General features: G+C 53.2%; 55 protein-coding genes and 1 pseudogene (1 of these 56 only partly in view). 20 read left to right on the forward strand and 36 right to left on the reverse strand.

The genetic code is table 11. From position 1 onward, the window contains the following. Together Q371_RS05270 and Q371_RS05275 are read left to right on the forward strand one after the other, a co-directional pair. Positions 1–342 (forward strand): annotated as a pseudogene (locus Q371_RS05270) (IS4 family transposase); the annotation flags it as partial. Between the two features lie 162 nt (positions 343–504). Beyond that, a complete protein-coding gene (locus tag Q371_RS05275) occupies positions 505–885 on the forward strand; it encodes a response regulator (protein ID WP_034337193.1) in 381 nt (126 codons plus the stop codon). 77 nt (positions 886–962) lie between these two features. On the opposite strand, the gene Q371_RS05280 is transcribed toward Q371_RS05275, so the two are convergent. Then, positions 963–2,033: a type IV pilus twitching motility protein PilT gene (locus tag Q371_RS05280; RefSeq protein WP_034337519.1), complete on the reverse strand. Its 1,071-nt coding sequence runs from the start codon at positions 2,031–2,033 to the stop codon at positions 963–965. A gap of 496 nt (positions 2,034–2,529) precedes the next feature. Here Q371_RS05280 and Q371_RS25385 point away from each other — a divergent pair, with 496 nt between their 5' ends. After that, the gene (locus Q371_RS25385) at positions 2,530–2,907 is read left to right on the forward strand and encodes a hypothetical protein (RefSeq protein WP_051963326.1); all 378 of its coding nucleotides are present in this window, start codon (positions 2,530–2,532) and stop codon (positions 2,905–2,907) included. 73 nt (positions 2,908–2,980) lie between these two features. Here the strand turns inward: Q371_RS25385 and Q371_RS05290 are convergent, their stop codons facing one another. Further along, positions 2,981–3,322 carry a hypothetical protein gene (locus Q371_RS05290; protein WP_034337196.1) on the reverse strand — a complete coding sequence of 114 codons (342 nt, stop codon included), beginning with the start codon at positions 3,320–3,322 and terminating at the stop codon, positions 2,981–2,983. Positions 3,323–3,422: 100 nt separating this feature from the next. Between Q371_RS05290 and Q371_RS05295 the strand changes: the two genes are divergently transcribed. Together Q371_RS05295 and Q371_RS05300 are read left to right on the forward strand one after the other, a co-directional pair. Further along, on the forward strand, positions 3,423–4,313 hold the full coding sequence (locus Q371_RS05295) for an EamA family transporter (RefSeq protein WP_034337200.1): 891 nt from the start codon (positions 3,423–3,425) through the stop codon (positions 4,311–4,313). 4 nt (positions 4,314–4,317) lie between these two features. Then, positions 4,318–4,860 carry an MOSC domain-containing protein gene (locus tag Q371_RS05300; RefSeq protein ID WP_034337203.1) on the forward strand — a complete coding sequence of 181 codons (543 nt, stop codon included), beginning with the start codon at positions 4,318–4,320 and terminating at the stop codon, positions 4,858–4,860. Positions 4,861–4,868: 8 nt separating this feature from the next. Here the strand turns inward: Q371_RS05300 and Q371_RS05305 are convergent, their stop codons facing one another. The 9 genes from Q371_RS05305 to Q371_RS05345 all read right to left on the reverse strand — a co-directional run bounded on the left by Q371_RS05305 (position 4,869) and on the right by Q371_RS05345 (position 17,317). Then, positions 4,869–6,656, reverse strand: coding sequence for an ABC transporter ATP-binding protein (locus tag Q371_RS05305; protein WP_051963434.1), 1,788 nt, complete (start codon positions 6,654–6,656; stop codon positions 4,869–4,871). Positions 6,657–6,840: 184 nt separating this feature from the next. Next, positions 6,841–7,848: a cellulase family glycosylhydrolase gene (locus Q371_RS05310; RefSeq protein WP_034337205.1), complete on the reverse strand. Its 1,008-nt coding sequence runs from the start codon at positions 7,846–7,848 to the stop codon at positions 6,841–6,843. A gap of 63 nt (positions 7,849–7,911) precedes the next feature. Then, the gene (locus Q371_RS05315) at positions 7,912–8,973 is read right to left on the reverse strand and encodes an Ig-like domain-containing protein (RefSeq protein WP_034337208.1); all 1,062 of its coding nucleotides are present in this window, start codon (positions 8,971–8,973) and stop codon (positions 7,912–7,914) included. 96 nt (positions 8,974–9,069) lie between these two features. Further along, positions 9,070–11,439: a DUF5060 domain-containing protein gene (locus Q371_RS05320; RefSeq protein WP_034337211.1), complete on the reverse strand. Its 2,370-nt coding sequence runs from the start codon at positions 11,437–11,439 to the stop codon at positions 9,070–9,072. A 3-nt stretch (positions 11,440–11,442) separates the two neighbouring features. Continuing rightward, positions 11,443–12,348: a carbohydrate ABC transporter permease gene (locus Q371_RS05325; protein WP_051963332.1), complete on the reverse strand. Its 906-nt coding sequence runs from the start codon at positions 12,346–12,348 to the stop codon at positions 11,443–11,445. 10 nt (positions 12,349–12,358) lie between these two features. Beyond that, positions 12,359–13,309, reverse strand: coding sequence for a carbohydrate ABC transporter permease (locus Q371_RS05330; RefSeq protein ID WP_157442537.1), 951 nt, complete (start codon positions 13,307–13,309; stop codon positions 12,359–12,361). 63 nt (positions 13,310–13,372) lie between these two features. Beyond that, the gene (locus Q371_RS05335) at positions 13,373–14,602 is read right to left on the reverse strand and encodes an extracellular solute-binding protein (protein WP_034337214.1); all 1,230 of its coding nucleotides are present in this window, start codon (positions 14,600–14,602) and stop codon (positions 13,373–13,375) included. A 504-nt stretch (positions 14,603–15,106) separates the two neighbouring features. Beyond that, entirely contained in the window at positions 15,107–16,126 is a 1,020-nt protein-coding gene (locus Q371_RS05340; RefSeq protein ID WP_051963336.1) for a LacI family DNA-binding transcriptional regulator, read from the reverse strand. 177 nt (positions 16,127–16,303) lie between these two features. Then, positions 16,304–17,317: a LacI family DNA-binding transcriptional regulator gene (locus Q371_RS05345; RefSeq protein ID WP_034337216.1), complete on the reverse strand. Its 1,014-nt coding sequence runs from the start codon at positions 17,315–17,317 to the stop codon at positions 16,304–16,306. 184 nt (positions 17,318–17,501) lie between these two features. Here Q371_RS05345 and Q371_RS05350 point away from each other — a divergent pair, with 184 nt between their 5' ends. The 5 genes from Q371_RS05350 to Q371_RS05370 all read left to right on the forward strand — a co-directional run bounded on the left by Q371_RS05350 (position 17,502) and on the right by Q371_RS05370 (position 22,995). After that, positions 17,502–19,997: a beta-mannosidase gene (locus tag Q371_RS05350; RefSeq protein ID WP_034337218.1), complete on the forward strand. Its 2,496-nt coding sequence runs from the start codon at positions 17,502–17,504 to the stop codon at positions 19,995–19,997. Beyond that, on the forward strand, positions 19,994–20,887 hold the full coding sequence (locus tag Q371_RS05355; RefSeq protein ID WP_034337220.1) for an ROK family protein: 894 nt from the start codon (positions 19,994–19,996) through the stop codon (positions 20,885–20,887). The genes Q371_RS05350 and Q371_RS05355 overlap by 4 nt, the downstream gene beginning before the upstream one ends. A gap of 45 nt (positions 20,888–20,932) precedes the next feature. Further along, positions 20,933–21,877, forward strand: a complete 945-nt coding sequence (locus Q371_RS05360; RefSeq protein WP_034337222.1) for a type I phosphomannose isomerase catalytic subunit — start codon at positions 20,933–20,935, stop codon at positions 21,875–21,877. A 95-nt stretch (positions 21,878–21,972) separates the two neighbouring features. Next, positions 21,973–22,323 carry a DUF423 domain-containing protein gene (locus Q371_RS05365; protein ID WP_034337224.1) on the forward strand — a complete coding sequence of 117 codons (351 nt, stop codon included), beginning with the start codon at positions 21,973–21,975 and terminating at the stop codon, positions 22,321–22,323. 3 nt (positions 22,324–22,326) lie between these two features. After that, positions 22,327–22,995: a DNA alkylation repair protein gene (locus tag Q371_RS05370; protein WP_051963338.1), complete on the forward strand. Its 669-nt coding sequence runs from the start codon at positions 22,327–22,329 to the stop codon at positions 22,993–22,995. Positions 22,996–23,015: 20 nt separating this feature from the next. Here the strand turns inward: Q371_RS05370 and Q371_RS05375 are convergent, their stop codons facing one another. The 4 genes from Q371_RS05375 to Q371_RS05390 form a co-directional block, all read right to left on the reverse strand. Continuing rightward, positions 23,016–25,115, reverse strand: coding sequence for a tetratricopeptide repeat protein (locus tag Q371_RS05375; protein ID WP_034337229.1), 2,100 nt, complete (start codon positions 25,113–25,115; stop codon positions 23,016–23,018). A 372-nt stretch (positions 25,116–25,487) separates the two neighbouring features. Further along, positions 25,488–26,279, reverse strand: coding sequence for a bifunctional DNA-formamidopyrimidine glycosylase/DNA-(apurinic or apyrimidinic site) lyase (mutM, locus tag Q371_RS05380; RefSeq protein WP_034337232.1), 792 nt, complete (start codon positions 26,277–26,279; stop codon positions 25,488–25,490). Between the two features lie 57 nt (positions 26,280–26,336). Beyond that, positions 26,337–26,576 (reverse strand): hypothetical protein, encoded by a 240-nt coding sequence (locus Q371_RS05385; protein ID WP_034337235.1) that lies wholly within the window; start codon positions 26,574–26,576, stop codon positions 26,337–26,339. Continuing rightward, positions 26,573–26,971: a hypothetical protein gene (locus tag Q371_RS05390; protein WP_157442538.1), complete on the reverse strand. Its 399-nt coding sequence runs from the start codon at positions 26,969–26,971 to the stop codon at positions 26,573–26,575. Before Q371_RS05390 ends, Q371_RS05385 begins: the two co-directional genes overlap by 4 nt. 64 nt (positions 26,972–27,035) lie before the next feature. Here Q371_RS05390 and Q371_RS05395 point away from each other — a divergent pair, with 64 nt between their 5' ends. Continuing rightward, a complete protein-coding gene (locus Q371_RS05395) occupies positions 27,036–27,440 on the forward strand; it encodes an OsmC family protein (protein ID WP_034337237.1) in 405 nt (134 codons plus the stop codon). 121 nt (positions 27,441–27,561) lie between these two features. On the opposite strand, the gene Q371_RS05400 is transcribed toward Q371_RS05395, so the two are convergent. Further along, entirely contained in the window at positions 27,562–28,227 is a 666-nt protein-coding gene (locus tag Q371_RS05400; RefSeq protein WP_034337239.1) for a hypothetical protein, read from the reverse strand. A gap of 151 nt (positions 28,228–28,378) precedes the next feature. Further along, positions 28,379–29,050, reverse strand: a complete 672-nt coding sequence (locus Q371_RS05405) for an HAD family hydrolase (RefSeq protein ID WP_051963343.1) — start codon at positions 29,048–29,050, stop codon at positions 28,379–28,381. 201 nt (positions 29,051–29,251) lie between these two features. On the opposite strand from Q371_RS05405, the gene Q371_RS05410 reads away from it, so the two are divergent. Together Q371_RS05410 and Q371_RS05415 are read left to right on the forward strand one after the other, a co-directional pair. Next, positions 29,252–31,189, forward strand: coding sequence for a VWD domain-containing protein (locus Q371_RS05410; protein ID WP_034337241.1), 1,938 nt, complete (start codon positions 29,252–29,254; stop codon positions 31,187–31,189). 227 nt (positions 31,190–31,416) lie between these two features. Continuing rightward, positions 31,417–32,517 (forward strand): prephenate dehydrogenase, encoded by a 1,101-nt coding sequence (locus tag Q371_RS05415; RefSeq protein WP_034337244.1) that lies wholly within the window; start codon positions 31,417–31,419, stop codon positions 32,515–32,517. Positions 32,518–32,571: 54 nt separating this feature from the next. On the opposite strand, the gene Q371_RS26850 is transcribed toward Q371_RS05415, so the two are convergent. From Q371_RS26850 to Q371_RS05440, 6 genes are all read right to left on the reverse strand, one after another. Beyond that, positions 32,572–32,748, reverse strand: a complete 177-nt coding sequence (locus tag Q371_RS26850; protein ID WP_157442539.1) for a hypothetical protein — start codon at positions 32,746–32,748, stop codon at positions 32,572–32,574. Between the two features lie 9 nt (positions 32,749–32,757). Then, positions 32,758–33,099 (reverse strand): RNHCP domain-containing protein, encoded by a 342-nt coding sequence (locus Q371_RS05420; RefSeq protein ID WP_034337247.1) that lies wholly within the window; start codon positions 33,097–33,099, stop codon positions 32,758–32,760. Between the two features lies 1 nt (position 33,100). Next, positions 33,101–33,634: a GyrI-like domain-containing protein gene (locus Q371_RS05425; RefSeq protein WP_034337249.1), complete on the reverse strand. Its 534-nt coding sequence runs from the start codon at positions 33,632–33,634 to the stop codon at positions 33,101–33,103. A 126-nt stretch (positions 33,635–33,760) separates the two neighbouring features. Continuing rightward, entirely contained in the window at positions 33,761–34,003 is a 243-nt protein-coding gene (locus tag Q371_RS05430) for a hypothetical protein (protein WP_157442540.1), read from the reverse strand. Between the two features lie 224 nt (positions 34,004–34,227). Next, entirely contained in the window at positions 34,228–34,506 is a 279-nt protein-coding gene (locus Q371_RS05435; protein ID WP_034337256.1) for a hypothetical protein, read from the reverse strand. 16 nt (positions 34,507–34,522) lie between these two features. Further along, positions 34,523–36,121 (reverse strand): aspartate:alanine exchanger family transporter, encoded by a 1,599-nt coding sequence (locus Q371_RS05440; protein ID WP_034337261.1) that lies wholly within the window; start codon positions 36,119–36,121, stop codon positions 34,523–34,525. A 169-nt stretch (positions 36,122–36,290) separates the two neighbouring features. Between Q371_RS05440 and apaG the strand changes: the two genes are divergently transcribed. Both apaG and Q371_RS05450 read left to right on the forward strand, forming a co-directional pair. After that, positions 36,291–36,653, forward strand: a complete 363-nt coding sequence (gene apaG, locus Q371_RS05445) for a Co2+/Mg2+ efflux protein ApaG (RefSeq protein ID WP_051963346.1) — start codon at positions 36,291–36,293, stop codon at positions 36,651–36,653. Positions 36,654–36,738: 85 nt separating this feature from the next. Then, on the forward strand, positions 36,739–37,299 hold the full coding sequence (locus Q371_RS05450; protein ID WP_157442541.1) for a hypothetical protein: 561 nt from the start codon (positions 36,739–36,741) through the stop codon (positions 37,297–37,299). 55 nt (positions 37,300–37,354) lie between these two features. Here Q371_RS05450 and Q371_RS05455 read toward each other — a convergent pair whose 3' ends face one another. The 5 genes from Q371_RS05455 to Q371_RS05475 form a co-directional block, all read right to left on the reverse strand. Further along, positions 37,355–38,746, reverse strand: coding sequence for a peptidoglycan D,D-transpeptidase FtsI family protein (locus Q371_RS05455; RefSeq protein WP_034337267.1), 1,392 nt, complete (start codon positions 38,744–38,746; stop codon positions 37,355–37,357). After that, on the reverse strand, positions 38,737–39,069 hold the full coding sequence (locus Q371_RS05460) for a hypothetical protein (RefSeq protein ID WP_051963348.1): 333 nt from the start codon (positions 39,067–39,069) through the stop codon (positions 38,737–38,739). Before Q371_RS05460 ends, Q371_RS05455 begins: the two co-directional genes overlap by 10 nt. Then, the gene (gene rsmH, locus Q371_RS05465; RefSeq protein WP_034337268.1) at positions 39,066–39,932 is read right to left on the reverse strand and encodes a 16S rRNA (cytosine(1402)-N(4))-methyltransferase RsmH; all 867 of its coding nucleotides are present in this window, start codon (positions 39,930–39,932) and stop codon (positions 39,066–39,068) included. The genes Q371_RS05460 and rsmH overlap by 4 nt, the downstream gene beginning before the upstream one ends. 8 nt (positions 39,933–39,940) lie before the next feature. Beyond that, positions 39,941–40,369 (reverse strand): division/cell wall cluster transcriptional repressor MraZ, encoded by a 429-nt coding sequence (gene mraZ, locus Q371_RS05470; protein WP_034337272.1) that lies wholly within the window; start codon positions 40,367–40,369, stop codon positions 39,941–39,943. Between the two features lie 304 nt (positions 40,370–40,673). Then, positions 40,674–42,107, reverse strand: coding sequence for a glycoside hydrolase family 64 protein (locus tag Q371_RS05475; protein ID WP_211253806.1), 1,434 nt, complete (start codon positions 42,105–42,107; stop codon positions 40,674–40,676). A gap of 533 nt (positions 42,108–42,640) precedes the next feature. Between Q371_RS05475 and Q371_RS05480 the strand changes: the two genes are divergently transcribed. The 4 genes from Q371_RS05480 (at position 42,641) to Q371_RS05495 (ending at position 45,580) form a co-directional block, all read left to right on the forward strand. Continuing rightward, positions 42,641–43,036 (forward strand): hypothetical protein, encoded by a 396-nt coding sequence (locus tag Q371_RS05480; protein ID WP_034337274.1) that lies wholly within the window; start codon positions 42,641–42,643, stop codon positions 43,034–43,036. A gap of 66 nt (positions 43,037–43,102) precedes the next feature. Next, a complete protein-coding gene (locus Q371_RS05485; protein WP_034337277.1) occupies positions 43,103–44,557 on the forward strand; it encodes a potassium/proton antiporter in 1,455 nt (484 codons plus the stop codon). Between the two features lie 12 nt (positions 44,558–44,569). Continuing rightward, entirely contained in the window at positions 44,570–45,091 is a 522-nt protein-coding gene (locus tag Q371_RS05490) for a hypothetical protein (protein WP_034337279.1), read from the forward strand. Positions 45,092–45,199: 108 nt separating this feature from the next. Beyond that, complete coding sequence (locus Q371_RS05495) at positions 45,200–45,580, forward strand: DUF1622 domain-containing protein (RefSeq protein ID WP_034337281.1); 381 nt, start codon at positions 45,200–45,202, stop codon at positions 45,578–45,580. 36 nt (positions 45,581–45,616) lie between these two features. On the opposite strand, the gene Q371_RS05500 is transcribed toward Q371_RS05495, so the two are convergent. The 4 genes from Q371_RS05500 to Q371_RS05515 all read right to left on the reverse strand — a co-directional run bounded on the left by Q371_RS05500 (position 45,617) and on the right by Q371_RS05515 (position 50,295). Beyond that, positions 45,617–46,849: a zinc-dependent alcohol dehydrogenase gene (locus tag Q371_RS05500; RefSeq protein ID WP_034337284.1), complete on the reverse strand. Its 1,233-nt coding sequence runs from the start codon at positions 46,847–46,849 to the stop codon at positions 45,617–45,619. After that, positions 46,846–47,598: an SRPBCC family protein gene (locus tag Q371_RS05505; protein ID WP_051963350.1), complete on the reverse strand. Its 753-nt coding sequence runs from the start codon at positions 47,596–47,598 to the stop codon at positions 46,846–46,848. Before Q371_RS05505 ends, Q371_RS05500 begins: the two co-directional genes overlap by 4 nt. A gap of 147 nt (positions 47,599–47,745) precedes the next feature. Then, the gene (locus tag Q371_RS05510; RefSeq protein WP_034337554.1) at positions 47,746–48,099 is read right to left on the reverse strand and encodes a hypothetical protein; all 354 of its coding nucleotides are present in this window, start codon (positions 48,097–48,099) and stop codon (positions 47,746–47,748) included. A 282-nt stretch (positions 48,100–48,381) separates the two neighbouring features. Next, positions 48,382–50,295 carry a heavy metal translocating P-type ATPase gene (locus Q371_RS05515; protein ID WP_084571260.1) on the reverse strand — a complete coding sequence of 638 codons (1,914 nt, stop codon included), beginning with the start codon at positions 50,293–50,295 and terminating at the stop codon, positions 48,382–48,384. Positions 50,296–50,991: 696 nt separating this feature from the next. Here Q371_RS05515 and acnA point away from each other — a divergent pair. Further along, positions 50,992–53,697, forward strand: a complete 2,706-nt coding sequence (acnA, locus tag Q371_RS05520; protein WP_034337287.1) for an aconitate hydratase AcnA — start codon at positions 50,992–50,994, stop codon at positions 53,695–53,697. Positions 53,698–53,742: 45 nt separating this feature from the next. Here the strand turns inward: acnA and Q371_RS05525 are convergent, their stop codons facing one another. From Q371_RS05525 to Q371_RS25390, 4 genes are all read right to left on the reverse strand, one after another. Continuing rightward, on the reverse strand, positions 53,743–54,555 hold the full coding sequence (locus tag Q371_RS05525) for a glycoside hydrolase family 16 protein (protein ID WP_051963352.1): 813 nt from the start codon (positions 54,553–54,555) through the stop codon (positions 53,743–53,745). A 108-nt stretch (positions 54,556–54,663) separates the two neighbouring features. Next, the gene (locus Q371_RS05530) at positions 54,664–54,918 is read right to left on the reverse strand and encodes a hypothetical protein (RefSeq protein WP_034337289.1); all 255 of its coding nucleotides are present in this window, start codon (positions 54,916–54,918) and stop codon (positions 54,664–54,666) included. Positions 54,919–55,183: 265 nt separating this feature from the next. Further along, positions 55,184–55,624 (reverse strand): response regulator, encoded by a 441-nt coding sequence (locus Q371_RS05535; protein ID WP_245618240.1) that lies wholly within the window; start codon positions 55,622–55,624, stop codon positions 55,184–55,186. Further along, positions 55,621–56,433, reverse strand: the 3' end of a protein-coding gene (locus Q371_RS25390; RefSeq protein WP_051963354.1) for a sensor histidine kinase. The gene runs 1,224 nt beyond the window's last position; only the last 813 of its 2,037 coding nucleotides appear in the window; its start codon lies beyond the right edge, outside the window — the gene reads right to left on this strand; it ends in the stop codon at positions 55,621–55,623. Before Q371_RS25390 ends, Q371_RS05535 begins: the two co-directional genes overlap by 4 nt.

Here is a 56,433-nt window from a genome sequence, read left to right on the forward strand (position 1 = left end):
GTGATTTCCAACGTTCCAGATGGCCTTTTGCTTGAACGTTATTTGAAAAGGTTCCGGATTGAATGTCTTTTCAAGAACCTCAAGTCTCTGGGTTTTCGGCTGGAGAACACCCACATGACGGATGCTCGGCACCTGGAACGTTTGGTGTGCCTACTGGCAGTGGTGTTCGTGTGGGCGGTGAAACTGGGCGAAAGGGTTCAGATTCCAAAAAAGAAACATGGTCGTTTGGCCCGGAGTGTCTTTCGGGTGGGGATTTCTCTGCTGCTGGAGTTATTCAGGAAGCCATTGTGGGCTTTACTGGAAGGCCTTCAGCTTTTGTTCCCCAAACTTGTCGGGTACTGAGGACAAAAACATCGACAAAGACAAGGTTTTTGAAATTGTGATTTTGCCCCATGTCCTCTGCTTCATTTCAGAATGTCTCAGTACACTGCTTTTAAGTTGCCAGTGTTTGCTGGCATGACCCAAGCCCCCACTCAGAACAGGAGACGTAGAACGGTGAATCTGATGCCCCATCCCAACCCACACGTTCTGATCGTTGAAGATGAACAAACCGTCAGAAACATGCTGCGTCGTTTTCTGACCCTCAATCACTTTGAAGTGTGCTCTGCTGCAGACTTCACCGAAGCACTCAGCACCTTGCTGGACCACAGCCACTTTGATGTGATTTTGCTGGATGTGAATTTTCCCGGTGGCACTGGACTGGACCTCCTCCCCTTCATTCAGAAACAGTTTCCCCACACCCCCGTGATCATGGTCTCAGCAGAGCAGGATGCGGATTTGATTCGCAGCACTCTGGAACAGGGGGCCAGAGAATTCATCCAGAAACCGTTCAATCTGGAGGTTCTCTTGAATCGCATGGAACACCACATGCATCAGGCTTCCTGAAGGGCGCCCAGCCAAAACCGGATGCAAATGCATCCGGTTTTTCGCATTGTCATCCACTGGGTTTCAGAGGGTGCAGATCAGAAGAAGTCAACCATCATTTTCAATTCGTGTGGACTGGTGGCCGCGTCAATGGCAGCTTCTCTGGTCAACAGGTCTTCCTGCACCAGTTTGGCGAGGTGCTGGTCAAAGGTGTGCATGCCAATCTGACTGCCTTCCATCAGGGCATCTTTGATTTGCTCCAATTTGTCTTCGTCCTTGACGCACTCACGGATGGTTGGGGTCCCCACCATCACTTCCAGACCCAGCACACGACCCCCATTTTTGCGAGGCAACAACCTCTGGCTGACAATGCCCACCAGAGATTCAGAAAGGCCCATGCGGATCTGACCCCGTTCATGGGGGGCAAAGAAGTCAATGATGCGGTTGACCGTTCGCATGGCATCCAGGGTGTGCAATGTGCTGAACACGAGGTGTCCGGTCTGGGCAGCAGAAAGTGCAGCTTCCACGGTTTCCTTGTCGCGCATCTCACCAATCAGAATCACATCGGGATCCTGACGCATGGCGGCCCGAAGACCCGCAGCAAAACTCAGGGTGTCAAGGCCAAGTTCTCTCTGGTTGAACGAGGCCATTTTGTCTTTGTGCAGCACTTCGATGGGATCTTCAAGCGTCACCACATTGACAGGTGCAGTGGAATTGATGTAATCCAGCATGCTGGCCAGAGTGGTGGTTTTCCCTGACCCAGTGGGACCGGTCACCAGAATCAAACCACGCTCTTTGCTGCACAATTCAGCAAAAGTGGTCGGATTGAGTCCGAGGTCTTCAAAACTCGGGATGTCTTTGTTCTGCACCACACGCATGATCAGACCCACCGTTCCGCGCTGCCAGAATGCATTGACACGAAATCGGGCCACTCCGGGGATGCCATAAGCAAAATCAGCGTCCCGTTTGGTGTAAAACTCATCCCACATGCCTGGTCGGATCATCATGGCTTTGCAGTAGGACTCCACAACATCGGGTTGCAGTTCTTCTTCTCCGATGCGTTGCATGTCTCCATCAATTCGGACCATCGGACGGGCTTTGGCTCTGAGGTGGATGTCGCTTGCCCCCATGTGGACACACTGGGTCAGGAGTTCGTCAATGGTTTGCATCTCCTTCAGCATAATCCACAATTCTGACTTTTCTCTGACAGCAGCAAATCCCACAGATGCTAAAAAACATAAAGAATCTTTTACAATCTCAAATGGACCAAACGTGATTTCAGTGGTCGTTCAGTTTAAAATCAGAACAACTTCAATTAAATAAATGAGCATAAAAACAACAGGATGTCTTTAATTTTATCATTTTTACATCATCATTCAGAGCTAGGATGTTCTTGTCGATCAAACCAATTGGTCGTCACTGAAAATACGCCTTGCGATGGTTCTTTGATGGTTTTCACATTTTATCTTTCAAGAGCACTCTATTGAATAACCATTGAAATCAAATTGAAACAAATTGAAATCAAAAAGCCAGAGCAAGATTCTCAGATGTTCAGCTCTTCATTCTTGATGGTGTCCTTCAAACTTTCCAGAAGTTTGTCTGGACGCCAGCAACAGATTCTGTGTGGATTTCAAATCCATACGTTTCATCCCCAGGAGGATTCTCATGGCACAAAATGACAACAACCAGGGCCGCGGCAGCAACCTTTCTCAAGAAGACCGCAAACGTGGTGGAGAAAACTCCCACAAAAATGACAACCAGCAAAGCACCCAAGGTGGCAATCAGGGTGGTGGCCAAGGTCGAGGCGGAAATCAAGGTGACAACAATGAAGGCCGTCACCAACTGACCCACGAAGAGCGCGTGCGGGGTGGGGAAAACTCCCACAAAAACGATGACCAACAAAGCACCCAGAGCGGCAATCAGGGTGGTGGCCAAGGTCGAGGCGGAAATCAAGGTGACAACAACGAAGGTCGCCACGAATTGACCGATGAGGAACGCGCCCGTGGAGGACGCAACTCCCACGGTGGTGGCAACAACAGTTGATCTTCAGCCCTTGAAAACTTGAAAACCAGAGCAAGACCACGGTTACGGTACCGTGGTCTTGCTTTTTGTTGCCTCAAAGCAATTCATACGACTCTTTGATCAAAGCCAGAACTTCCAGGACGGTCTCTGGTGCAGATGGATTCATGTGACCTTCAAAGAGCAAAAGTGCCCTCTGGATGGCTGACCTTGCATGGTATGCATGGTATGTCGGCTGGGTCAGACTGACGCTTTTCTCTGGCAGTTCAGGGACTTCAAAACCTTGAGACAGCACCTCATAGGCTTTTTTCAGGGCTTGCAAGGCTTCAGCATTGAGATGTGCGCTGATGCTGCCCTTCAACAACACAAAGGCCCGCAACATCTCCTGCAGGGCCAGATGGGAATCGCTCACAGCAAAAAGCTTAGGTTGTTCTGCCATGAACAGAATGAAAGTTTGCTGATGGACATGAAGGCAGGCTGATTTTGCGCCTCTTCATACAAGTGCTTTCTGTATACAATATATCACTTACACTGAAAACATGACCCCACATCTGAAAGGCATCCTGATGGTGTCTGTTTCTGCTTTCGGATTTGCCACCCTTGGCATTTTTGCCAAGTTTTCCTACCAGATGCAGTTCAGCTTCCAGAGCACCCTGGCCTGGCGTTTCGGCCTGTCTGCCCTGATCCTTTTTCTGTTGATGTCCCTCAAAAAAGAATGGAGGCTTTCCGCCAAGCAATGGCCACCTGCTTTGCTGCTGGGACTGGTGGGATATGCCACACAGGCCACCATTTATTTCCTGGCTTTGCAGCACCTCAGCGCAGGACTGACCGCTTTGATTTTGTATGCTTACCCTGCTTTTGTGACTTTGCTGGAGTGGGCCATTGAAAGGAAAGTCCCCACCAAAACCACCCTTTTTGCTTTGTTGATGGCCTTTGTTGGCATTGTGCTCACCACACAGGTGGAAGGCAAAGTCAGTTTGCTGGGCATCGGTCTGGCACTGTTGTCAGGCATCTGGTACGCCGTCTACCTGATGGTCAGTTCCAGAGTGATTCACAACACCCATCCTGTTCCGACCACAGCTTTCTTGAGTCTGGGTGCTGCTCTGGCATTCGTCACATGGGCCATTTTGGGCTCTGGTTTCGATGTTCCAGATGCCATGGGTGAAGGCCTCCTGTTGCTGGGCATCGCCACAGTGGCCACCGTGATTCCTGTGATCGGGATTTTTTATGGCATTCAATTGCTGGGCACTTCCCAGACCGCCATCCTGTCCACATTGGAACCCGTATTCACTTTGCTGCTCGGGTTTGTACTGCTGAAAGAAACCCTGGAACCTGTGCAGCTTCTGGGCGGAGCACTGGTCTTGATTTCGGTGATCACTTTGCAACTCAGACAGGCCTACCTGAGGTCCAGAGCTGTCAAAGTATCCTGAGAACATGCATCCACAAGTCATTGCGGTTCACCAGAGCTCAACCCACACTTTTTCCAAATTTTTGCGGCCCCACATCATGTTGCTGGAAGGCCTCGGGATCGATGGAGATGCCCATCAGGGCACCACTGTCAAGCACAGGTCCAGAGTGGCCAGAGACCCTTCTCAACCCAACCTGAGGCAAGTGCACCTGATGCACGCAGAGTTGCACGATGAATTGCTTGCTCGGGGCTTTGATGTCAAGCCCGGCGACTTGGGTGAAAACATCACCACAAGGGGTGTAGATTTGCTGGGGTTGCCCACAGGAACCCAGCTCAAAATCGGAGATTCAGCCCTGGTGGAAATCACAGGGCTCAGGAATCCATGCCTGCAAATTGATGCTTTTCAGAAAGGTTTGATGCAAGCCGTACTGGACCATGACGGTCAGGGCAACCTGATTCGCAAAGCAGGGGTGATGGGGATTGTCTTGCAAAGTGGCCTTGTGAAATCTGGAGATTCCATCACGGTCTTTTTTCCTGAACTGCCCCACCATCCGCTGCAACCTGTTTGACCCTCTGGTCAGTGGACTTGCGACAGACCAGCCTGTCTCTGGTACAGCTGGGCATAAAGGCCTTGCTGTTCCAGCAATTGCTCGTGAGGACCAATCTCTTCAATTTTGCCCTGAGCCAGCACCACAATGCGGTCTGCATTACGAACGGTGGACAGGCGGTGGGCCACCACAAAAGTGGTGCGTCCCTTCATCAAGCGTTCCAGAGCCTCCTGAATCAGGGCTTCACTTTCGGTGTCCAGTGCAGAAGTGGCCTCATCGAGGATCAGCACTCTGGGATTGCGGATGAGTGCACGTGCAATCGCCAGACGTTGTTTCTGACCTCCTGAAAGTCTGGCTCCCTTTTCACCCACCCGGGTGTCCAGACCATAAGGCAGTCGCTCGATGAACTCCCAGGCATTGGCATCTTTCAGCGCTTGCATCAGGCGGTCTTCTTCCACACGGCCCAAACCATAAGTCACATTGTCCCGGATGGAGCCTTCAAACAACAGGGATTCTTGAGGCACCACCGAAAGAAACTGACGATAGGTGCGCAAATCCAGACCTTCCATGTTTTTGCCGTCCAGCAGAATCTGTCCACTGGTGGCCCGGTTGAAGCCGATCACCAGACTCAGAATGGTGGATTTCCCTGAACCGCTGGGACCCACCAGAGCCACCGTCTCCCCTGCTTTGACCGTCAAATTGAAGTGGCGGATGGCATGCTGATCTTCCTCTGGATACTGAAATCCAACGTCCTGAAAAGCAAACTCCCCTTTGACAGCCTTCACCACAGATTTGCCTGCATTGTGTTCCAGATCGGGGCTCTCCAGCACTTCACCAATGGAGCGGATGGCCTCCAGACCTTTGGACATCTGGGGAACCAGATTGATCAGGCCAATCACCGAGTTGGTCAAACTGGCGAAAAACCCCGACAGCATCACCACATCGCCCACTGTGATGGGAAGAAGCTGAACATAATACACGTAAGCTGCCACAATCAAACAGCCCATGTTGAACACGTTGAAAGTCACCCAAGCCACCGCATTGAACATGGCATTGATGGAATCGAGGCCCACACCTGCTGTACGGACCCTGTCCAGCGTGTGAGAAACCTTTTCCAGTTCCTGATCTTCCAATCCGTGGGCTCGGGTGATGGGAATCAGACTGGTCATTTCCATGATCCGGGCACTCATGGCTTCAAGTTCTTTTCGGAAAGCGCTGTTGTGGTCGCTCAAGGCACCTCGCATGGACCGCACCAGCAAAGCAGCAGCGGGCACCGTCACCACATAAAACAAAATGAACTCGGGAGCGCGGATCGCTGTGGTCACCAGAGCCACCACAATGAACACCAATGCCCCGAGTCCACTGTCAAACAGAATGCGGGTCAGTTGCTCGATGGCTTCCACATCCCTGAGCACCTTGTTCTGCAATGAGCCCGCACTGGTCCGGTTGTAAAAACCAATCGACAGGTGCTGCAGGTGCCTGCAAATCGCTGACCGCAACCGGGTTTCCATGGTGCGCGTGGCCATGCTGAGGTAACGGACGTGCAGGTAATGGTTGGGTATGTTTTGAAGCAGCAAAACAAAAATCACCAGAGCCCACATCCACAACTGCTCCAATGGCCCTCTGGTGGTGATCAGGTCGATCACTCTGGCAGTGATGATCGGCAAAAGCACCGCTGGGCTGACCTTGATGACGTACAGCACAAAAGACCAGAAGAGTCTTGTGCCCTGTCCCTCGTACAGAAAGAAAAAAGTCTGCAGGGGCTTCGACCCCTGATAGCGTTCCAGAAAATAGTGTTGCTGGTGGACATCTCGCATGTTGACCTCTTGGGTGGATTTCACAAAGAAGCCCTGTCAGGGCCACTCTGGCACAAATGAAAAATGAAAAGGGCTGTTACGTGCCCCAGAGGTCTAAACGTCTGGCTGAATTCACACTGGAATCCTTCATTTGAACAGGCCAAAAAAAGAGGACACCCATGTGCCCTCCTGCTCAAATGGCGTTTTAGAGCTCAACAGGTTGAACGCGGCTTTCCAGCATCAAGTCCAGCAATTCACGATCAATCTTGTAGCCATGGAAGTCTTCGTAAACCACTCCCGGACGGTTGTGTTCTGCAATGCCGAAATTGCCTTTGAATTCCCAGAGGGCAAAACCCCAGCCCAACTCGCGGTAAACCTGAAACAAATCCCTGAACCACCTGAGGGCCACATCATTGGGTGTGTACCGGTAGCAACCGAACTCTCCGATGTGCACCTGAACACCTTTTTCCCGAATCTCTTGCCAGGGGCGGTAGTATTCACGCAAAGTGTCAATGTTCCACACTTTTCCATCCCACTCACACTCGGGGTAGGTGGGCATGGGCATGCCTTTTGAGCCATCCCACCACTCGGCACGGTAGTGAGAAACCGTCATGGGTTGATAACCACGCCCAGAATGGATCACTCCAAGGTCTGCCAACTCTGGCATGGCGATGTTGCCCCCACCCAATCCATCCACCACAATTTCACGCTGTGGATCAATGGCCCGAATGGCGGCCACGGTCCGACGCATCAGGTTTTCGTGGATCTCGCGGGTCATGCCATATTGTCCGATCTCTGGTGGTTCATTGAGCAAATCAAAGCTGAGCTGACTGCTGGGTACACCTTTGTACCGACGTGCGAACCCTTCCCACAGAAACACAAAAGCATCCTGTGCAATCTGGTCCTGCCAGAGGTTGTGTTTTTCCAGATGGTTGTAGTTGATGCAGTAACCGGGAGCACGGTGCAGGTTGAGGCTCATGTGAATGTCGCGCTGCTGACAGGCTGCCAAATAGCGGTCCAGATAGGCCAACACTTCTTCATCTGGATTGAAGTAGTCAAAATCCTTGGTGAAGAAAAAGTAGTTCACTGGTATTCGGGCAAAATCAAACCCGAATTGCTGCATGAAATCGAGGGCTCGGGTGTCGGGTTCTAAAGGCTGCTGGCTGTACTCTCCGGAATACATCCACTGGAAGTTGAAACCATAACGGGGCATGTTGAATCCTTTCGAGTCGGGGAAAGAAACAAGGAAGGGACTTCCCTTCCTTGTTGGCGAAGGTCACTCGAATCTGACGTTGTCGATGTAGAAGGTTCCTGCTTTCATGTACAGATAGAACCCTTTGACTTGAGCCAAATTGACTTTGCGGGTTTCGGGTGGATCATAGCACTGGAAATTGACTGTTACATCCAGAGTCACTGTTTGGGTTTCACCTGCATTCAACCAAGAGTCTGGTTTTGTTTCACACCAACGACCTTGATCGCCTTCCTTCAACACAAAAGTCATGGTGTTGGTGGCAGCATCTGTGGTTTTGATGTCATAAACAATTTTGGTTTTTCCAGTGAAATCTTTAAGCTCTGCAAAATCTGCACCCATCCAGCCTTCAGCAGAAATGGTCAATTTGAGGCTTTTGGTTCCAGAAGTGGCATACTCTGCAGAAGACACCGCTGTTGCAGTACCAGCAGTGACAGGTCCCCAACCCTGAGCATCAGATTCGAAATCAAACACCGTATTCGTGGGTTTCGGAGTCACTGTGACAGCCACAGTGTTGCTGGTGACGTCGCCCAATTTGGCACTGATGTTGGCAGTTCCAGCCTTCACTGCGGTCAGCAGACCATTGGCATCCACAGTGGCCACAGCAGCATTGTCTGAGATCCATTGCACATTGGCATCTGCAACCACTTGACCGTCTTTGTCTTTGGAGACAGCAGTGAAAGCAATGGTTTTGCCTTCTTCAACAGTGGCAACAGGGGCGGATACCTGAATGCTGGTCACAGGAGATGCTTCAACAGTCAGGGTCACTTCGTTGCTGGTTTTGCTTCCCGCTTTGGCAGTGATCTTGCTCGTTCCAACCCCTACCCCGGTGGCCACACCTGAACCATTGATGGTGGCTTTGCTGGTGTCTGAAGAGGTGTATGCAAAAGACACCCCAGAGATGGTTTTCCCATCCTTGTCTTTAGCCACGGCAGTGAAGGGTTGTGTGCCTCCAACAGTGATTTTTGGAGCATCCGGGGTCAGCACAATGCTGGCCACTTCAGGTTTGGGTGCTGCTGGAGTGCAAGCGGCCAGAATGAGGGCACCAGTCAGGACAAGCGAAGACATGCGGGCAACGTTCTTGATCATACGGTCCTCCGGGGAAAAGGGGGCCCAGGGCGTGCAATGCACGCCAAGGCAGGGATGGAAAGAAACGGATTGTGGGGGTTGAAGCAGGTCAGAAGATCACTGCACAGCAACGATTTTGAAGGCCAGATCCTTACTCAGGCTGTTGATTTTGACCAGCACACTGCCACCAGAGGCCATGACATTCTCGGTGTTCAACCACTGGTTGGTTTGGGGGTCGTAGAACTTCACCTGATAAGGTCCATCTTTGAGACCATTGACGGTGACTTCCAGATCGGTGACTGGCTCTGGCACAAACTTCCACTGGTCGTTGAAGGTCCCATTGATGATGGCTTCGTTGATCAGTTTGATGACGGTTCCGGGCTCATACTGGTTGTTGCGCACCCACACCAGAGCACGGTTGTCGTTTTGCATCCCCAGTGCCACAGTGCCCAGCAGGTCATTGGTGGCAGGTCGTTGTCTGCTCATCGCAGAAAGGTCTTCTCCTGCAAAGAAATCGGCCACCCCTTTGAAGTGGGTCCAGTGGTTTTTGGGATCAATGAAATTGTCCCACCACCAGTACATGCCAGTGCTGGCAAAGCCCGAGAGGGGACCCGACCAGAGCGCATTGTGCAACTGAATTTCATCTCGACTGATGGGCAGATCGTCGGTGCCTGCAGCAGCATAGCCTATTTCGGCCAAAAGCACAGGTTTGTTGGGAGACAAATCTGCCATGTCATTGAAGTTGGGGTAGAGGAAACGGCCTGCATCCCGGCCGGAGTAATCGTGTTGCTGGCTGAAACTCAGCTCAGGCATGTTCCAGATGCTGGTGGATGTACCAGAAGCATGGCTGTTGGAAATCATGCGTTTGTTGGGGTCCAGAGACAGCAGGTAGTTGTTCATCTCGGGGATCCAGACCCGCAAATCCAGATCGCTGATGGGGGTCCAGTTGACTTCGTTCCACCATTCCCATGCAAACAGGTTGGGGCTGTAGCTGTAACGGGCAGCAATGTAACGCATCCGTTGTTTGAACAGGGCTTTGGCCTGCTCGTTGCTGACAAACTCCTCTGGACGGTTGAGCATGCCACCGTTTTTCACGTTGTACGGGTTGTCATCCCACTCTGGATTGATGGTGGCTGAAAATTGCCCGTGGTTCAGGACACACAGCAGGATCTGGATGCCCCTTTCTTCGGCCATTTTGAAGACTTGATCCAGCAAGAACGCTTGCTGCATGCGGTTCTTGTAATTGCCCAGGCCGGTGTCCTTCCACTCCAGGCTGAAACCCCAGGGGGCCATCCAGATGCGAGCAAAGTTCCCTCCATTGGCTGCAAACCGATCAAACCAGCGGCGGTAATCGTCCAGCACCTGCTTGCCTTGCCCGGTGGACCATGCAATGTTCAAGCCAATGGGAAGAAAGAAATCCCCGTTCTCATGGCTGAAGTACCGTGGATTCTCTGGATCCACCCGGATGAAGCCTTTTGCCGTGGGATTCGCCTGTGCAGTCAATTTCACAGGGGCACTCTGAACACTTCCCTGTTTCAGACTGGCTTGAACTGTGTAATCGCCAGCTTCAAGCGGAGTGTACCGAACTTTCCAGACCGGTTTGCCTTTGGGTTGCACGGTTTCCAGATCAAAATCCTGATAGTAAAAAGCTGGAACCTGTACGGTTTTCCCAGAGGGAGCTGTGAACTGTACCATCATGTCCGCCTGATTGGGGTCATAGGGGTTTGCAAACACTGCATCTGTTTGCAGGGTCAGCTCGATACCCTGCAAAACCTTTGCCGTCTGGACGCCTTGGATGGACAATGCGGTTCCGGTCTGAACCTGCGCAGAAGCAGGGGTGGTTGCCGAGGTTGCACTCTGGGTTGCTGTTGAAGCCTGCTGAGCCACAGGTTCTGGCTCTGATGAGGTGGACGTGGTGATGGCAACATTCCCCGTCCCAGCCCTCAGGTTGTCAATGAACACACTGCCTGCTTTGTTCGGGAAAAAGAGCAAAGCAACACGCTCTGTCTTGTTCTGGTTGGCAATCCTGACCCCATAATTCCAGTTGTTTTTGGCACTTTTGTACCGGTCACTGGTAAGGTCAAACTGGATGGTTTGTTGCCCTTCCTTCAAAGGGATGGCTTCAGACTCAAACCACTCCCAACCCCCCCCTGTGCTGAGGGCCAGAGCCACACTCCCTGCAACACCCGGGTTGAAAACATCCACAGAAAGGGTGGTGGCTCCATCCAGATTGGTGGGTTTCTCCACAAAAAAGGTGGCTTTGGGCTTGTCGTTTTTGTCCAGCTTGAGCTCAAGGCTCTGGGATCCATCTGTCACGTATTGGGTGCTGATGGCTGTGGACAAAGCACTGCTGTCTGAGTAAGTCGGAGCCAGTCCAGGCCGCCAACTGCTTGATGCACTTTCAAAACTGTCAAGGGTTTGAGCGAAAGCCCCGGAAACAAGGGCAAAGGAGATGCAGACCAGCTTGAAGGGCAATTTCAGACGCATGGCTTAACCTTTCACCGCACCGACAGCGATGCCTTGAACGAACTGGCGCTGGAAGAACAGGAAGAAGATGAACGCAGGGATGGAAGAAAGCAGGGTTGCCACCATCACCACACCAGCACCACGGGGATCGTTGCTGTTGATGGACAACTCTTTGATGATCATGGGCAGGGTGTAGGTGGAGGGAGACTCCAGCACAATCAGAGGCCAGAGGAAGTTGTTCCAGTTGGCCAGAGCAATGAAGATGGCCATGGCAGCAATGGCAGGACGCAGCAAAGGGAGCACAATTTGCCACCAGATGCGCAGTTCACCAGCTCCGTCAATGCGGGCAGCATCAAACAATTCCTCAGGCATCTGGGCAATCGACTGCCTCAGAAAGAACACCGTATAGGCATTGGCCAGTGCCGGGATGATCAAAGCCCAGAAGGTGTTCATCCAACCGAGATCCTTGACGATCAAGAATCCAGGAATCAGCGTGACCTGCCAGGGAAGCATCATGGAGCCAATGATCAACCAGAACACCAGCTTGTTGCCCGGAAAAGGGTGCTTGACCAGCACATAAGCGACGGCAGAAGCGATGAGAACGGTCAGAACAGTGATGGCCACAGTCACGAACATGCTGTTCAAGAAGAAAGTGCCCATGCCCAGAGGCAGATTGTAGTCCTGAAAGCGCTGGAAGAAGCCTTGCACTTCATTGGGGTTGAACTCGTCCGGGTTCCAGCGAGGGTTGTAGAAATTGTCCAGAGTGGGATTTTCAACAATGAACGTGGGCGGGTTTTTGACCAGCTCTGGCAGGGGTTTGAAAGCGCCAAGCACCATCCAGTAATAAGGCAGCACGACGAACAGGGCCAGCAGGTAGAAGGGCAGACGGATGAGTTGTTGGATGAGCACATTGGGTTTTTCGCCGACCATAAAAACCTCCTCAGCTTTCCTGGTTGGAACGACCCAGACGCATGTTGATCAGGGTCAGAACGAAGATGATCACGAGCAGAATCCATGCCAGAGCAGATGCTTTGCCCAGTTCCAGCAAACGGAAACCTTTGTCGAACAGCAACATCACCAGGGTCAGACCCGAGTCAAGGATGCCACCGGTGTTGGCCACGCTGGCGAACAACAGGTAGGGTCCATCGAACACCTGGAAAGCACCAATGATGCCTGTGATCACCACAAAGAGGATGGTGGGTTTCAACAAAGGAATGGTGATGCGGAAGAACCTCTGGGTGGGGTTGGCACCGTCAATGGCGGCAGCTTCATAAAGCTCTGAAGGAACACTTCTCAAACCGGCAAGGTACAGGATCATGCTGTACCCCATTCCACCCCAAACGGCAATCACCACTGTGATGGGCATGGCATATCTGGGATCACCCAAAAAGCGCACAGGATCGATGTGGAAGATGCTGAGGATGGTGTTCATCAGACCGAAATCTTCGGAGTTAAAAATCCATTTCCATACGGCAGTGATGGCCAAACCTCCGGCAATGGAGGGCAGGAAGAACACCGAACGGAAAAATTGATCTGACCATTTTTGAGAGCCAAAAACCATGGCGAGGGCCAGACCCAAAACATTGCTGAGCACCACTGAGGTCACCACATAAAAAGTGGTGTTGCTCAGGGCTTTGAAAAAGCGAGGGTCAGCAAGCAATTCCTCGTAGTTTTGTGTGCCTATAAATCTGGGGGCTTGAATGGCATTGTATTCCGTGAAACTCAGGTACAAAGACCAAAAAACGGGAATCACGGTGAAGACCAGAAACAAAACCAGGAAGGGCGCCATCATGAAAAAAGGCACCGTAAAATTTTTCAGTTTCATGGCCAGACTGGAAGGGCGTTTGTTGGAAAGGGCAACTTGGGTGGGCGCGCTGGGCTGATTGCTCATGGTCTCCCCTTTCGGGTCAAAAGGGGTGTCCCTGCACAGAAGCAGGAACACCCCACGGTTTGCTTATCGTTTGGCGAGGTTGCGGTCCATGACTTTCGCAGCCGCATCCAGAGCAGCTTTGGGATCTTGACCGGAGAAGATGACTTGCTGGATGGCCTGGGTCACAGCATCGCCGGACTCTTCCCAACCGGGGCAGTTGGAGGGGCCTTCGGCGTCTTTCAGCTGGGCAATCAGGGCAGACTTGCGATCAGCAGGCAGGTTGAGCAGGGAGGCCAGATCGGTGCGGGCAGGAATCCAGAGGGAGCCCAGTTTGGTGGAAGCGTTGATCATGGCGCGAGCGGCACTGGTGGTGTACAGGTGCTGCAGGTACTTCATGGCGAGGTCTTTGTTTTTGCTGTAGGACATCACCATGATGGTGGAGCCACCAATGAAAGCAGTGGATTTTCCACTGGGTCCAGCAGGCATTTTGGCAATTCCCCATTTGCCTTGCAGCTTGGGTCTGGAGGCGTCAATGCTGGCCAGGGTCCAGGGACCAGTGGAGGTCAGGGCAGCGTCGCCACTGTCCAGAGCAGCTTCGATGTCGGGCCAGCCATCGGTGGGGGCTTTGTACTTGGTGTACAGTTCAGCGTAGTATTTCAGGGCCTGAACACCTTCAGTGCTGTTGATGGTGGATTTGCTGCACTTGTCGTCGTAGAATTCTCCGCCTGCCTGATAGAAGAAGGGGAAGAAGCCCAGCCAGTTGGCGTTGCCCCACTGTTGCATGAAGGGTTTTTTGCCAGCAGCTTTCAGCTTGTCGTTGGCTTTGGTCAGTTGGTCCCAGTTTTTGGGCAAGCTGATCTTCATGTCTTTGAGGGTGTCTTTGCGGTAGTACATCAACTGAACATCAAGGTTGTAAGGAACAGCGTACAAGGAGCCATCCAGAGAGGTAATGGATTTCATGACCCCTTTCTGAGCCACTTTTTTCACCTGTGCAGCAAAAGCAGGGTATTCCTTGCCAATGTTGACCAGACCGCCTTGTTTGCCCAGAGAAATCCCAAAGGAAAGACCCCCAGTGATGATGTCTGGACCACTCTTGGATGCAATGGCAGCCAGATATTTGGTGTAGGCGTCAGACCAAGGAATGTTGCGAATTTCGAAGGTCACATCCTTGTTCTTGGTTTGGAACAGGTCTGCAGCAGCTTGCATGATGCGGGTGCCGTTGTTGTCGTCCCCCACCATCCAGATGGTGAGTTTTTCGGCCTGGGCTACGGATAAAGAGGCGGCAAGAACTGCGGTCAGGGTTTTGAGCTTCATGTTCTCTCCTTGATCTGGTGTTTGAAGCATATTTACTAAACTCTGGGGTGGGTGATTGGCTGTAGAAGAACCTCAGAGGCACAATTGTCTTGCAACAGGACAAAGGTATGCCATTTGGCAGCTTGTGCGCTGTTCCATAACGTTGTGTGTTTAGTAAACTGTAGATGAAGTGTAGCACCAGTGTTGAGGAATTGTCAAATGCCCACAATGTTCACAAAGGCAATCTCGAAAATACGTTTGATAGACGAAGTTTTCGCACACTGAGAAATTCCATCCCAACAACTTCATATGGGTCCGAAAGCCCCACATCCATCAATATTGCCCTGCTTTAACGCTAAAATTACTAAACAAAAAAACTAAACTCGCTTCACGTTTCGATTTTTGTTTCGTGACACCATCAGGTCAAAACAAACACGTCTGCTACAGGCTTTTCCAGAGACCCATCTGACCATGGAACTCACTTCCAGAGACATCCAACACCAACTGCACCAGACAGTGAGCAAGTCATCTTCTGCGGCGCTTGTGGATCAGTCGGCTGCTCTGGCGAATCATCAATTGGACGGGAATCACCACTTGTCTGGGTTCCAGAGCACCCATCAAAAGCCGTGCCCCTTCGCGCCCCAGCACCTCTTTGTCCACATGCACCGTGGTCAAGGATGGGTGGCTGTGCGAAGCCTGTGGAATGTTGTCAAAACCCACCACAGCCACCTGCTCTGGCACTTTGATGCCATGGTCCTGACAGGCCTTGATGGCCACCAGAGCAGACATGTCATTGAAAGCAAACACAGCATCTGGAGGTTGTGGAAGCTCCAACAGGGTTTCCATCGCAAGATAAGCACCTTCTGGCGCATCGACAGGATCTCTGGCAACCCGATATCTTTCATCAAATTCCCGTCCTGCGTCCTGAAGGGCATGCAAGAAACCAGCAAAACGCTGCTGAATGCTGTAATGGCTGTCCTGCCCATCAATGAATGCAATGTGGTTTTTGCCCATGGCAATCAGGTGCTGGGTCACCAGATAAGCACCCATGAAATTGTCGGTGTTGACCGAGTGGATGTTCTGGTGGTGGTGATCCACAAGGACCATCGGCCTGCCTGTCATCAGAAAACGTTGCACCACTTCGGGTGTGAAATATCCAACCAACATCAGTGCATCCAATCCATGCAAGTCCACAATCTTACCAATGGCATCGCTTTCATCCACGGAAGAATAGGTGAGGATGACCTCTTCCCTGTTGCAAATGCTTTCAGCACCATGCAACACAGGAAAATAAAACGGATTGCTTTGCAATGTGGTGTGTTCCCTGTGTATGAAGAATCCCATCCGCTTGATCCGATTGGGCTTCAAGCTGGTCAGGTTGTATCCCAACGACTGGGCCACATCCAGAATTTGCTGGCGTGTGACTTCGGTCAGACCTGGCTGGTTTTTCAGGGCTCTGGACACTGTCGCAATGGAAACTCCAGCCGCAGTGGCCACATCCCGAATGCTCGGCCTGTCAGCTTTTGGACGCAAAGGGGCGGACATGAAAACATCTTATTTTGTTTGGTAAACAATTACAATATCCAGAGCCCCACACTTCCAATATTCAATATTTTTGCGTCTGGAAAGAACATTTTTTGAAAACAATACTTTTAGGTTTACGTAACAACATCCTCAAAACAAAAGCAGAGGAGAAATCTCCTCTGCTTTGAGGTGCAATGTTCAACGCCTGCGGTTCAGCTTGGATTTGGTGCTCTGGCGGATGATCAACCGGACCGGAACCAAAACGCTGTCTTCTTTGCGTTTGGGATGCAAAATCAATTTCACAGCTTCACGTCCAAGCACTTCTTTGTCCACATGCACCGTGGTCAAGGAAGGATTCCCATGTGCAGCATTGGGAATGTCATCGTAACCGACAATGGCGATGTCTTCAGGGACACTCAAACCAGAGTCCAGGCAAGCCTGAATGGCCACAATGGCGGTTTCATCGTTGTAAGCAAAAACCGCATCTGGTGGTTCTTTCAAGGCCAGGAGTTGTTGCATTGCAGGGTAGGCACCTGCTTGTTCGTCTATGGGATACCGCTGCACCATCAATGCAGGATCAATCTCGCGACCTGCATCTGTGAGGGCCTGCATGTACCCTTGTTGACGCTGCTGGATGCTGAAGTGGTTGGGACCTGAAATGAATGCAATGCGCCTGCGTCCCATGGCAATCAAGTGCTGGGTGGCTTGATAAGCCCCTGTGACGTTGTCAGTGTTGACACTCAGGAACCCTGGTTGGTTGTTGTCCACGAGAATCAACTGTTTGCCAGAACGCTTGAATGCCGTCAGCATGTCTGCATCGAAATATCCGGCACAGATGATGGCGTCCACTTCCTGAATGCGAATGATGTCAGAGATGTTGTCTTCCGTGCTGACCGAGCAGTATGAAAGGGCAACACCTTCACGTCTGCAAGCCTCTTCAACACCATGCAAGACAGGAAAGTAAAACGGATTGGACGTGACAGCGTAATGCTGGCGATGCAGAAAAAAGCCAATGCGTCTGGCTTTGACAGGACGCAACTTGGTCAAATCATAACCGAGCATGGCTGCAGCTTCCAGCACCTGCTGTCTGGTTTCCTCAGTCAGACCCGGCTGGTTTTTCAGTGCTCTGGATACGGTAGCAATGGATACGCCTGCCTGTTTAGCGACATCGCGGATGGTGGGTTCGTCTGGGGTGACTTGGAGGCCGGACATATGACTCATCTTAAGTTGTTTTGTAAACAAATACAAACGTTTTGACCCGGTTCAGAGAACATCCAAACACCATGAAAAACACTGTTTTGACATTCATCCATCCCGATGGTAGAGTTTAGTAAACAGAAGCTTTGTTTCATGTCAGGCCATTTGGCCGTCTTCACCCTGTCTCAAAGGAACCCCCATGACTGAACTCTCCCTCAACTTCGGCTGGCAGCTCAAATCCCGCAACCCCTCCCTGTCTTTACAAGAAGACCTTCAGTCTGCAGATGGATGGACAAGTGCCACTGTACCCGGCACTGTTCAGTGGGACCTGCTGAAACAAGGGCTCATTGAAAACCCCTTCTATGGTCTCAATGAAAAGAATGTTCAGTGGATTGGTGAACAAGATTGGCTGTACCGCACTGAATTTTCAGTAACAGAAGCCGATCTGGCTGCTCCCCATGTGCACCTGAATTTCGAAGGTTTGGACACCCTGTGTACCGTCTGGCTGAACCAGCAACAGATTCTGGTCAGCGACAACATGTTTGTTCACCATCGAGTGGATGTCAAGTCCCAACTGCAGGTCGGACAAAACACACTGCAGGTGCTCTTTGAAAGCCCTGTCAGGGTGGGGAAAGCGCTGGAAGCCAAACATGGCAAACGCGCCGTGTGGAACGGTGATGCCTCCCGGGTTTACATCCGCAAAGCCCAATACCACTATGGTTGGGATTGGGGCCCAACCTTGCTGACTGCAGGCCTCTGGAAACCGGTGACCCTGCAAAGTTTTGATGCCAGAATTGCAGACGTTTATGCTCCTGTGGAAGTGACCCCTTCTCTGGAACAGGCTCTGGTGCCTGTACAGGTTGAAATTGAAGGTCAAGCGGAAAAACACACCCTCAAAATTCAACTTTTGGATCCTCAGGGCAGGGTGGTTGCAGCACAGGACATTTGTGCAGGGCACCAGAATCAAGTGTTTTTTGAAGTGCAAAACCCTGAACTCTGGTATCCCAATGGATTGGGCAGCCAACCCCTTTACACCTTGGATGTTCAACTGCTGGACGGTCCCAACTGCATCGATCAAAAATCCATCCGTCTGGGCATGCGTCGTCTGAGGGTGATTCAGGAACCCATTCTGGGAGAACCCGGCAGCAGTTTTTATTTTGAAGTGAACAACCAGCCCATTTTTGCTGGTGGTGCCAACTGGATTCCAGATGACTTGATCCTCAACCGCATCAGCGATGAACAGTACCGCAAACGCCTGACCCAGGCCCGAGACGGCAACATGAACATGATTCGTGTGTGGGGTGGCGGAATCTATGAAGCCGATGTGTTCTATGACCTCTGCGATGAACTGGGCTTGCTGGTTTGGCAGGACTTCCTGTTTGCCTGCGGAATGTACCCTGCATACGAGGAATTTAAAGCCAGCGTGGAACAAGAAGCCACCGCTGCCGTCAAACGCCTGCGCAATCACACCTCCATTGCCCTCTGGTGTGGCAACAATGAAGACTACCAGATTGCCCAGAGTGTCGGAGCTGCTGGCCCCGGTGGCGACGAGAGCAAATTCGATGCCAAAGTGATCTATGAAGTGCTCCTCAAAGAAGTCTGCCAGAAACTCGATCCCAAAACCCTGTACTGGCCCGGCAGCCCCTATGGTGGTGACGATGTGTACTCCGGGGTCTCCGGAGACCGTCACACCTGGGAAATCTGGCACGTGCACATGGCCCCTTATCAGGAATACACCAACTACGAAGGTCGCTTTGTCAGTGAATTTGGCCTGCAATCTGCGCCCTCTCTGGCAGCCATTCGTGCAAGCACACCTGCTGAAGACCTGTATGCCGAAAGCCGCACCATGGTGCACCACAACAAAGCCACTGGACCCAATGGCAAACCCGATGGTGCCCGAAGACTGGCAGTCTATCAAGCAGAAAACATGCGTGGGCACAAAAACCTTGAAGAATATGTCTACAACACCCAATTCATTCAAGGTGAAGCCATGCGGTACGCCTACCGCGATTTCCGCAAACGCTTCGAGAAACCTGGCAAACGTGCTGTTTCGGGAGCTCTGGTCTGGCAGTTGAACGACTGCTGGCCAGTCACCAGTTGGGCCATCATCGACTCCCACGAAATTGCCAAACCCGCTTTTTACACCATCAAACGGGAGATGGCCACCTTTGCAGTGGGTCTGCAAAAAACCGATGCGCTGAACGTCTGGATCAGCAGCAGCAGCGTCACCTCTCAAGAAGCTGAGTTGCGGTTGTACGCTTACGACCTGTCCGGTCAATTGATCGCAGAGCGCAGCACAGATGTGCTGGTGTTGCCCAACCGACGCACAGACCTTGCCTCTTGGCAGGTTTCCTCTGCGCCCACCATTTATTTTGCAGAACTCTTGGTGGATGGACAGGTTGTGGCACGGAGCAGTGAATTCCCAGAGCCTTACAAGTTCTACCACTTTGCCGACCCCGAACTGGACATCGAGTACCTGTCTGAAAACAGCATCAAGATCACCGCACACAAACCGGTCAAAGGGATCTGGTTGGACACCGACCAGAGCGTGAGCTGGAACGACAACTTCATCGATTTGCGTGCCGGTGAAAGCAGAATTCTGGAAGCCACCGACCTGAAAGGGCAAACCGTTCGGGTGCGTTACCTCGGTGCTGAAGCTGCCCTTGAAGTGCAACCTTCTCCGGTGGTGGCATGAGTTTCGCGCTGGCTCTGGACATCGGTGGCAGCCACATCACAGCTGCAATTGTGGACACCGAACGCCGTGTGCTGCTGGACAAAAGTCTGGTGCGCAAAAGCATGGCAGAGTCAGCGCCCGCCCAGCATTTGCTGGACACATGGGCCACCGCTGCCCACCAGTCCCACCGTCTGGTGGGTTCCCCCAAGCTGACCCACATTGGCATTGCCATCCCCAGTCCTTTTGACCATCAAAAAGGGGTTTCTTTGCATGAGCACAAATTCGCGAACCTGTATGGCCTGAATGTCACTGCAGGCCTGCGGGAACGCTGGACCAGCAGTTCGCTGTTCAGTGCGCCTGTGCTTTATGGCAACGATGCCGACCTGTATGTGCTCGGGGAATGGTGGGGAGGTGCAGCCCGTGGATACAGTCGGGTGATGGGCATCACGCTGGGCACTGGTCTTGGATCTGGGTTTCTGGATCAAGGGATCATCCTGACCCGAGATTCCCGCATCCCGTATGAAGGGGAAATCTGGAACACCCCTTACCGTGGCACCATCGCAGAAGATTATGCTTCTGGTCGGGCCATCATGAAGCACTACACCCGCCTGACATCCAGACAATGGGATGTTCGGCACATCACCGAAGCCGCCCGGAATCAAGATCCACAAGCCCAACTGGTGCTGAACCACTTTGGGCAGGAGCTCGGGCAAATCATCAAACCCTGGGCGGAGCGTTTTCAGCCCGAGGTGGTGGTGCTGGGTGGAAACATCTCTCGGGCTTTTGATTGCTTCGAAATCACCTTAAAACAGCAGGTGCCCGATTTGAATTTCAAACTCAGTGGGCTTTATGAGAATGCCAGTTTGCTGGGTGGGGCAGCCCTGCTCCCCCGTCCTTCCGAAAAAGTGTGAATGTGTAACCCTGAGGTGTGATAGCTTCAGGGTTGGAGGTTTTGAATGTCTCAGGTCTTGCAACTTGTCCCTGAGTTTCATCATCGTGTGTGGGGTGGCCAACGTCTGCAAAACAGCAGCACCCCCATTGGTGAAGCCTGGGTGGTCTTTGAAAACAACATGGTGTCCTCTGGTGTCCATGCAGGCAAAAAACTTTCCGAAGTCCTGCAACTGGAAGGGGAAGCCCTGTTGGGCTCCAGAGCCTGGAATGCCACTGGCGAACGTTTTCCCTTGCTGATCAAACTGCTGGACTGCTCGGACTGGCTTTCCATTCAGGTTCATCCCAACGATGAGCAAGCAGAAAAGCTGGCAGGGGCAGGTCAATTTGGCAAAACCGAAGCCTGGCATGTTCTGGAAGCGGATGAAGGGGCAAAAGTCATTGCTGGCATTCGCAAGGGAACCACACCAGAGGCATTGAAAGAAGCCATTCTGGCTGCCAAAGTGGAACCCCTGTCTGAATATGTTGAGGTCAAGGCTGGAGACACGGTTTTCATGCCTGCAGGAACCATGCATGCCCTTGGGCCGGGACTGTTCATTTATGAAGTTCAGCAGACCAGTGACATCACCTACCGGGTGTACGACTGGGACCGCCCAGCCAGCGCAGGCCGCAAATTGCATCTGGAAGAATCAGCTCTGGTGACCCGTGCAGATGAATCTGGACAGGTCCATGCCTATCCTGAGTTGAACGAGACCGATGTACAACCTCTGGTGGAGTGCCAGTACTTTTTGACGGAAGTACTGCAGACCTCCTCTGCCCCACTGGAACTGCAAACCACTGGGGAAAGTTTTCATGTGGTCACCGTGATTGAAGGTGAGGCAGAATTGCAACAGGGTTCAGACAGCATCCTGCTGGGCAAATTCGAGACCGCATTGATTCCTGCAAACGCTGGAAGCTACACCTTGAAGTCCAGAGCAGGCCGCATGCGTGCCCTCAGGTCCAGCCTGCCCTGAACATCCAGACAAACCATCCTATTGAGAGAGCAGAAACGTTCTGCTCTCTTTTTTCAGGACATCTGTCCGATTGGTGAGACACGTATAATTTCAGGATGACACTTTTTTACGCCGCACTTCTGGCTGCTCTCGGGGTCGGATTGGGTGCATTTGGAGCCCACGCCCTCAAAGACATGTTGCCTGCAGACCTCCTGGCCATTTTTGAGACGGGTGTCCGGTACCAGATGTACCATGCACTGGCTCTGGTGGCTCTGGGTGCAGCACGTTTCCAGAGCAAAGGCATTGTGCTGTTGTTTGTTGGCACCTTGATTTTTTCAGGAAGCCTGTACTTGCTTGCCCTGACCGGTGTCCGGGTGCTTGGGGCCATCACACCCATTGGTGGGGTTTTGCAAATTGCAGGGTGGGTGTGGATTGCTCTGGATGCCCGCAAGAACCATAGCAGGTGAGCCATGGATGCAGCCACATTTGTAAAGCACATTCAAAACCTTTTGGAGGATGCCCGCAACCCTGAGCAAGCCGAAGGCATGCAGGCTTACATGAAGAACCATTTTGTGTTTCTGGGCATCAAAACACCAGAGCGCAAACTTCTGATCACCGACCCATTGCGATCTCTGGATCCTTCAGAAGCCCTGCACACAGCCCAGTTGCTCTGGTATTTTCCAGAAAGGGAATTTCAGTATGTGGGTCTTGATGTGCTGGAAAAGCATCACAAGGCTTTGAAACCCACCGACTTGCCCGCATTGCGCCAATTGATCGAGAGCCGTTCATGGTGGGACACCGTGGACGCTCTGGCCACCAAATGTGTGGGGTTGCTGGTTTTGAGGCACCCCGAACTGCGTCAAGAAATGGACCTCTGGATTGAGGATGAAAACATGTGGGTTCGCAGGACAGCCCTCCTGCATCAATTGAAACACCGCAGAAAAACCGATTCGGAAAGGCTTTTTGAGTACTGCTTGAAGCAGGCCAACGGTCCAGATTTTTTCATTCGCAAGGCCATGGGCTGGGCTTTGCGTGAATACGCCAAAACCAGACCCGAGGAAGTGCAGAGGTTTGTGGAGCAACACCAAGCACATCTCTCGGGTCTGACGGTCAGGGAAGCCCTGAAACACTTTGACTGAGCCAACCGGAAAATCCAGGTTTATTCAGGTTGAGGGGCAGCTTGCAAGATCTGCTGAAGGTATTCATCAGGGAAAAAGATTTTGCTGCCGGGAGCCAATTCGGCACCCACACGGACCAGCAGGTTTTCCAGCACCTGTTGCACTTTCTCTGGGGTGACCTCCTGCACAGTCTTGGTCTGCTCGGGGGTTAAACCTGGGTACAGGCTCCGGAAAGCATTGGCATCCTGAAACAAGCTGCGGACCTGACTGGTGAGGTCCTGAACCGGATCATTTTGCACCACAGGGTTGCCATAAAGGTTGACCAGATGCAGGTCTGCACTGGTCAGGCGCTCTTTGAATGAGGCTTGTCCTTGCACCTGAATCACCTGACGGAAGGTTTTGCTGGCACCGTTGGCTCCGGTCACCTGAATCTCACTGGTGAGTTCTCCATCTTTGACTTCGAACAGGGGCACCAGAGCATCCTGAATGCGGAATCCAGAGGTGGAAGGCTTCAATTCTGGGGTGAATTCTGCAGATGAAAGTGCCTGACCGCTCTGGGTGAGGGTGTACTTCACCGTCACAGGAATGGGGAGCACCACCGAGCAACGCACATTGAAGTTGGCTTGCAGGTACTGACCCTGCTTGACCTGCTGCAATGCTTCACCTTTGACAGTGAACCATGGCTGGTCTGCCAATTCAAAATCACAGTTGGCCTGGGAAACCCTCTCGGCGATGTTGCGGGCATTTTCCTGTTCCGCTGCAGGAGGATTGGAAGCAAGATACATGTTCAGGTCTTGAAGGGCTTTTGGATAATTGCCAAGTTGCTCATACAGCACGCCACTGTAGAAGTGGTATCTGGGATCCGGGCTTTCTTCAAGGTCCTTGATGGCCATTTCGGTGTCTTTGTAACTGCCCAGACCCAGAGCGTAGCCATATGCATCTCTGGCATCCTGATCCTGCCCGAGGGCCACACTGTACAGTCCGATGTTGTAAGCAGCAATTTCATCTTGAGGGTCCAATTGCAAAGAGCGGTCTGTGCTGCGAAGCGCCTGTTGTGGATTGCCTGTTTTGTACTGCGCCCAGCCCAAATTGGTCCAGTAGAGGGGCTTGAATGGACTCAGGACCACCAGTTTCTCCATGATGGAGCGTGCCATTTGAAAATCGTTCCGGTCAAAAGCCACAAAACTGTACTCTTGCAAGGCATATTCCGAATTGGGCAATTTCTGGTACAGGCTTTCACGGGTGTCCTGGACCTTCACCCCGGTGCTCTGGAGAATCGCTGCCTGAGCCAAACTGAGCACACCCCTGTTTCCAGAGGGCCAGTTCTCTGACAGTTTTTCGCCCCGTGTCAGGCGAATCACCTCTGAGAGGGTTTTGGCATAGGGATATTTGGAACGGTTCAAGAGGTCCAGAGCATCGGCAGTTTCACCGTTCTGCTCTAAAAACAGGGCCTGATAGGTCACCAGACTGGGCACATCCACCACATTGAGTTGCAGCAAATTCTCGGGATTCTGGAGCATGGCCCGGTAAGCCTGATCCAGAGCCAACTTGGGTTGCTGGATGGAGTCAAAGAAAGCTTTTGCCAGCGGATCTTTGGCTTCTGTTCCGGCAGCAACTTCCAGCAAATCCAACTGCTGAAGGCTCTGGAGGGGCAATGACAATTCTGTAGGGGTCAGTTGGGGAATCACCAGAGGGGTTCTGAGCACTTCTGCCAATTTTTTGAGGGTGGCCTTGCGCAATTCCGAGGGCACAGCCTGCACCAGCACCTCTTGAAACTGGTCTCCTTGCTGGACCATCAGTTTGACCTGTCCAGCTTTGACCTGACCTCCCACAATGGTTTTGAGGCCCAGAGCGTCTTGCAGGACAGTGAAATGCTCTGGCAGGTTGGGTTGCGAGAACCCTTCCGAGTACAGCACATCCATGGGCAATTGGGGACCCTGAGGGGTCAAGAGCGGCGCGGTGAACACCTGGGTCTGGTAAGGTTTCAGTAAACCAAAATTCAAAGCCACATCATAAGAAAGCAGTCGGGCAGTTTCGGCATCTTGAGGTGTGGCGGGTTGAAACCATCCCACGGCACCACGCACTTGTGCTGCTGCTGCACCACTGAGCATCAGACCGATCATCAGGTGTTTTGCAAACATGGTTCATGTTACCGCACCGCAGCGACCTGTCGGTGTGGAGGACATTTGTTGCAGCAGGTTCACCGCAAAGTCTGACCTTTGGCATGGCACTTGAGAAAGCGGTCAGCCGTCAGACCTCAGCGTTCAGTGAAAAGCGGATCCAGAGGCTTTTGCTTTCGACAGCAGCAAGACCAAAAGGCCAAGCCCCATCAGGTTTGGCAAGCTCAACCGACTGGAAGAAGACTTTCCTTCTGGCTGACGGCTGAACGCTGAGGGCTGACGGCTCTTTCTTTTTTCATCGCCCGAACAGCGACTTTGCATTTACCCCGTTTGTTGCAGATGCCCTTCAACAAAAAAGTGGAGGATCACCTCCACTCTGTTCCTTTCGATTGCTCAGGGCATGGGTTGGCAGTTGGGGCAATGGTGGGTGCCCCTCTGGGCCAGCCAGTATTTCGCAATGGGTTGCTGGCAACGCTGGCAAGGCTCTCCCTCACGGGCGTAAGCCATGTGTTCGAATTGGAAGTATGCAGGGTTGCCGTCCAGCAAACCGTAAGACTGGTCAGAGAGGGTGCTGCCTCCGGCTTCTACGGCCCGGGCAATCACATCCCGAATGGCGTGGTAAAGACGGGTGGCTTGCTCTGGATTCAAACGGGTGGCCTCTGGATGGATCTGGGAATGCCAGAGCGCCTCGTCAACATAGATGTTTCCCAGTCCAGCCACAGGCTTTTGGGACAGCAGATAGGGTTTGATTTTGGGTGCCTGCGCCATGTCCTGCACAAAAGCCTCCAATTCAAAAGCGTCACTGAGAGGCTCTGGACCCATCTCGTGCAGGGTGGGCATGGTGACGTATTCCCCCTGAGGGACCACCAACCACTTCCCAAATTTTCTGGAGTCCTGAAAGTACACGGTGCCTTTGGAGGTGGTGACCGTGACCCGGGTGTGTTTTCCAGGTTCCAGTCGAAAACCACCCGTCATGCCCAGATGGATGATCAATTCAATGGGTTCTTCAAAGCGGGCAATGATGTACTTGCCCCGGCGATCCAGTGCCACCACTTTGCGACCCAGCACATTGCTGAGGCCCTGATAACGGTGGTTGTTTTCGTGTTCGATGGTGTCAATCACCTGCCCGAGCAAGAAAGGCTCGATCAGGCGACGGGTGGTTTCCACTTCGGGCAGCTCTGGCATATTGGGTTCATTTTATGCCATCAACATATTGCAGATTGCAATCTGCAACAGGGTCCATCAAGGAAAACGGGGCTGACCGGGTTGCCATGAGCCGTTCTCTCCACCAGACCAGTGGTACTCTCCGTCTGGACGCCCTTCCAGAATTTGCAACAACATCTCCAGAGACACCCGACGGGCAAACCGCGTGCGCATGTGCCATGCTTTGAGGGCTTCCAGACGGTTGGTGGGTCTGGACACCCTCAAAAAGCCATCTGCACGGTTGATGATGGTGTCAAACAGACCCTCAGGGGTGCTCAATGGAGGACATACTCCTGCGGATTCACTTCTTTGATTTTGCCTTCCTCGGTCCATTTTTGCAGAAGGGCTCTGGCATCCTGCTCAGAGAGGGGGCTTGAGTTCTGGATGTCTTGCAGGGTGATCCGTCCGCGCTTGCGGGCCAGCAAACGGAACAACATGCGCTCCTGAACATCGGTGCGGGGCTGTGAGCCTTCACGCAACTTGTTCGTGAAAGCCCGGGCCACCCACACGGCCATCAAGATGCCAAACAGGATTTCCAGAGGGATCATCTTGTACGCAAGCAAGGGATCGGCATTGCCAGCATGGGGCACAAAATGGTTGTACACCGCGCCGTAAGCCACCAGAGCCGCCGAAACCCCCACCATTCCAATCAGAAAAACGCGAACGCTACGCATGACTTCATTTTAAAGGGTAGACCGGATCTCAATGTCCCGTACCCGATCTGTTACATTGGGGCACATGGCAGTCAAGACTCTGGTTTTGCATCATCTGGGAGAACAACGTTACGCAGGCTTCAATTCCACCGGCCAACAGGTGCTTTTTGACAACAGCGAAGTCAAAGTGGGGGTCAGTCCCATGGAAGCTTTGCTGGGTGCTCTGGCCGCTTGCACTGCAGTGGATGTGGTGGAAATCATGCGCAAACGCAAAACCCCTCTGGCCTCTTACCGCATTGAAGCCGAAGGTGAGCGTGCAGACGCCATCCCTGCCCGTTACATCAAAATCACCCTGAAGCACATTGGCAAAGGCACAGGCATCACCAGAGAACAACTGGAAAAGGCCGTGCACCTTTCCCACGAAAAATACTGTTCGGTGGCTGCAACCCTCAATTGCCCCATCGAAGTGGTCGCTGAAGTCGAAGAATAAATTGCCGACCATCTGTCCGTGAACCATCCAAAAGACCTGCCTGTCCAATGTCAAGCAGGTCTTTTGGATTTGCTGTTGCTCACTTCAAATGCATCGGTGTCTTTCGTGAGCAACAGCCATTTCAGCGCAGGTTTTCAACAAACCCTCTGAGAAGCTGTCCATCCGGTTGTTTTTGGGTCTGCTTCCGTTTCAGCACATCAAAGACCCCACCATCGTTCCACCCCTGCACTGCATAGGAGGTGTTCAGTGCCGTGGTCACCTGACCCCGCTCAGGCCATTGAAAAAGCTTTTGAAAAACATGGGTCGGTTTTGTGCTGACTTGCACAAACGCAAGAATCACGTCCAGCTGTTCACCTGTGCTTTGATTGATGAACACTCCCGGACCCACAAAAACCTTTTTGCCTTCCTGAACAGACATTGCACCGTCAGCATCCACGCCCACAACCACAGGATCAAGGTTTCCATTGAGCAAAACAGCATCAAGTGGTGTTTCGAGCGCACCCATGGCCAGAGGTCCCACCGGACCCTGGTCAAAGCCATCAATGGTGTAAAGCCCCAATGCCACTTTTTTTCCTCTTTGACTGGAGTCAGATTGTGTATTGATTTCTTCTCTGGAAAAAGAAGCGATGCCTGTCACATAATCGTTCTCATTGTTGACGTTGACCACTGCCCATTCCCAGTCGCCCTGATAAAGGGTGGCAGGAGAAACAGGAGGGGTGGTGCTGGAGGTCGTGGTGTTGCAAGCCACCAATAAGGCCAAGCCGAAAAAGAACACAGGTGTTTTCATTGACATTCTCCTTTGAATTGTGTTGCATCTACGGGAAACATATATTGATGCACTCTATTCGTTGAACATATTAGCATTTTCATGTGCCACCGCCAGAGGGTTGTCTTTTGACGCGCTGGTGTATGCCCAAGCACCAAAAACCTAAAGGATTTCACAAAAATCCAAACATTTCTTCGTGGCTTTGGGCTGATTTCAATTCAGGATCCGTTGATCTCAGTAAAATGCCTTCTATTCCATGCTGTTCAGGGACCAGAACATCTGCTGTGCGGTTGTCCCCCACCATCACCACCCTTTTTGCTTGTGGGTATGCACGAAGGATTTGCAAGTAGCTCTCTGGATGGGGCTTTTCATAACCCGTGAGGCCGCTGTTGAAGATCCCATTCAGGTGTCTTCCCACCCCGAGGTGCTCAATGATCTGGTTCAGCTCTGGCACATGGTTGGACAGCACGACCTGCTGATAACCTTTTTTTGAAACGGCTTCCAGCGTTTCAAGGGTGCCTGGGTAGAGGTGCCATTTTCTGTAATCACAGAAGCGCTCCCTGACCTGTGCACTGAGCTGAACTGCCGTTGCATGCAATCCGAGGGTTTCAAACATCTGCTGGTAAAGGGTGGCAATGGGTTTCCAGTATTCCTCAGGATCCTGACCCACATGTGGCACCTCCCAGTTGTGCCATGGGAAGCCACTGGACAACAAGCCACCTGAATACGACACCTCTGGATGATGGTCTGCAAGGATTTCTTTTGCTGTGGTGCTCCATGCCGTTTTGGGGCAGGCTTCCCGATGACCCAATGTTCCGTCAAAATCCCAGATCAACAATTTCATGATTCAGTCTAAAATTCTGGCTTGCACAACACCTCAAAGTGTCTGAACACCTCTGCGCTGCGTTCAGGGTTTGTTCAGGGGGTGTTCAACAGCAACTTTGTAACTTGATTGCAACACAGAGATCAGGTGCCCTCCAGATCCATCCACCGCCTGATCTTGCGCTGCATCAGGAAGACATCTTGATGCATCAAGGAGAAAAAGATGAACAAGTCATATCCCCTCTGGAGTGCCCTGAGCCTTTCCGTTCTGCTGGCTGGATGCGGCACCAACCCCACAGTCCCCTCAAGCCAGAGCCCTGAAGTTTCACAACAAGCGATCGGTTATCTGGTGCAGGGAACCGACATGGGACCGCTGTACCAGAATGTGCGGGTGACCAATGCAGGTGTGGCATACAGTGGCGCAGACGTTCGGGTGAACACCATCAACATGCCCCACACCTCTGGAGGGGTTTACTCGGGCAACCTTGGATCTGCAGTTGCAGTGGGCAATGGCCTGCTTCTGAATGTCCGTACCCCAGAGGGCATCATTCAGGCCAAAGACTGGGTGCCCGGCGCTCCCGTGGTCACTGCTCCTGTGGGTTCCACTGTGGTGAATGCAGCCTCTCCCCTGCCTGTGGCCTGGAACAACAGTTATGGGCTGGATCCGGACCGCTTTGTGGTGAGTGCCACATGGTCCTGTGGTGTGGGCTGCGGAACCGGATGGCGTTCCTCAGATCTGCCCGGCAGTGCCCGCAATTACGCCATTCCAGCAGGCACATTGCCCACAGACAAAGCCGTCAAAATCCGGGTTTATGCCTACAACGACGGCACCGAAACTTTCTCTGGACCTTTTGCTGCAGGTTCACGCATGGCGATTCGCAATGGCAACGAGGCAGGAATTGACATCACCACTGCCCCTGCCAACAATGCCATTTGCTCCTCATGGGGCGATCCCCACCTGACCACCTGTGACGGGCTCGGGGTGGAGTTCCAGAGCACCGGAGAATTCGATCTGGCCCTGTCCACCGTCAATCCTTTCCGGGTTCAGGTGCGTCAGCGTCCGTGGGGGGGCAGCAGCACCGTCAGTGTCAACACTGCTGTGGCCACCAGCATGAACGGACAGAAAGCTGGCATCTACCTTGGGGCTGCACCCAACCTGCGTCTGGGGCCAGCAGGCACACCCACAGCCATTCCCGCAGGTGGCCTGAATTTCGGAGGTGGATACAGCGTGGCCCAGAGCGGCAACAAGTACACTTTCAGCTACCCCAATGGTGAGAAGATGGAAGCCACTTTGAACGGCGGTTACGTGGATGTGAAGCTGATTCTGCCTCCCACTGCCCAAAATCGGGTTCGTGGTTTGATGGGCAACTTTGACCTCAATCCTGCCAATGACCTCTTCCTGAGAAACGGTGCTTTGCTGCCCAATCCCATTGACTTCAACACCTTTTACAACGTGTACGCCAACAGTTGGAGGATCCCGAGCCTCGCCGAATCTCTGTTCTACTATGGTGCAGGCGAAGCTTTTGGAGGGTTCACGGTTCCCAACTTCCCTTCCAGCTTGCCCACCATGACCCCTGCACAGGAAGCCAACGCCAAACTGCAATGCCAGAGTGCTGGAGTGGTGGATCCGCTCTTGCTGCTAGGTTGCACCACTGACTTTGGCCTGACCGGCAACCCACAATTCACCACCAGTGCCAAAACCGTCCCTGCCCCTGTGCTGCCTGTCAAAATCTTGCTGCCTGACCTGAAAGTGGACCTCTCCGCGCCCACCTCTGCTTACTCTGGAGACGATTTGAGCAGTCTGGTTTCCCTCAAGGGGTACAACGTTGGCACAGCCCTTGCCCGAGGCACCCAATCGGTTGGGGCCAACGGTTACATGATTGACCTGATGCTGTCTACAGACACCATCGTACCCAACACATGGGGGGTTTATTCTCCAAACTTCAGTGAAGATGTCTTGCTGGCAGGCGGTCGGGTGAGCAACACCATCAATCTGGCCTCTGGAGGCAGCAGTAGTTACCCTGTTGGAGCAGTGATTCCTTCTGACACACCCACTGGCAACTATTACCTGTGTGCCCGGATTGATGCAGGCAACAAAATCACCGAACTGCTGGAAAACAACAACGTGTTCTGCTCCAGAATCTACATCAAAAAGATTTGATTTTGCATTTTCCATTCAAGACCTCTGGGCAATGCTCAGGGGTCTTTTCTTGTGCATGACAGCACTGAAAGGGGCTTTGCTTCACCCGCATCCATCAAGCAGCTTCTGTCATGAAACCCTCTTGCTGATGTGTTCGTTGACTTCAAACATTCCACTTTGCAAACAACGCCTCCAGCTTTGCTTGGTGTCCCTTCTGAAGAAGGCACAAAAGTGGTAAATTACCCTGTATGGTGACGCCCAACCCCTTCAAAACCGTGGTCATCGCTGGCGTGGGCCTGATTGGTGGCTCTGTTGCGCTCGGACTGAAAGGCCGTTTTCTGGCAGACAAAGTCATTGGTTATGATGCCAACCCCGAGACCCTCAAACTGGCACTGGCTCTGGGCGTCATTGATGAGGGGTATGTCACAGCAGGTGAGTGGGCCCAGCAAGCAGACCTGATCATTCTGGCCACGCCAGTGGGATCTCTGGCCCGAATTGCCAGAGACCTTGCAGCCCATGCCCGCGAAGATGTGGTTTTCACCGATGTGGGAAGCGTGAAAGGCAAAGTCACAGATTTGCTCTCGGACCTGAGAAATTTCGTGCCCGGTCACCCCATGGCAGGCAGCGAAAAAGCAGGCGTGACCGCAGCCAGAGCTTCATTGCTGGAAAATGCAATCTGGGTGCTCACCCCCACAGCCAACACCCCTTTGCCTCTCCTCAACAAAGTCAAACAACTGGTGACCAAGCTCGGAGCCAACCCGGTGGTGATGCCCCCCGATGCCCACGATCAACTGATTGCCACCATTTCGCACCTGCCTTACATGACCGCTCTGGCCCTATCGCACATGGTGGCCCGGGATGAGCGTCTGGCTTTGCTGGCCGCAGGGGGTTTCCGGGACATCACCCGCGTGGCCAGCGGAGACCCTCGCATGAGCCGGGACATGGTGATCAACAACAAAGATGCCCTCAGAGAGGCCATTTCCCGCTTCAAGAAAGAATTGGAACAACTGGAAGCCCAACTGGACAGTCCAGAGGTGCTTTTTGAGTCGGCCATGGAGGGCAAACGCACCCGGGACAGCCTGCCCATTGTGAAGCGCAGCCTGATTCCCGGTCTGTTTGATCTGGTGGTGGCCATTCCAGACAAACCCGGCGAAATTGGCCGGATTGCCAACATTCTGGGCGACAAAGGCATCAACATCAAAGACATTGAGGTGCTGGCCATCCGTGAGGAAGGCGGGGCTCTGCGTCTTGGCTTTGAAACAGGCGACCTACTGGAAAAAGCCCACCATGCCCTGAACGCTTGCGGATACGAAACCCGGCCCAGAGGGCTCGGGCAATCTTCGATGTGAAGACTTGCAAAACAAAACCCCAGCCCTAAGGGCCGGGGTTTTGACACCAGAGGCTCAACCTCGAACGAATTTCACCACCACAGCCAAAACCGCAAAACCCAACTGCAGAAAAGCAATGTTGCGCAAAATTTTGCCACTGTGGGTGCCTTTCAAAGGCCCAGCAACCGCCCAGAAAATCCCCAGAGGGACCAGGGTCAGCAAAGCAATCAAAAACCAGAAACCAGCATCCATGTGTTCTCCTTACAGCAATGGCTCTTTGTCCTGCGTGAGTCGGATGATCAGGTCATAGTCGTCGGGAACCGGATCGTCCAGAGCCGCCTTGTTGCGTGAAATTTCGTTGCACTTGAGGCACTTGTGCAAAATGATCCAGCCCTTTTTGGCGTTGTGCTCCACGCCCACAGGTTCCATCTGGCCTTTGCAGGGGTTGGCCCGGTCTCCAGGTTGAATGTCCACATGCAGGCTGTAAAGGCATTTGGGGCAGTGGTTTCTGACACTGCCGTTTTGCAAGGCGGGCACTTCAAAACCACAGTTTCTGCACGCAAAGCTCTGGTTGGTGCCCTGAACGGTGAATTTGCGTCCCATGTCAGCAACTGGAGGTGCTGGGACCACTGCACGTCAGGGATCCGCCACAGCATCCTTGTGGGACCACCGTGAAAGCCACGTCCACAAATTCTTCGTGTTGCTCTGGTTGTGGATTGAAGTTGAAGTACACTTCTCTGGGCGAGCCCTCTGGACGCAAACTGCGGGCAGGCATCACCAGACGGAGTTTGTCGTAAGCCCCTATCAGGTTGCCTTCTTGCACCTGTTCGTAATTGAGGGTCACAAACATCTCGCGGTGGGCACGGTCCAGTTTGAGCCGGATGCCTTCGGTCTCTGGCACGGCCTGTTCGACAGGCAGGCAGATTTCCACTGCCCCCGAGTCCTGTTCATTGACAGGCTCGTGGTACAGCACAAAAGGGGCTCCGGCCACTTCGGTCTGGTGCTGGGCGGCATGCTGTGCGAGGGTGGTGAGCCCTTGCTGCATGAATGCAGGCAATTCGTATGCATTCACCACACCCAGCAGGCAAATCACCTGCTGGTCGGGAACGTCTCGCTGTTGGACACGGTACTGCGACATATCTTTTAACACTATACCTGTTTGTCCCTGCAAAAAAGGGACATTTTCACCGAATGGTCTCAGCGGCATGTTTTGGGCAGAAGGCAGAAAGCCAAAGCCCCCAGAAACCACCAAGGGGCACTTCATTCACAGATGATCTTCTGTCTCAGGAAGGATTCTCTGGACCTCATGCACAGGCTTGTCCCTCCGGCGCATTTCCTGCATCAGGCTCCATGTGCCCTTGGTGCCATGGTGCAGACAAATCATGGCCTGTGCATGTTCTGCCAGAGTGGAATTGCGTTTTGCAGCAGAAATTTTTCTGGGATCATCCGGATCTCTGGAAAACACCACCAGAGGCAACCCCTGTGCTCTGGCCCAACTTGCAGCCATGGCAGACACTCCAGCATCTCCTGTGACCAGCACTTCGGTGATGTGAAAACCACTGTCCTGAATGGCCTGCTGAAGGTCTTGTGGTTAGAAGATGTTGGGATCTCTGGAACCCACCATGGCCACACGCATGCTTCAGTGTACAGGTCAACATAAAATCAACATCATCAAAAAAGACACCCTGTGCGGGTGTCCTGTGGGCCAATGTACAGAGGTTTTAAAAGGTTTTACACCTGAAAATGCTCCAGTACGGATCGCATGGTCTGGGGGGGGCACTTGGGGTCCCGCACCACGAACCAGTATTCATCGGGCAACTCAAGGATGCGGAACGCCTGGTGGTCGTACTCGAAGTCCAGAAAGACATCTTCGAGTCTTTCGGTGACGAGGGCCATCAATCTTGCGCCAGCCAGGGTCTTGAGGTGAAGATGAAGTTGCAGCGGGTAAGCACCTCTGGGGAGAATGGCGAATCGCTTTGCTCCCTTGGGAATGTAATCATGCGGAACCATACCTTTGCCTCCTGTCTCAGAGCAGCAACAGCACCTGTGCCAGAATGATCTTCATGATCATGGCAAGCGGGTAGACACTGGCGTAACCAAGATTTGGCGCATCGTTCTGCGTTTGCTCATTGGCATATGCCAGCACTGCGGGCTGTGTTTGCTGTCCTGCCATGACACCCAGCAGGATGCTCATGGGAATTCTGAGTACCTTGTACCCTATGGTAAGGGTCAGTGCGGCCGTCAAAACAGTGACAAGCGCCCCGGTCAGGAAGATGAACAGGCTTTCCGAGCCGTTGAAGTTGTTGAAGAATTTGTAGCCACTTCGCACACCCACACCTGCCAGGAAGAGCACCACACCAATTTGCCTGAGGGTCAGGTTGGCACTGTAGGGGATGGTCCAGACCATTTTGCCTGTGCGTCCCAGAGCACCCAGAATCAGACCGACGATCAGGGGGCCACCAGCGAAGCCCAGTTTGAAGGTGCTGCCACCGGGCAGGGGGAACTCGATGATGCCCAGCAACAGACCCAGGCACAATCCCAGACTGAAGGTCAGCAGGTTGATTTCCGAAAGGTGTTTGTACGAGTCACCGAAAAACTTGGCCACGTTGGTCAGGCTGCTGCGTTCTCCGAGCACACGGACACGGTCTCCAAGCTCCAGCACCGTGTTGGGGGTGGGAACGATGTCTTTGTCGCCACGGCGCACACGGGTCACAATGGCACCGTACTGCTTGCGCAGGTTCAGGGCACTCATGGGTTTGCCCACAGCGAAATCACTGGAAACGAAGATGCGTCGGAAATCGAAGTGGCTGCGGTCCACTTCCAGCATTTCATCGCTGGGGGCACCAAGGGCTTTGATGGTTTCCTGCACATCGTCTGGGGCACCCACCACCGAAACCACATCGTTTTTCTGGAGGATCAGGTCATCGTAAACAATTTGTATTTCACCATTGCGTTTGACCCGGGCGAACATCACGTTCCAGTGGTTGTCTTGCAGCAGGTCACGGACGTTGCGCACCTGGTTGTCCCGCACCACCACAGCTCGGGTGACCAGTTCTTCCACTTGCATGTGCAGTTCTTTGGCTTCTTGCTGGTAGTTGACTTTGAAGACACCTTTGAGGATGTGGGCGACCATCAGCATGCCAATCACACCCATCGGGTAGGCCAGAGAATAACCAATCACGGGATCGCCCATCTCTGGACGGTCTTTGACGGCTTCCAGCACAGCGGCAAGGGCCGGGGTGTTGGTCAAACTGCCTGCAAAAAGGCCCGCCATGACCCCTTCTTTGAATCCAAATGCTTTGCTGATCAAAAGAACAAGGATCGGTGCAATCACCAGCATGGACGCAACCAGCAGGTTGTACTTGATGCCTGCCCCTTTGAGGGCAGCCACAAAGTGCGGTCCACTGGCCAGTGCAATGGTATAGACAAAAAGCACCAGACCCATCTCGTAAACACTGGTGTCGAGTTTGATGTCCGGGCTGAGCGAACTCACAATCAAGCCTGCAAACAAGACACCTGCAACCCCGAGGCTGAAACCAGCAATGCGCACCTGTCCAATCAGGTACCCGAGGGTTGCCACGATAAACACCACCAGGATGGGGTTTTCGCTGAGCAATGCAATCATAGGGATAACCACCTTCTGTTGTGTGGGCTTCAACCGTCCAGAGTGGCCCACTGCCCTCTGGAGGCGAAGCTTCTAACCTCAGTACCAATATGTCACAAGTACACCAAATAAAAGTCCCGATCATTGATACAGAACAGACCGTGAAAAAAGGTATACCATGGTTAGAAGCATGAGCGTGATTGTGAAAGCCACTCCAGAGTTTCGACCTGAGGCGTCCAGAACAGGACTTTACGTGTTCTCTTATCACATCTGCCTTGAAAACCACACCTCAGACACGCTGCAGTTGCTCACCCGCCATTGGAAAATTCAGGATGGTGAAGGACAGACCATTCAGGTGGATGGTGAAGGCGTGGTGGGTTTGCAACCCATCATTGATCCGGGCAAACACTTTGAATACAGTTCATGGGTGCAAATTGAACACGTTCCTGGCGTGATGCAAGGCCACTATTTGTGCGTCACAGGTGAAGGGGCCTCCCTGAGGGTGGAGATTCCAGCGTTTGTGTTGAAACTGCCGGGCACCCTGCTCAACTGAATTGCACCTCAGCAAGACATAAACAAAGCTAAATTCAACATGAGAGAAACAAGTGTTATTGTGGTCTTGAAAGGGCAGGGACACCATGAAACCAATGCACATCACCATTTTGCTCATGCTCACCAGCAGTGCTCTGGCACTGAATCTGGAAGGCACCCTGAAGACCCCTGTGAAGGCGGGGTCCAGACTCGGGGTGTTTGTGGTGAATCCCGCAGGCACACCCCAGTACGAATGGAGCAGCACTGCACTTTCAGGGAACAACTTCAGCCTGAAACTGCCGGATGCTGCCCCGAGCAAAGGCCTGTGGTCCCTCTCCAGTGACAATTTCACCTGGCCTGGCGTGGTGGGCAACGTGAAAATCAGCAACACCACCGCCACCACCGAACTCAAGTTGTTCACCTATCTGGACACAGACAACAATGGCAAATACTCCAGCAATGAAAAGCTGCTGGACACCACCCTGATGTCTGGCAAAGCCAATGTGGTGCTGGTGTTTGTGCAGGAAAACACAAGCATCTCTGGTGAAAAAGGCCTGAATGTTGCCCTGAAAGCCGGATGGAACATGGTCACCCTTCAAGGGGGCAAAACCCTGACCACCCAGGTGCTGCAAGACCTCAAAGACGCTGCTGTGATGGTGCTGGAGTAAATCCACAAAATAGAAAAACAAAAGACCCGGAAATCCGGGTCTTTTTTCTTGTGAATCAGGGGTTGTTCTTTTTGTTGCGGGTCTCGATTTGCTGCTCGATGACATCCCACTCTGGAGGGAGGCCCCACATGGACAGCATTTCTTTGGCCACATCCCGGAAGATGGGGGCTGCAAGTTGTGAACCGTGGTGGTTTTTCTTGGCACCGTGCACCATCACCACCATGGTCACTCTGGGCTGGTTGCTGGGAAAGAACCCTGCAAAAACACTGTTGTAGATTTCTTTGGAGTAGCGACCATCAATGACCACCTGAGCGGTCCCGGTCTTGCCTCCGAGTTGATATCCCATCACACCGGCATTGGTGAAAATGCCTTCCTCGATGACGGTCCGCAACATGGTGCGCATGGTTCTGGCTGTCTCAGGGCGGATGACTTCACGCTCTTCGCGGACGCGGTCTGCTGTGACCAGATAAGGTGCGATGTAACGGCCATCGTTGGCAATGACATTGTAGGCTGCAGCCATTTGCAAGGTGGTGGTGGTCAGTCCCTGTCCGAAACCCATGTTCACCTTCTGGATCAGTTTCCAGTTCTTCCAGTTGTACAGGATGCCGTCTTCGGTGGGTACGCCTTCCAAGGGCACCTCCTGCCCAAGGCCATAACCCGAGAAGTATTTGTGCATTTGCTGATCGCTGTAATTCTCAACCATGTGACTGATGCCCACGTTGCTGGAATAGCGCAGCACATGCTGGGTGTCCAATTTGGGTGGGTGGGCCACTGCATCGTGGATGGTGGCTCCGCCAACCCTGCGGGCCATGGGGGTGTCAAACCAGGTGTTGGGGGTCAAACGACCGTCATTGAGCACCGAGGCCACCGTGAGGGCTTTGACCACACTGCCGGGTTCGTAACTGTCCATGAAAGGACGGTTGCGCCATTGCTTCTGGAAATCCGGATAAGAACGCCACTTGTTGGGATCGAAGGAAGGCCAGGTGGCTGCAGCCAGCAATTTGCCTGTGTGGGTGTCCATCACGATGGCACTGCCGTATTCACCCATGTTTTCGGTGGCATATTTGTTGAGTTGGGATTCCACCACGTTCTGAACCCATGGATCGATCGAAACCACCACATCCTGACCCGCCCGCAATTCTTCTTCGTAAAACCGCTCCAGACCGGCAAGACCCTCATCTTTTCCCATCACACCGACCAACTGCCCAGCCAGGGTTTTCTGGGGATAAATCCGTTTGTACTCCCCGTAGTTTTCCCCTTTGATGCTCTGGGCCAGAATGGTGCCGTCCTCGGTGATGATGCGACCCCGCATGATGTCTGGGTTGAACATCGGCTGGGTGGGCATGTGCCATTCAAGCTTGGCGTATGCGATCACCAGAATCAGGAACATGAAAATGCTCACTCCAAGCAAGATGCGCGAACGGCTTTTGATGCGTTTCAGTTCCACCGGGTCTCGACCTCCAGAGGTTTGGGTTGCGGTATGGTGAGGGTTTCCTGCGAGGGGGCTTCAAAAGTGGTGGGTTCTTTTTTGGTTCCAGAGAAGGGAATCATGCCGTTTTTGGCGGCCCATTCCCGGATGCGAACCGGACTGGTCAGGGATTGCAATTCAATGGAGAGGTTGCTGCGCTCATCGTAAAGCTGGGCTTCGAGGTCTTGCAGTTCAGCAATGCGGACTGGGAGTTCCCTCTGGAAGTACCGCCAGGTGACCAGCACCGTGGACAGCACGAAATAGACCAACATGTATCGGATGGCCCGTTCCTGCCAGTTCACGGTTGTTCCTCCTCCAGACGTTCTGCAACACGCAACTTGGCACTGCGAGAGCGGGGGTTTTGCTCCAGTTCCTCTTCGGTGGCTTCCAGAGGTCTTTTGGTGAGGGGCTTAAACCCGTTGTTGCCTTTCACAAATTGCTTCACAATGCGGTCTTCAAGGCTGTGGAAACTGATCACGGCCAGACGACCCCCCGGTTTGATCAGGGCTTTGGCTGCTTCCAGACCGTCTTTGAGTGCCCCGAGTTCATCGTTGACATGGATTCTGAGTGCCTGAAAGCTGCGTCTGGCCGGGTGAATGCCTCTGGCGTGCTGGCCGGGATAAGCCCGTTTGATGATGGCAGCCAACTCCGTGGTGGTTTCGATGGGTTTCTTGCTGCGCGCCTCGACGATGTAACGGGCAATCCGGCGGCTGTGACGCTCTTCTGCATATTCATAGAGAATGGCAGCGATGTCTTCTGGATCGTAGTCGTTGACCACATCAAAGGCAGAGAGGCCATCCTGACTCATGCGCATGTCCAGAGGGGCCTCTTCGTGGTAGGAAAAGCCTCTGGCGGAATCATCGAGTTGAAAACTGGACACTCCAATGTCCAGCAAGATGCCGTCCACCTGCGTGGTTCCGGTGGGCTCCATGAGTTCCAGCATGTCGCGGTAATTGCCCTGCAACACGGTGAGACCGGGCAACTCTGGGGTTCTGCCGATCACAAAAGGGTCCTGATCAATGCCGTACACCTGAGATCCACGCTCCAGCAACAACCGGGTGTGGCCTGCTCCGCCAAGGGTGCCATCGATGAACACCTTGCCGGGCTGCGGGTCCAGCCCTTCTACAACTTCTTTTGCCAAAACGGGAATGTGACTGTAATCCATGACGCTCCTCAGGCGATGAAATTCTCCAAAAGCTCGGGTTTGGGCGGTGAGGTTTGCACCTCAGAGAGCACCTGATTCCAGCGCTCTGGGTTCCAGAGTTCCAGACGGTTGGGGGCTCCGGCCACCACCACCTCGGTTTCCAGACCTGCAAACTGGCGCAGGGGATGGGGAATTGAAAGCCTGAACTGGTTGTCCAGGCGGTTTTTGCTTGCTCCACTGTAAAAAAACCGCACGAAACTTCTGGATGGGGCATCGGTGAGCGGCAATTTTTCAAGTTGCTCTTCCAGACGCTTCCAGACATCGAGCGGAAACACATAAAGACAGCCTTCCATGCCACGCGTGATGATCATGCCGTCTTCGACGAATTCGCGGAAGGCTGGTGGGATCACCACCCGGCCCTTGTCGTCCATGGCATAGTCGTATTCTCCGAAAGGCATGTGCGGGCTTCCTCATGGACCCCTGAGTGCATCAGGAGTGAGATGAGTGACGTGTTATCTTTGTGTCACCTAAGCATCAAGCTACCACAGTTCACCACCATTTACCACAATTCCCCACCATCTCCCCCACTTTGCCCCACATTCATGAATGTTCCTCCACGATCTCCCCTGAAACAGCCCACCTGATGCCCGGAATCCCCACCAAGACCTCCCCTGACAACCCCACCTTTTTTTCATGACAAATCAAAAAAGCCAGAGGGATTCCTCTGGCTTTGGATACTTTGAAAGGTCCAACGGTGAGCGTTTACCAACCCACCCGAATGATGAGTCCTTTGGGATCTCCCACTTCCAGATAAGCAGCCTGCTGGTTCACATCGTCATAGGCAAAACCGTAGGCCAGAGCGGAGATGCTGTGCTGGTGCCAGAACTTTGCGTAGTAATTTGCAGGACCAGACAGGTAGTACTGGGATGGGGTGTTCCATGCACCAGGGTTCTGATAAATGTGACGGTTGACAGCTGCACATGCCTGTGCGTTGGCAGCATTGCCATTGCAGAGGAAAATTTCCTGTGTGGTGGGCTTGGTGGGGGTGGTGGTCCAGTACTGGTTCACATAACTGGCGAAGTAATTGGCCTGAGCACCTCCAGCTTTGAAGTCTCCAAAGATTGGGGCAACGATGCGGTAAGGGGCTTGCAGGGTGGCCAGATGGCGGAACTCTGCAGGCACCTCTGCCTGATACTTGCTGAACAGCCCAGAGCGGGTCTCGGATTCCAGTTCTCCCACGGTGCGGTCATAATTTCCTGCACGGTTCACCAGACGGTGCTGGATGGGGAAACCGAAACCATCCACTCTGGTGGTGTTGCCATGGTAGCCCGTGGCATCCACGGTGAATTCCACAAAATCAAAGTAGATGTTGCGGTTGGGATCGGTGGGGTTGTTGACATCAGGACCAGCAAATCCAGTGTCAAAGGTCTTGATGTAGCAAGGGCCTCCCACACAAAGGAACATGCGTCCAGAGGTGATTCTCGGGAGGCTGACCCAGCTCGCATCGCTGATTCTGCTGTAGATGTTGGCGTAATTGATGCCGTTTTTGGTCAGGTGGCCTGCAGCATCGTTCAGCGCATTGGAAATGGGCTGCAAAATGCCATTGCGGTCCAGATAACTCCATCTTCCGTTGGCCGGGTTGATGCCCAGCACCCCCCAGTAAATCTGCGAGTCCGTGTAAGCTCCATTGGTCCCGTTCATGACTTTGAAGGTCATCACACCAGTGCCTGTGGGGGCAGGAATGGAAGAGGCCGGAATCGATCCAATGGACCCTCCAGAGGTGGGTGGAGGAGGTGGTGGCGGAGTGGTCCCTCCCACGGTGTAACTGAACACGGGGGTGTCGTAAGCTGGGGTTCCATTGTTGTAGGTGAAGTTGTAATCCAGCACGTTTCCAGTGGACACCGTGACCGTTTTTTCATAGCGGGCTGTACTGGTGTTGTAGGTCATGCGGAAGTTTTGTTGCCCGCCGTTGTTGATGCGGTAATGCACATCCACCCAACTGGTGTTCACTGCAGACTTGAACCAGAGGGTGGCAATGTTGCCAGAAACACTGACCCCCTGGGTGTAGTCGGTTGCATTTTGTGCAATTTCCAAAGGCTGTTGAGCTTTCTCAAAAGGCATCGGGGTTTGTTGTCCACAAGCAGCAAGGGCCAGAGTGAGGCCCGCCAAAAAGACCATTCGTTTGGGAATCGACATGGTGCTCCTTTCAGGGTGGTGCTCAAGAAATGTTGAGTGGTTCCTCCAACACAAGGCTTGACCATCAGCACTGGCAATGCTTGAACAGGAGGGCACAAAGACAGCACACATCCGCAGGTTGCCAGAGTGAAAAAGTTAAATTGTGTTGCTTGGCTTTACTTTACCGGTATATAAAAACGTTGTCAAGAATCAGGGATTTTCCTGATCATGATGAAACCAGAAAGTCAGCCCATCCTTTTCGAGAAACATGGAAACGTTTTCAGTTGACCACCATCAGGACACCAAAACCCAAATCCCATGCCAGCATCAACCTGTGTCACCAGATACAGGCAGGATACCCAGATGTTGCACTCATATTTGATATCAAGTAAAATGAGAGCAAAGGGGTGATTCTCTCACCCGGAGACCAACCTCCATATGTTGGTTTGGCGGAGACTGTCAAAGCAGCCTCCGCCTGTTTTTTCCTTCACGTTACCAGAACGGTTTTTTGTTTTAATGAAACCCAGTTTCCATTGATTCCAGAGGAGTCGGCCATGATGCAAACCCGAAATCCATCCACAATCCAACCGTCTGCACACGCAGGCCTGTTGGGTGTATGGACTGCGTTGCTCTGTTTGCTGCTGGTGCTCTGGACCCCTGCCAAATGGTCGGTGCAGCAACAACACCTGCCCATGGGTGAAGCCCAAGTGTTCAATGGTTTCCCACTGCATTACACCTATTTGTTGCCCCACCACGGCCTCTGGATGGCCCTGCAACCCGATCGCCACGATCCAAAAATGGATCCTTCAGCAGATCCAGCCATCTGGCAACCCACGCTGACACAGGTGCAAAAATTTGCTCTGGTGGCTGCTCGGGCCGTGCATGAAGTCTGGATCGATGTGGCCTGTACCATCTCCCTATTTGGGAAACAGCAATTGGATGCGCCTTAAAGCAACAGCCTCACCTTGTTTTTCGCCATCATTTTCTGAAACCTTTCATTTTCAAGGAGGCCACACATGACCAACCTTGCCATTTTGATTGCTGCCCTGCTGGTGATCCTCAGCATTGTTTCCAGCAAACTTTCCGGACGTCTGGGCATTCCCGGACTGCTGCTCTTCCTGATCATCGGGATGGTCGCAGGCAGTGAAGGACCCGGAGGCATCGATTTCAGCGACTACAGCATCACCCAATTTGTGGGCATCATTGCTCTGGTGTTCATTCTGTATTCCGGGGGTCTGGACACCCACTGGAAAGAGACCAAACCCATTTTGCGAAGAGGGATCGTGCTGGCCACTTTTGGTGTATTGGTCACCACAGCCATTGCTGGTTACGCCGCCATGATCCTGTTTCAAATTCCCCTTTTGCATGCCCTTTTGATGGGGGCCGTGGTGGCCTCTACTGACGCATCCGCAGTGTTCAGTGTGCTCAAAGAGCGGGCTCTGGACCTGAAGGGCAGCATCAAACCCCTGCTGGAATTTGAGTCTGGCAGCAACGACCCCATGGCGGTTTTTCTGACCATCGGCCTGATTGAGCTGATCAAGCACCCCGAGCACCCCTGGTACTCCATCATCCCCGAGTTCATTCAGGAAATGGCCATTGGAGGCATCATGGGACTGGTGCTGGGCCGGTTTGCGGTGCTTTTGTTCAACCGAACCAACCTGATGTTTGATGGGTTGTACTCGGTGCTGAGTCTGGGCATTGCACTGCTGGTTTATGGTCTGACGGCTGTGGCAGGGGGCAGTGGATTTCTGGCCGTTTATCTGGCAGCCATTGTGATTGGCAACAGCGAGTTCATCCACAAGAAAAGCGTCATTCAATTCCATGACGGCATTTCATGGTTGATGAGCATCGGAATGTTCCTGATTCTGGGACTGCTGGTCTTCCCTTCCCAGTTGCTGTCTGTGGCGGTTCCCGCTCTGATCCTGTCTCTGGTGCTGATGTTCGTGGCCCGACCCATCAGCGTTTACCTGAGCACGCTGTTTTCCAAAATGCCGTGGAACGAGAAGCACATGGTTTCTTGGGTGGGATTGCGTGGAGCAGTGCCCATCACTCTGGCGACCTTTCCCTTGCTGGCAGGGGTGGAGCACTCCCAGACCATTTTCAATGCTGCATTCTTCATTGTGCTGTCTTCCATCATGGTGCAGGGAACCAGCCTTCCGATGGTGGCACGGTGGCTGAAGGTGGGCAGCAAAGCCGCGCCGGGCAGCCACATGCCTCTGGACTACACACCCACCGGCCACAACAAAAATGACCTTTCTGAAGTGGTGATCCCCCCCAACTCACCCATCCACGGTTTGCGTCTGGTGGATGCCCACCTGCCTGTAGAAGCTCTGGTGGTCCTGATCTTCAGGGATGGAGATTACGTGATTCCCAGAGGTTCCACGGAACTGAAATCCGGCGACATCCTGCAAATTCTGGGATCGAAGGTGGCCATCGAGCAGGTCAAAGAAATGCTCAAACCAGCAAATTGATGGACGTGACCCATGCAACGCAAAAGCATTCAAGGCATTTATCCTTTCACAACCACCCAGAAAACACTGGAAACCTTCAGTTGGCTGTTGTTTTTGGGGATTGCAGGCTTGCTGATGCACATGCTGGGTCAACCTTCAGAGCGTTTGGCTGTGCGTTTTGATCTTGATGGAAATCCTGTCCGTTGGGGAGACCGCTCAAACCTGCTGGAGTTGACCGCACTGTTGGTGGTGGTCCAGACAGCATTGAGCACACTGGTCTGGAAACTCAAAGCGCTCTGGCCTCATCTCAAGAACCTTCCAGCCGTTGAAGCCAACAACGAGCAGCATGTGTTTCAAACTTACCGCACCTTCTTACAAACCTTGCGGTTGGTGATTTTGATGTTGCTGGGTGTGATGGTTTGGCAAATCCATTTGGCCAGCACAGGCGTGGCTTTCCAAGCTCTGGTTCTGGTTTTGCCTCTGGTTTTGATGATGCCTGTACTGATCGGGGTTTTCATGGGCATTGCCAGCAAACCTTCTCGATCAAGGGCTTGAACAGGGTGCTCTGGAATCCGGCAACATGTGCCGGATTCTTTTTGTTGATCCAGCAAAGCAAGAATCCCCACTGGAAAACAAAGGTCTTCTGTTTATGCTCTGGGCAACATGGAAGAAATGTTCAAAACAGCACTGGAAACCCTCTCTTTCATCACTGAAGCCATTGCAGGTCTGGTGATCGGGGTTGCCATTGTGCAGGCCACATGGTCTGTTCTGAAAATCATGGTGTCCAGAAAACCTTCAGATCGGGCCAAGGAGGATGTCAGGCTGCACCTTGCAAGGTGGCTTGCGGTGGGTCTGGAGTTCACTCTGGCTGCAGACATCATTCGCACCGCCATTGCACCCACCTGGGATGAGATCGGGAAACTGGCAACCATAGCAGCCCTGAGAACCGTATTGAATTATTTTCTGGAACGTGAAATCCAGAGCGATCTCAGGCAAGAACGCAAAGAGGTGGAGGGCTTCCAGCAAGCAAAACCGGGAAACTGAATTCCCGGTTTTGTGGTGTTTTGCTGGAATAGGATTTTACTGCTGAACAGGCTCTGTAGTGTCTTTTGGAGCTTCATCTGCATGCTGCGAGTGGTCTGCCCATGGATCAAGCACGCATTTGATGCAGTTTTCGTGCTTGTGCTTGAAGATTTTGTAGGCTTGCGGGGCATCATCCAGAGGCATCCGGTGGGTGATGATCACCGAAGGGTCAATGTCTCCATTGAGGATGTGCTGCAACAGTTTGTCCAGATACCTGTGGACGTGGGTTTGCCCGGTGTGCATGGTCAGGGCCTTGTTCATCAGGGAACCCAGAGGAATCTTGTCTCCCAATCCACCATAAACGCCGGGCACACTGACGGTTCCCCCTTTTCTGCAGGCCATGATGGCTGCACGGAGGGCGTGAGGGCGCTCGGTTTCCAGCAAGCGGGTGGTTTGCTTGACGGCGTCGGCAACACCCATCAGTCCGTTGCCGTGGGCTTCCATGCCCACAGCGTCCACCACACTGTCCGGGCCACGGCCACCGGTCAGGATTTTCAGCTTTTCAAAGACATCTTCCTGCTCGTAGTTCAGGGTGATGGCTCCGGCCTGACGGGCAAGGTCCAGACGCTCTGGGAAGCGGTCAATGGCGATCACCTGTTCTGCACCCAGCAAGAAGGCACTGCGGATGGTGAACTGTCCCACCGGACCACATCCGAACACCGCCACAGTGTCTCCGGGCGTGATGTTGCAATTTTCGGCAGCCATGTAACCTGTGGGGAAGATGTCGGTCAAAAAGAGCAACTGATCATCGGAAAGATGATCCGGCACTTTAAAGAGGTTGGTGTCTGCAAAGACCGTGCGGGCGTACTGGGCTTGACCTCCGGCATATCCGCCAGTGATGTGGGAATACCCGTAAATCCCTGCTGGAGAGTGTCCCCACATGGTTTCTGCCAGTTTGAAGTTGGGGTTGCTGTTGTCACACAGGGAAGTCAAACCTTGCTGACAGTACCAACAGTGACCACAACTGATCGGGAACGGCACAATCACCCTGTCCCCCACTTTGATTTTCTTGACTTCGCTGCCGACCTCCACCACTTCACCCATGAATTCATGCCCGAGGATGTCGCCGTGCACCATGCTCGGGACGTATCCATCCAGCAAGTGCAAATCCGATCCACAGATCGCAGTGGAGGTGACTTTCACAATCGCATCGGTGGGTTGCAGGATCTGGGGATCCGGTACCGTTTCAATGCCCACACGGTTCACCCCTTGCCAGACCAGAGCCTTCATGAGGTCCTCCGGCTGTCAAACATCTGGGCAATGCCCTGAGCAATCCCACCTTTGCGACCAGAGGACTGACCATCGGTGGTGGGTTCGAGGCCCACTTCCAAGAGACGTTTCAGTCGGCGCAGGTCATGTTCGATCTGCTGGGAAGGCTCCTCACCAAACAGGCGGGCCACACCTGCACCCAGAGTGCCTGCTGGCGGATGGTAAATCAGGCTGACCTTGACCTCGGTGCCACGGCCCTGAGGGGCAGCTTTGAATTCCACGTAGCCTTCGTTGGGCACGATGGAACCTTCCACAGAACGCCAGGCAATGCGCTCGTTGGGCACATCTTCCAGAATCTCGGCATCCCATGAAACATGGGTGCCTGCCGGAGCCTTGGCGACCCAGTGGGACAGTTTTTCGTCTTTTTCTTCTACGGTTTCAAGATGGCTCATGAACCGGGGCAGGTTTTCCAGTTTGCGCCAGAAACCATAGATCTCTTCCACCGACACCCCAATGGTGACGGCTTTGTCCACTTTGATGTCGTTGCTTTCGGTGCGACGGATTTTCAGCAGGCCATTGTAAGGGCTTTTGCCCATCGCGGCACTGGACACCATGAGGGCACCACCCATGCCAAGCAAGGCTTTCATGCGTCCGGTGCGTTTCAAACTGAGCAGGATCAAACCTGCCCCAAGGCTGCCAAAAACGATGCGTTCAGCAGGACTGGCGTTCTGGTCGCTGATGCGCCGGGTGTTGGGTTTCAATGCGGTCATGCATCCTCCTATGGATGTGAGCCACCTGCCGTGAGGGAGGTTGCCCGTTTGCGAAAATTTTCAGTGGACAGTTTTCAGTTCACAGCAAGACACAGCGTGCTTTTGCTCAAGGGTTTGAATCCTGCTGTGACCCCTGAAGGGGTGGGGTTATTCTTCTTGCAAACCTCTGGCACACAGCACATCCAGCACAGTGATGGCAGCGACCAGACCAAAAGCGGCAGCAAGTCGGCCTCTGGAGGCATCTTTTCTGCGTGCGGCCAGACCCAGACTGGTCAGGTCCAGCACATCCCCGGCCACCCTTGACCATTGCCAGAGGGTGGGTTTGGGTTGCATCAGCAAACCTGCTCCTGCGGTGATTTCCCGGATGCCGTAAGCACGGGTGAGGCGTTTGCGGTTGTCAATCCCCAGAAAACCATTCAGTTTGCCGGGAAACAAGGTTTCAAAGGCCCCCAGAGCCAGACTGAAGTACCCGAGGGCTCGGGCCATTTTCTTTGCTTTCATGGTGTCCTCCTGAAATTCTGTCATTTGCATCTGACCTTGGATGTCAAAAGACTGCATCCTGTTTTGATCAGGTCACAGCAGATCGAATTTCAGGGTAACAGCATGACATCAAGCAAGAATGTACGAAAACCCGAACGACCTTCATGTTTGGGTCAGGTGAGAGAAGGAAAAGGCACACCTGTAGCTCAACTGAATAAGACAAAAACACTTTAAAAAGAAGACAACATCACCTTTGGTGGATCAAGGCGATGTTGCGCAAATCAAAAGCCTGTTTGATTTTGTTTATCTTGACTTCAACCTCTGGGTCAAAAGCCTGAGACCCATGAACACCACAAAGACTGTTCCCCCTTCGTGGGCAATCACACCCAGAGGAAGCGGCACTTTGCCGAAGATGCTCAGGATTCCCACCACCACAATGATGGAGAAAGCAAACACCAGATTGAAAACCACAGTCTGGTTGGCTTTGCGGGCCAGTTTGACGGCTCCAGAGAGGCGGGTCAGGTCGCCGTTCATCAGGACCACATCGGCGCTTTCCATGGCGATGTCTGTGCCACTGGCCAGCGAAATGCCAATGCTGGCAGCATTCAAGGCTGGGGCATCGTTGACCCCATCTCCCACGTGGGCATTGGGGGCTGGAAGCGATTTGATCACATCCAGTTTGTGCTCTGGGAGGAGTTCAGCACGGAAGTCTGAAAGGCCCACCTGCCGGGCAATTTCCTGAGCGACCCCTGTACGGTCTCCGGTCAGCATGACGGTTTTCACACCCAATTGATCCAGCTCGTGAATCATTTCTCGGGCATCTTCGCGCAGGGTGTCGGCCACCCCGAGGAGCACGCGCACCTGACTGCCGACACCATAAATGATGGTGCTTTTGCCCTGATTTTCCCACTGGGTCAGGGTGGTTTCCTGCTCAGCAGAAAGCGGAGCATTCATGCGTTCGGCCATTTTGCGGGTTCCGGCCCAGAAAATCTGACCTTGCAAGTTGCCCTGAATGCCATATCCAGGCACTGCTTCAGTGTTTTGCAGTTCACTGCCCGAGGTCAGGCTCAGACTTTTGACGTGCTGTACCACGGCCACAGCCACAGGGTGTTCACTGTGGGTTTCCAGAGCATGGATGCCCTGCCAGTTTTCGGTTTCGTTGCCTGCCACATGCTGCACATCGGTGAGGCGCATTTTGCCGTGGGTCAGGGTTCCGGTTTTGTCCAGAGCGATGGTTTTGACCCGGCCCAGCACCTCCAAAGCCGCACTGGATTTGAAGAGGACACCTGCTCTGGCACTGGCAGCCATGGCACTGAGCATCACGGCGGGGGTGCTGATGACCACCGCACAGGGACTGGCGACCACCATGAAAGTCATGGCCCGGTACCATGCGTCTCCGATGGGCAGATTGAACAGATAATGCAGCACTGCAAACACCACAGGCACACTGATCAGGACCACTGTGGCATAAGGGCTTTCCCACTTTTCTGCAAGGGTTTCGGTGGGGCTTTTTTCGTGCTCGGCTTTTTCCACCAGTTCGATCAGCTTGGCAAGGGTGCTCTCTCCAGCAGGTTTGATCACCTCTGCTTCAATGGAACCGTTCAGATTGACCGTCCCAGAGAACAGCAAACTGCCCACCTGTTTGTCGATGGGAAGGCTTTCTCCAGTGATCGGGCTTTCGTCTACGGAAGTTTGGCCTTGCAGGAGTTTCGCGTCTGCTGCGATGCGCTCGCCGGGTTTGACGATCAGGACATCTCCGGGTTGGATGTCTTCGAGTTTCATCCAGACCACTGAGCCGTTTCTGCGGAGGGTGGCCCCATCCGGGTTGAGGTCCATCAGGGCTTCGATGGCCCGTTTGGTGCGTCCCATCGCCCAGTCTTGCAGGGTGTTGGACAGGCTGAACAGGAACAGCAAAATGGCTCCATCCCTGGCTTCTCCGATGCTGGCAGCCCCCAGAGCCGCAAGCACCATCAGGAGGTCCACGTCCAGCTTGCGTTCTTTGACCAGTTCAGAGATGGCTTCTCTGGCTGCGGGGATCCCTCCGGTCAGGAAGGCCAGCGTGTAACCTGTGTAAGAAAGCCACTGAATGTCTTTGAAAATCCAACCGATGAGCAAACCCAGCAAAGTCAGGCCAGTGAGCAGGAAACCCCTGCGTGTTCCGGCGTCCAGCATGGGTTTTGGATTGTTCACGGAGGGTAGAGTCCGGGTGTTTTGCATGGTGAAATCCTTTCTGAACTGTGGATGCATGATCGATTCTTATCAGGAATCATTCTCAATAAGATTTTACTCCGATCCCACCTGCAACTCAACGCAGTAAGCCAATGGATGCACTCGGGAATCTCAAGAATGTGGCTTCAGATGGGTTCAGCGTAACCCCCATCCCCTGCTGTTTCCCAGAGCCAAACATCCTGTGTCCTGCAAGATGTTTCTCCCATTGTTCCGTTTGGGGATGCCTGCGAACTGTCAGATCAAACCCATCTGCTTCAGATGAATGTTCAGTCAAGCTTGTATAGGGGTACAAAAGCTCTACAGCGTTTATCAGTGAAATACAAGGATTCAAATGAATCCTTGTATTTCAAGAAACCCTTTCCAGAGAGACAAGGTTTTATTCTTCTGTCAAAGCTCTAAAGATACCCCTACTGGGCTTTGAATTTTCATGCATAAAGGGTGCTCCACTGGACTGGAGGCCAAACCTTTGAAGCGCATCCACTGTGGCAGCAAGGTACAGCAAGACCAAACCGATTTTTCCTGTTCCAATCAGGGTTGAAGAATGATTGAATGGGGTTAAATGTACCTCATTTAGTGACAACAAAAAACCAAGGGTTTTCAGCGCATCTCAGACAGGAAGACGTATCATAAATAAGCAAGCTAACAAGGCAGGAACACCCCTGCTCTTAGAGGAGGATCACATCCATGGCGAAGAACCTGTTTGGCGCTAGAGAAGTGCTCACCGAACAAAACGGTCAGAAACTCTACTACTACCGCCTCGACAAACTGAAAGAACTCGGGCATGACATTTCCCGTCTGCCCTTCTCCATCAAAGTCCTGCTGGAAAGCGTCCTCAGAGAGGCCAACGATTACGACGTCACCCAAGACGACGTGAAAAACGTGGCCAACTGGAAGCCCCAGAACGAAGAAATCGAAATCCCCTTCAAACCTGCCCGCGTGATCCTTCAGGATTTCACCGGGGTGCCTGCCGTCGTGGACCTTGCTGCCATGCGCACCGCCATGGTGAAAATGGGCGGCGATCCCAAGAAAATCAACCCCCTGATTCCTGTGGATCTGGTCATCGACCACTCCGTGCAAGTGGACGAGTTCGGCTCTGACCTTGCCCTGATCAAGAACATGGAACTGGAATTCGAGCGCAACAACGAGCGTTACGAGTTCCTCAGATGGGGCCAGCAAGCCTTCGACAACTTCGGTGTGGTTCCCCCTGCTTCCGGCATTGTGCACCAGGTGAACCTGGAGTACCTCGCCAAAGGCGTCCAAGACCGTCCCGAGGACGACGGCGTTGTGGTGTTCCCTGACTCTCTGGTCGGCACCGACTCCCACACCACCATGATCAACGGTCTGGGCATCGTGGGCTGGGGCGTGGGTGGCATCGAAGCCGAAGCTGTGATGCTCGGTCAACCCATCTACATGCTGATGCCTGAAGTGGTGGGCTTCAAAATCACCGGTGCCCTCCCCGAGGGTGCCACCGCCACCGACCTTGCCCTGACCGTCACCGAAATCCTGCGCAAAACCAACGTGGTGGGCAAATTCGTGGAGTTCTACGGCCCCGGTCTGTCCAACATGACCCTGCAAGACCGTGCCACCATCGCCAACATGGCCCCCGAGTACGGTGCCACCATCGGCTTCTTCCCTGTCGATGACGAAGCCCTGCGCTTCCTGCGCCGCACTGGTCGTCTGGAAGACGAAGTGGAATTGGTGGAGAAATACCACAAAGCGCAAGGCATGTTCCGCACCGACGATCTGGAAGATCCCATCTTCACCCAGAGCATCGAACTGGACCTCGGCACCGTCAAGCCTTCTCTGGCTGGACCCAAGCGCCCTCAGGACCGCGTGAACCTCGATGACATGGCTTCGGTGTTCAACCACGCCCTGACCGCTCCCGTCAAAGAGCGCGGCTTCGAACTGAGTGAAGAGAAACTGGACGCCAAAGGCACCATCACCGGAACCGACATCCAGATCGGCCACGGCGCAGTGACCCTTGCCTCCATCACCTCCTGCACCAACACCTCCAACCCCAGCGTGCTGATCGCTGCCGGTCTGGTGGCCAAAAAAGCCGTTGAAAAAGGCCTCACCAGCAAGCCCTGGGTGAAGACCTCTCTGGCCCCTGGAAGCCGCGTGGTGACCGAGTACCTGAATGCTGCTGGCCTGCAACAGTACCTTGACCTGATCGGCTTCAACACCGTGGGTTACGGCTGCATGACCTGCATCGGCAACTCCGGTCCCCTTCCCGAGCGCATTGTGGACGCCATTCAAGAAGCCGACCTCGTGGCCGCTTCTGTGCTCTCTGGCAACCGCAACTTCGAAGGCCGCATCAACCCCCACATCAAAGCCAACTACCTGGCCTCCCCTCCCCTCGTGGTGGCTTACGCCCTGTTCGGCACCGTCGCCAAGGACATTGCCACCGAGATGATCGGTCTGGGTAAAGACGGCAACCCCGTGTACCTGAAAGACATCTGGCCCACCACCCAGGAAATTCAGGACATCATGGACCAGACCATCAATGCCGAAATGTTCCGCAAGGTCTACGAAGGCATCGAGAAGTCCAACCAGATGTGGAACAACATCCCCATCACCGAAGGCGAACTGTTCGAGTGGGACGAAGACTCCACCTACATCCAGAACCCCCCCTTCTTCGAGGGTCTTGCTGGTGAGCCCGGTCCCATCCAGCCCATCGAAGGTGGACGCCTGCTGCTGAAACTCGGGGACTCCGTGACCACCGACCACATCAGCCCCGCAGGTTCCTTCAAAGGCAACACCCCCGCAGGCAAGTTCCTGATGGCTGCTGGCGTCGAGCCCAAAGACTTCAACAGTTACGGTTCTCGCCGTGGCAACGACCGCGTGATGACCCGTGGCACCTTCGCCAACATCCGCCTGAAAAACCAGCTGGCTCCCGGCACCGAAGGCGGTTTCACCACCTACTTCCCCACCGGCGAAGTCACCACCGTTTACGAGGCCTCCGAGAAGTACAAAGCCTCTGGCACCCCCCTCGTGGTGGTGGCTGGCAAAGACTACGGCATGGGTTCCAGCCGTGACTGGGCCGCCAAAGGCACCTTCCTGCTGGGCGTGAAAGCCGTGATCGCCGAGTCCTTCGAGCGCATCCACCGCAGCAACCTGGTGGGCATGGGCGTGCTGCCCCTGCAATTCAAGTCCGGCGAAAACGCCGAGTCCATGGGCATTCAGGGCGACGAGATCTTCGATTTCGACATCCCCGAGGACCTGAAGCCCCGTCAGGACATCAAAGTGCGCCTGACCGACAAAGAAGGCAACAAGCGCGAGATCATCGTGACCTGCCGCATCGACACCCCTGTGGAAATCGACTACTACCGCAACGGTGGCATCCTGCAAACCGTGCTGCGTCAGTTGCTCAAGTCTGGCGTTCAGGCTTAAGAGCCGTAAATCAGAATCCCCTCTGGACGTCCAGAGGGGATTTTTTCATTGAATTTTTCTCCAGCCCCGCATAAAATCCACTTCCATCTCTTTCGGCCAGAGGTCCGCTCTGGAATGTTCATTGATCTGGTGGGGCAATTCATAGAGGTTCAGCATGAACTGCATGGGGTAATTGGGTGACTGGTGGATGGTGCGGATCTTGACACCATCCACAAAGAAATCAATGTGGGTGGGGGTCCAGTCGATGGCGTAGGTGTGGAATTCTGCAGCATTGATGGGCAGGGTGTCCACGTAAAATTCATCGGTGATGTGGGGGTCTGAGAAAGGATGCACCCCATACCCTACCTCTGCGGTGTTTTCGGTCATGCCTGTGCCGAAGATTTCGCAGATGCAGATTTCTGCAGACTGCTCTGGGTGGGACTCAAAACCAATCATCCAGAGGGCAGCAAGGTAACCGGGAATCGGCACGGCTTTCATGCGCACCTCGAAAAAGCCGTACTGGGGGGTGTAAAGCTGCACTGGGCTCTGGGCCTCTTTGACGGTCAGACCTTTGGCAAAACGGTGCTGGCCCTCTTTGCTTCCAAGGGGACCAGAGAAGCATCCGGTTTGCAGGTTGGACACGCGGATGTCTCCGTTGAACTCGGGGTTCCACGGCTTCTGGTCCTTGGTGATTTGTAAAAACAGACTGCTTTCCTGAAAGCGGTACTGCGGTCTGGAAAGTGCTGCTGAACTCCACTGAGGCAGGTAAACAGCAAGCCATTTGCTGGAGTCCAGCGTGCCCTGATCGAAGTCATCTGAAAATTCAAGCTGGTGTCCCTGCTTTTCTGGCACATCTGAGGAGGGCCTCTGGTCGGTCATGGTTTTTAATATAAAGGCGAAATGATGGTGAGTCAATCTGTAAAAAACGAAAAGTCTGAGCAATAAAAACCCGGTCCTGTTCAAGAACCGGGTCAATGCACAGCAGGGTCAGGCCAGAGTGGGGCGCATGTTGCCCATTTTTTCAATTTCTTGAATGGCCCGTTCAATGCGGGCGGTGTCCTGGTGGCCGTCCTGAGCAAAACTGAGCACATGGCGGAGTTCTTCTCGGGCGGAGCGCAGCAGTTTGGTGGCCAGAGCAGGTTCGCTGACTGTGTAGAAACGGGCTTCTGCAAGCAGGCGTTCAGCGGTGCGAATGGCGGTGAAAGCTTCGGAAAAATGGATTTCGGGTTGTAAGGGTTTCATGGGACACCTCGCTGGGATCGGGGGCACGAACAGCGGTCAGGTTGCAGATTGGGATTGTGCTGAGTCGGGGGTAGGCTTCTCGGGGTAAAGCTCTGTGTTCCAGTATAAGGTTACACTTTCAGAACATTTGTCCCTCAAGTTTCAATTCATTGTGGCAGATCTTGCGGACTCCTGCATCCGTAAAACAACTGAGGAGCAAGATGCTGTTGATGCACATCTTGCTCCTGTTTTCAGAAACTTCAGTTGGAGAAATTCAGAAAGAAATTCATTCCTGGCGGGGAGGGTATTCGTTGAGGACCAACCAGTACATCCCGAGTTGCAGGGTTGCATCCATGAAGTGCTCAAAATCCACGGGTTTGCGGATGTAACTGTTGGCCCCGAGGTTGTAACTGAGCACCATGTCCTCGTCCTGCTTGGAAGAGGTCAGGATCACCACGGGAATCAGGCGGGTGGCCTCACTCTGGCGGATGCGTTCAAGGACCTCCAGACCGTTCATTTTGGGCAATTTCAGGTCCAGCAAAATCAGGTGGGGCAAGTCGGTGGGATCGCGGTGGGCATATTGACCTTCACAGAAAAGGTATTCCACCGCTTCCACACCATCGCGCACCACAATCACTTCATTGGCCAGACGGCTTTTTTTGAATGCCCTGAGCGTCAAAAGCTCATCGTCTTCGTTGTCTTCAACCAGCAAAACCACTTTTTTCATTCCCATGCTCCTGTTCTTTCTTGATGCTGTCCGAGGGTGAAGAAGAAGGTGGCTCCTTTGCCCACTTCACCCTGTGCCCACACTTTGCCACCATGGCGGTGGACCACCCGTTGAACACTGGCGAGTCCCACACCCGTGCCTTCAAAGTCTGCGTTCTTGTGAAGCCTCTGGAACACCCCAAAAAGGCGTTCCATGTTTTGCATGTCAAAACCTGCACCGTTGTCCGCGACATAAAACACCCCTCTGGGGTCATCAGGCAACTTGCCAAATTCTATGCGTGGGGATGGGGTTTTGGAAGTGAACTTCCATGCATTTCCCAGCAGGTTTTGAAGCACAACCCTCAGCAAGGTGGGATCTCCAACGGCTTTCAGGTTCGGCTGAATCTGAAGGGTGACTTCCCTCTGGGGATCTGCAAATTGCAAATCTTCCATGACGCTCTCTGCCAGAGCAGACAGGTCCACCTGCTGGTAGCGCATCTCCGTGCGGGAAATGCGGGACAGGTGCAGGATGTCATCAATCAGGCGGGCCATGCGGTCACTGTTCTTTTTGATGCGGTCCAGATAGTCCTGCGCGGTTTCATCCAGTTGATCGTGGTAATCCTCCAGCAGTGCCTGACTGAACCCGTTGAGGCTGCGCAGTGGAGCACGCAAATCGTGTGAAACACTGAAGGCAAACGCCTCCAGTTCTTTGTTGATGAATTCCAATTCCTGTGCTTTGGTGATCAGGTCGCGGTTCAGTTCCTGTGCCCGTTCATTCAGAGAAGCATTGAGTTCCTTGAGCTGTTCTTCAGACTTTTTGCGCTCGGTGAT

The sequence above is a fragment of the Deinococcus misasensis DSM 22328 genome (genome assembly GCF_000745915.1).
GTDB lineage: Bacteria > Deinococcota > Deinococci > Deinococcales > Deinococcaceae > Deinococcus_C > Deinococcus_C misasensis.

Excerpts from the sequence above, each read along its gene's own strand:
- Q371_RS05275 (WP_034337193.1), top strand. The coding sequence starts at position 505 with ATGCCCCATCCCAACCCACACGTTCTGATCGTTGAAGATGAACAAACC.
- Q371_RS05280 (WP_034337519.1), bottom strand. The coding sequence starts at position 2,033 with ATGCAAACCATTGACGAACTCCTGACCCAGTGTGTCCACATGGGGGCA.
- Q371_RS25385 (WP_051963326.1), top strand. The coding sequence starts at position 2,530 with ATGGCACAAAATGACAACAACCAGGGCCGCGGCAGCAACCTTTCTCAA.
- Q371_RS05290 (WP_034337196.1), bottom strand. The coding sequence starts at position 3,322 with ATGGCAGAACAACCTAAGCTTTTTGCTGTGAGCGATTCCCATCTGGCC.
- Q371_RS05295 (WP_034337200.1), top strand. The coding sequence starts at position 3,423 with ATGACCCCACATCTGAAAGGCATCCTGATGGTGTCTGTTTCTGCTTTC.
- Q371_RS05300 (WP_034337203.1), top strand. The coding sequence starts at position 4,318 with ATGCATCCACAAGTCATTGCGGTTCACCAGAGCTCAACCCACACTTTT.
- Q371_RS05305 (WP_051963434.1), bottom strand. The coding sequence starts at position 6,656 with ATGCGAGATGTCCACCAGCAACACTATTTTCTGGAACGCTATCAGGGG.
- Q371_RS05310 (WP_034337205.1), bottom strand. The coding sequence starts at position 7,848 with ATGCCCCGTTATGGTTTCAACTTCCAGTGGATGTATTCCGGAGAGTAC.
- Q371_RS05315 (WP_034337208.1), bottom strand. The coding sequence starts at position 8,973 with ATGATCAAGAACGTTGCCCGCATGTCTTCGCTTGTCCTGACTGGTGCC.
- Q371_RS05320 (WP_034337211.1), bottom strand. The coding sequence starts at position 11,439 with ATGCGTCTGAAATTGCCCTTCAAGCTGGTCTGCATCTCCTTTGCCCTT.
- Q371_RS05325 (WP_051963332.1), bottom strand. The coding sequence starts at position 12,348 with ATGGTCGGCGAAAAACCCAATGTGCTCATCCAACAACTCATCCGTCTG.
- Q371_RS05330 (WP_157442537.1), bottom strand. The coding sequence starts at position 13,309 with ATGAGCAATCAGCCCAGCGCGCCCACCCAAGTTGCCCTTTCCAACAAA.
- Q371_RS05335 (WP_034337214.1), bottom strand. The coding sequence starts at position 14,602 with ATGAAGCTCAAAACCCTGACCGCAGTTCTTGCCGCCTCTTTATCCGTA.
- Q371_RS05340 (WP_051963336.1), bottom strand. The coding sequence starts at position 16,126 with ATGTCCGCCCCTTTGCGTCCAAAAGCTGACAGGCCGAGCATTCGGGAT.
- Q371_RS05345 (WP_034337216.1), bottom strand. The coding sequence starts at position 17,317 with ATGTCCGGCCTCCAAGTCACCCCAGACGAACCCACCATCCGCGATGTC.
- Q371_RS05350 (WP_034337218.1), top strand. The coding sequence starts at position 17,502 with ATGACTGAACTCTCCCTCAACTTCGGCTGGCAGCTCAAATCCCGCAAC.
- Q371_RS05355 (WP_034337220.1), top strand. The coding sequence starts at position 19,994 with ATGAGTTTCGCGCTGGCTCTGGACATCGGTGGCAGCCACATCACAGCT.
- Q371_RS05360 (WP_034337222.1), top strand. The coding sequence starts at position 20,933 with ATGTCTCAGGTCTTGCAACTTGTCCCTGAGTTTCATCATCGTGTGTGG.
- Q371_RS05365 (WP_034337224.1), top strand. The coding sequence starts at position 21,973 with ATGACACTTTTTTACGCCGCACTTCTGGCTGCTCTCGGGGTCGGATTG.
- Q371_RS05370 (WP_051963338.1), top strand. The coding sequence starts at position 22,327 with ATGGATGCAGCCACATTTGTAAAGCACATTCAAAACCTTTTGGAGGAT.
- Q371_RS05375 (WP_034337229.1), bottom strand. The coding sequence starts at position 25,115 with ATGTTTGCAAAACACCTGATGATCGGTCTGATGCTCAGTGGTGCAGCA.
- mutM (WP_034337232.1), bottom strand. The coding sequence starts at position 26,279 with ATGCCAGAGCTGCCCGAAGTGGAAACCACCCGTCGCCTGATCGAGCCT.
- Q371_RS05390 (WP_157442538.1), bottom strand. The coding sequence starts at position 26,971 with ATGCGTAGCGTTCGCGTTTTTCTGATTGGAATGGTGGGGGTTTCGGCG.
- Q371_RS05395 (WP_034337237.1), top strand. The coding sequence starts at position 27,036 with ATGGCAGTCAAGACTCTGGTTTTGCATCATCTGGGAGAACAACGTTAC.
- Q371_RS05400 (WP_034337239.1), bottom strand. The coding sequence starts at position 28,227 with ATGAAAACACCTGTGTTCTTTTTCGGCTTGGCCTTATTGGTGGCTTGC.
- Q371_RS05405 (WP_051963343.1), bottom strand. The coding sequence starts at position 29,050 with ATGAAATTGTTGATCTGGGATTTTGACGGAACATTGGGTCATCGGGAA.
- Q371_RS05410 (WP_034337241.1), top strand. The coding sequence starts at position 29,252 with ATGAACAAGTCATATCCCCTCTGGAGTGCCCTGAGCCTTTCCGTTCTG.
- Q371_RS05415 (WP_034337244.1), top strand. The coding sequence starts at position 31,417 with ATGGTGACGCCCAACCCCTTCAAAACCGTGGTCATCGCTGGCGTGGGC.
- Q371_RS26850 (WP_157442539.1), bottom strand. The coding sequence starts at position 32,748 with ATGGATGCTGGTTTCTGGTTTTTGATTGCTTTGCTGACCCTGGTCCCT.
- Q371_RS05420 (WP_034337247.1), bottom strand. The coding sequence starts at position 33,099 with ATGGGACGCAAATTCACCGTTCAGGGCACCAACCAGAGCTTTGCGTGC.
- Q371_RS05425 (WP_034337249.1), bottom strand. The coding sequence starts at position 33,634 with ATGTCGCAGTACCGTGTCCAACAGCGAGACGTTCCCGACCAGCAGGTG.
- Q371_RS05430 (WP_157442540.1), bottom strand. The coding sequence starts at position 34,003 with ATGGCTGCAAGTTGGGCCAGAGCACAGGGGTTGCCTCTGGTGGTGTTT.
- Q371_RS05435 (WP_034337256.1), bottom strand. The coding sequence starts at position 34,506 with ATGGTTCCGCATGATTACATTCCCAAGGGAGCAAAGCGATTCGCCATT.
- Q371_RS05440 (WP_034337261.1), bottom strand. The coding sequence starts at position 36,121 with ATGATTGCATTGCTCAGCGAAAACCCCATCCTGGTGGTGTTTATCGTG.
- apaG (WP_051963346.1), top strand. The coding sequence starts at position 36,291 with ATGAGCGTGATTGTGAAAGCCACTCCAGAGTTTCGACCTGAGGCGTCC.
- Q371_RS05450 (WP_157442541.1), top strand. The coding sequence starts at position 36,739 with ATGAAACCAATGCACATCACCATTTTGCTCATGCTCACCAGCAGTGCT.
- rsmH (WP_034337268.1), bottom strand. The coding sequence starts at position 39,932 with ATGGATTACAGTCACATTCCCGTTTTGGCAAAAGAAGTTGTAGAAGGG.
- mraZ (WP_034337272.1), bottom strand. The coding sequence starts at position 40,369 with ATGCCTTTCGGAGAATACGACTATGCCATGGACGACAAGGGCCGGGTG.
- Q371_RS05475 (WP_211253806.1), bottom strand. The coding sequence starts at position 42,107 with ATGTCGATTCCCAAACGAATGGTCTTTTTGGCGGGCCTCACTCTGGCC.
- Q371_RS05480 (WP_034337274.1), top strand. The coding sequence starts at position 42,641 with ATGATGCAAACCCGAAATCCATCCACAATCCAACCGTCTGCACACGCA.
- Q371_RS05485 (WP_034337277.1), top strand. The coding sequence starts at position 43,103 with ATGACCAACCTTGCCATTTTGATTGCTGCCCTGCTGGTGATCCTCAGC.
- Q371_RS05490 (WP_034337279.1), top strand. The coding sequence starts at position 44,570 with ATGCAACGCAAAAGCATTCAAGGCATTTATCCTTTCACAACCACCCAG.
- Q371_RS05495 (WP_034337281.1), top strand. The coding sequence starts at position 45,200 with ATGGAAGAAATGTTCAAAACAGCACTGGAAACCCTCTCTTTCATCACT.
- Q371_RS05500 (WP_034337284.1), bottom strand. The coding sequence starts at position 46,849 with ATGAAGGCTCTGGTCTGGCAAGGGGTGAACCGTGTGGGCATTGAAACG.
- Q371_RS05505 (WP_051963350.1), bottom strand. The coding sequence starts at position 47,598 with ATGACCGCATTGAAACCCAACACCCGGCGCATCAGCGACCAGAACGCC.
- Q371_RS05510 (WP_034337554.1), bottom strand. The coding sequence starts at position 48,099 with ATGAAAGCAAAGAAAATGGCCCGAGCCCTCGGGTACTTCAGTCTGGCT.
- Q371_RS05515 (WP_084571260.1), bottom strand. The coding sequence starts at position 50,295 with ATGCAAAACACCCGGACTCTACCCTCCGTGAACAATCCAAAACCCATG.
- acnA (WP_034337287.1), top strand. The coding sequence starts at position 50,992 with ATGGCGAAGAACCTGTTTGGCGCTAGAGAAGTGCTCACCGAACAAAAC.
- Q371_RS05525 (WP_051963352.1), bottom strand. The coding sequence starts at position 54,555 with ATGACCGACCAGAGGCCCTCCTCAGATGTGCCAGAAAAGCAGGGACAC.
- Q371_RS05530 (WP_034337289.1), bottom strand. The coding sequence starts at position 54,918 with ATGAAACCCTTACAACCCGAAATCCATTTTTCCGAAGCTTTCACCGCC.
- Q371_RS05535 (WP_245618240.1), bottom strand. The coding sequence starts at position 55,624 with ATGAAAAAAGTGGTTTTGCTGGTTGAAGACAACGAAGACGATGAGCTT.